Raw genomic sequence first — 57,671 nt, 5'->3', positions numbered from 1 at the left:
TTCAGTGGAAGATCCGGGCAGTCGATCACACCTTTCAGAAGAAGAAGGAATTCCGGAATCACCTCTTTGATGTTATCTGCAATAAATACCTGATTATTATAAAGCTTGATGGTTCCCTCAATGGAATCATACTCTGTCCTGATCTTCGGGAAATACAGGATACCCTTCAGGTTAAACGGATAGTCCATATTCAGATGAATCCAGAATAGCGGCTCCTTGTAATCCATAAATACCTTACGGTAAAATTCTTTATATTCTTCATCCGTACACTCATTTGGATGCTTCATCCAGAGCGGCTGTGTATCGCTTAAGGATACCGGCCGTTTATTGATCTTTACTTTATCTTTGGCAGGAGAAACTTCCACAACTTCTTTCTCGCCTTTATCATTCTCCTTTTCCTCTGTCTTGGCATCCTCATGGATATGCTCAACTACCACATCATCTTCACGGAGATCTGCCTCATCGATCGTTTCATACTCCTGTTCAGCATTTGCTTTGGAAAGATAGATATTTACCGGCATGAAAGAACAGTACTTCTCAATAACCTCTCTCATACGATATTCATTGGCAAACTCCAGGCTTTCCTCATTGAGGAAAAGAGTGATCTCTGTTCCCGGTTCTGTTTTGTTTCCGTCTGCCATCTCATACTCTGTACCGCCGTCACAGGTCCAATGTACCGGTGTGGAACCCTCTTTGTAAGAGAGAGTATCGATATGTACTTCGTCTGCAACCATAAATGCAGAATAAAATCCAAGTCCGAAATGACCGATCATCTGATCATCGGTTGTTTTATCCTTATATTTCTCAAGGAACTCTGTAGCACCGGAAAAAGCGATCTGTGTGATATATTCCTCTACTTCATCCGCTGTCATACCAATACCGTTATCGATAAACTTCAGGGTTTTCTGATCCGGATCAACGATAACATTTACAGCCGGTTTGTAACCTTCCGGGAATGTATAATCTCCCATAACTTCCAGCTTTCTCAGTTTGGTGATCGCATCGCATCCGTTGGAGATCATCTCTCTTACAAAAATATCATGGTCGGAATATAACCATTTCTTGATGATCGGAAAAATATTTTCACTGTTGATTGATAAACTGCCATGTTTTGCTGACATATATGTCACTCTCCTTTTGTTTTTATTTTTATTTCTGATGTTCCGGCAGAGCCGGAAACCTGTTGTTTTTTCAATAAATATATACTAATACGACTTTTTACAAAAGTCAAGAAAAATTTAGCACTCATCATTATAGAGTGCTAGTAACAGCATGTAAAACGGATCTCTATGTGCAAAAAAATCCCTCCGTACATTTTTTTGTACGGAGGGTGCTGTAAAACAATCTTCTACATTCTGTTCTTATTTTTTCTTTTTACGATATACAAGAATTCCTCCAATGCATACCACAGCCACGATCAAAATGATCACAAATGTCATGATCGGTGTACTGTCTCCCGTCTGCACTGCAGATTTCTGATTTGTCTGTGTCACTGCCGGACTCGGAGTCGCAGTAAGAACTGCTGCCTGTGATACCGTAAAAGTAACCGTACTTTCTGACTGTGTACCGGTATCCTTCCAGCTGGAGCCGTCATATTTCTGCTGTCCAAAGGTAACTTTCAGAGTATATTTTCCCGGCTTGCTGACACGGAATGTTGCGGTATAAGGTTCTCCATCCCAGGTACGGGTCTCTGTGATCTTCCAGCTCTTCGGCTGATATCTGGTATCTCCTTTACGCGGGTTTGTATTATCCATCCCTGCGCCAGCTGCTGTAAAGGTAATCTTTGTATTGGTATCATACTTGCCATTGGAATCAATTCCTGTGATCTTATTGTCCGATGCAGCGGCTTCCGTGCCCTGATATCCGTTTACTGTAATACTTACTGCGATCACTGTACTGATCTTGTTGGGATTCTTAACCCCATCCGGAAGAATGACAGTACCTTTTACATTAAATATCTGACGTTCTGCAGAAGACGGATCATAAGAAGATCCCTTAACATCCCATTTAACCGATGCCTTCTGCTCTCCCTTTGTTGTAGTGATCTTTACTGTTCCCGGAAGCTTCAGGGCTTTCTGGGTTTTCTGGGTTCCATTAGGAAGATCTTTGATATCGGATGGTTTTTTGATGCCTGTAAGGTTATTCGCTTTCTCACCGTTATCTGCTTTTTTCTTTGTAACGCTGAAATGAACATTTACATAAGCATCCACATTTGCATCATTGGCGATCACAATGTCTTCCAGATATTCCCCCTGTGAAAGTCCGCTGACCGGCTGTACGCTAAAGGTTGCATTATCTCCTGCTTCCAGCTCTGTGGCAGAAAGTGTACCAATTGTATATGCATTTGATGATGGCTGTTTCAGAACGATCTTTGTATTTCCGGTGTTGGTAACTGTAACTGTCTGCTCATCAGGAAGTTCCTTATAGCCTTCTTCTTTGGTTCCAAACTCCAGACTGTCTGTTACCGAAAGACCTGGCTCTGGCTCTGGATCCGGATCCGGTTCCGAAACTGTAAATTCAAGCCGGACTTCGCCCAGTGCGTTTCCGGTGTTCTGATCTGTCACAGAAATCAAACCGCTGTGATCTCCGGCCTGAAGACCTGTTTTGGGCTGTACGGTAAAGGTTGCCGCCTCATCTCCGGGATTGAGCACTTCCGCAGAAGGCTCTCCCACCACATAATCTTCCGGAACAGAAAGCTGGATTCGGATAGCCTCTGTGCCTGTATTCTTTACAGTTACAGTCTGTGCATCCGGTGCAGTCTCATAGCCCTGTTCCAGTGTTCCAAAAGACAGAGGACCTTCCGGTTTCACTGTTGCAGTAACTGTTTTTGGTGTTTCTGTCTTTACCATAACCGAAGCCGTCACTGTAGCAGATGCTTCAGTGCTTTCATCAGAAGCAAATACAAGTTCTTCCACGTATGGATCATCTTTTGCAGAGAGTCCAAGTTTAGGCTGTACGGTAAAGGTCTGCTCTCCTCCCTGCGCCAACTGGATATTTCCGCTGCTCTCCACTTCACTGACCGGCGCAATATCAAAAAACTCCGACTCAGGCTGTACTAACGTCACAGCTTCTGTACCTTCGTTTTTGATCGTGACTGTACTTGTTGTTTCTACCTTTTCATAACCGGCAGTCAGATCATCAAAAGGCAGTTCTGTCGGATTCGCAGTTAGCTTGTATATTTTTTCCGTTGCAGGGTCCGATGTTTCCCCGGGATCTGTCTGCTCATTATTTTCATTATCTTCGACTTTTTTATTTTCCGGTTCTTTTACTGTAAAGTCCGCTTCAAAGAAGACATCGGCACCTTCTTCTGTCTGATACGTGATCAGATCTTTGTATTCTCCAGCCTTCAGACCTTCTCGTGGTTTTACCCACACAGTAACACTTTCACCACTCTTTAATGGCGCATCATCAATATCTGCAGCCATGAAATTCTCCGGGGCGATCTCTTTAAAATTAAGATCTCCGGTTCCGGAATTTGTGATAGTAACCATCTGTGCTTCCGGAATTTCCGTATATCCTTCTTCCACGGAACCAAAATCCAGAATTCCACTTCCATCTTCCGTGTATGCAGATGCCGAATATGTCGGTTTCTCATTTTTTTCGGAAGCGTCTGCTGCTGTATCTGCGGAATCCGGTGTCTCTGTCTGACTATCTCCGGATGCATCTGTTTCATCGGTATTCTGAGACCCTGACTGTTCTCCGTTTCCGTTTACTTCTATAACAGGATTTTCTGTGGATTCCTGCTCATCTGTGGAACCCTGTGTGCCGGTATTTTCCTGTACATCCGCAGACTCTGTTTCTTCTGCCGGCTCTGTGGTTTCCTCAGGCTGAGCACTGTCAGGTTCCTCTGACGTTCCCGCTGCTTTGGATTCTTCCTTTTTCTTTTCTGCCAATGCTTTGGCTTCCTCTTCTGTTTCGGAAACTTCCTGGGTCGTCACCGTAAGCTCACCACTGACTCCCGTCTCTTCTTTTCCGGTAATCTTCAGAACGATCGGAAGACCCAGATCTTTTTCATCAATTTTATAAGTCTTGTCAGTTCCTACTTCTGTAAGTAGATCTCCGTCCTTTAATGACCAGGAAAAACTCACATTATCATCTGTGATCCCCTCCGGCTTGACCTTTGAGTAATCTGCACTTAAAGTAGACCCGATCGCAAGTGTTCCTTTGACCTTCAGCTTTCCATCAAGAGTTCCCGATGGAGCTGCAGTGGCAAATACCATCGATGGAAGCAGCGTTACCATCATAAGCACAGCCATGATGACTGCCAGCACTCTGCTTTTTTTCATATTCCATCCTCCTTTACATCATTTTATTTTCCCCACATTTACCCTTTCTACGCAGGGCTTTCTTTTTGCTGATGCAAGTTTATCATATTTAATTTTCAGAGGTGTAATCCCTGCTTTCCGTCAGCCTTCTACGATCATATATTTTCCGTCCGGAAGTTTGAACACTTCACTTTCTTCTTCCAGTTCCTTCAGGGAAAGCCCATCCACATCTGCGCCCATTCCATCCAGATATTTTTTTACATCCTTCAGGGAATCCAGCACAACTGCCATGCAATCCTCGAGGAACTCCTCTGCCTCCTCAAAATCCTCTGCTACCGGCTCATCAAAAAGCTGACCCTGTTTTTCCAGAAATGTCTGGACATATTCTTTCTTGTACATATTAAAGTACCTCCTTTATATCTCCGCCCGCCGCGATCAGTCTGCGAAGTACTGGTTCCACCTTCTCTGTTTCGTAGGAAGCAACCACCTTTACCCCAGGCTTCGCATGCTTCATGGCAAAGCTGTATTTTACAGATTTCATCATTTCAATATCATTGTATTCATCCCCAAACGCCATGCATTCATCCGGTCCGATTCCCAGAAGTTCCTGGTATTTGCGGATTCCTTTTGCTTTGTTCGTGGTAAATGGAACAAAATCCACCCACGCAAATCCGGATGTCACAACAGTACATCTATCCTTGAACCGTTCCCTCCAATACCGGATGGATTCCTCCGTCATTCCTTCTTTCTCGTAAACCGCAACCTTCATACAAGGCTCTGTGATCTCATCAAAACTCTTTATGATCTTACACTGGTTTTTTACTTCCTCGATCATCAGATGGCGATAATGTTCTGTCTTGGGCATGATATAATAAAAATCCTTTGTAGAACAGGAAAATTCCGCTCCGGGCTTTTCCCATATCGCCTGAATGATCTCACTGACCAGTTCTTTGTCGAAGCTGTCGCAGTACAGAAGCTTCTCATTCTGAACAGCAAGCCCGCCATTTTCACTGATAAATGCCATATCGTCCTTTACCGGTGCAAAAAGATTCCTCATATTGGCATACTGTCTGCCGCTGGCTGCCACAAAGAGGATTCCCATTTTTTTCAGTTCCTTTACCAGCGGAAATATCTCTTCCGGCAGCGTCTGTCTTCCACCGATGAGCAGCGTTCCATCCAGATCACTGGCAACCATCTTAATCATGCTGCTTCTCCTCATAAATAGTAAACAGATCACCAGGTACAACTGCTACAATATCTGCACCATTATTTTCAAGCTCTTCTCTGTCGCGGAATCCCCACAACGCACCAACGGTATACATTCCGGCAGCATTTCCTGTCTGCATATCTGTCTTTGTATCTCCGATATACATACATTCTTCCGGCTTTACGCCAAAATCTCCCGCGATTTTCAGTGGTCCATCCGGCGCCGGCTTTCTGCGGATCCCTTCCTGCTGTCCCATCACCTCATCAAACAGATCTCCATAGATCGCCTTTACCACTTTCTGTGCCGCAATATGAGGCTTATTGGAGCATACAGCCATCTTAAGGTCTGCATGTTTCAGCTTCTGAAGAGTTTCCGGCATATCTTTATATGGCACAACTTTATACAGCGGATCTTCATCAAATTTCCTGCGATAAAGTTCTCTGACTTCTTCGTAGTGTACCAGTTCCGGATCTCCTGCATCGATCAGGCATCTTCTGATCAGCATATCTGCACCTTCACCGCTGTAATAACGAAAATTATCTGCCGGCTGTGGTTTCAGGGAAAACTTTTCCATGATCTCATTCGCCACATATGCCATGGATTCCAGTGTATCCGCAATTGTTCCATCCAGATCAAATATACAAGCTTTTATCATTTTATCTTTCATCCTCTCAGGTTCATTCCCAATTTTTTTGTCTCATAGATCAGTCTTGCCACAGGCAGTCCCACCACGTTGTTGTAATCACCACGGATTCCCTTCACATAGGCTCCCCATGCGCCCTGGATCCCATAGCTTCCGGCTTTATCCATTGGGTCTTTGCTGTTTACATATTCCTTTATTTCTTCCTCTGTCGCCGGATAAAAGCTCACATCCGTGCACTCATGAAAGGTATGAGCTTCCCATCTCTCTTCTTCTCTTATCAGTAAAGTTACACCGGTATATACCTGATGCGTGTTCCCCTGCAGCATAGCGAGCATCTCTATTGCAGCTGTCTCATCTGCCGGTTTACCTAAGATCTTGCCCTCATAAGATACCACGGTATCTGCACCGATCACAACCACATCTCTCAGCTCCCGGTTCTCCTCTTCCTCCAGCGCATATGCCGTAAACATAGCTTTCTGACGAGAAAGTTCCTCCACCACTTTCGCAGGCTCTGCACTGGTGATCAGTTCTTCCCCGCTGGCAGGCTTCACTTCAAAGGTGACTCCTACCTGGCTTAAAAGTTCCCGCCTCCTGGGAGATGCGGAAGCAAGCACGATTTTCTTCATGTGTAATCCCTCTCTTTCCTGTGTTATCAGTATAACCGTTTCTGTAAACGGGCGCAACCGAAATGATGACGATAAAACAAAACAAGCAGTACACCCTGATACCTGTTCACGGTGTACTGCTGTCATATGTTTCGTATTCTTTTTGACAGTTTTTATGCTTTCGGTAATTTGAAAGAGCTCTTCAGAGATACAATGCGGTTAAATACCGGTGCTCCCTCCCTGGAATCATGGATATCTGCACAGAAGAAACCGTTACGTACAAACTGATAGCTGTCATAGCCTTTTGCTTTCAGAAGCTCCGGCTCTACATAAGCACTTGTTACCGTAAGAGAATTTGGATTTACATTAAGAGAACCATCTTCTTTATTGTAAACACCTTTTTCTTCATCTACGATATTTTCGTAAAGCCTTACCTCAACTTTACCTGCATTGGATGCTTCCACCCAGTGGATCGTTCCTTTTACCTTACGTCCGTCCGGTGCATTTCCACCCTTGGTCTCCGGATCATAAGTACAGTGGACTACACGGATCGTTCCGTCGTCATCTGCCTCGTAGCCTGTACAGGTTACAAAATATGCATTCATAAGACGAACTTCATTCCCAATATAGAGACGTTTGTATTTCTTAGGAGGCTCTGCCATGAAATCATCACGTTCAATGTAAAGTTCTCCACTGAACGGGATCTTTCTGGTTCCAAGTTCCTCGTTCTCCATATTATTCGGAGCTTCCAGATACTCAACCTGTCCTTCCGGATAATTATCGATCACAAGTTTGATTGGATCAAGAATCGCCATCATACGCGGACGTTTCAGCTTCAGGTCCTCGCGGATGCAGTACTCAAGCATTGCATAATCTACAGAACTGTTAGCCTTTGAAACACCACAGAGTTCTACAAATTTACGGATGGATTCCGGTGTAAATCCACGGCGGCGGAGTGCAGCGATGGATACAAGTCTTGGATCATCCCATCCATCTACGATACCGTCCTCAACAAGTTTCTTGATATAACGTTTACCCGTAACAACATTGGTCAGGTACAGCTTTGCAAACTCGATCTGCTTCGGTGGGTGCGGATATTCCAGTTCCTTTACAACCCAGTCATAAAGCGGTCTGTGGTCTTCAAACTCCAGAGTACAGATAGAATGTGTCACACCCTCGATGGCATCCTCGATCGGATGAGCAAAGTCGTACATCGGATAGATGCACCATTTATCACCTGTATTGTGATGTGTCATGCGGGCTACACGGTAGATGACCGGGTCACGCATGTTCATATTCGGTGACGCCATATCGATCTTGGCGCGGAGAACCTTCTCGCCATCTCCGTATTTGCCCTCACGCATCTCTTCAAAAAGCTGAAGATTCTCTTCTACAGTACGGTTTCTGTACGGGCTCTCTTTACCCGGCTCTGTAAGAGTTCCTCGGTACTCACGGATCTGGTCTGCAGTCAGGTCGCAGACAAAGGCCTTGCCCTTCTTAATAAGTTTCACTGCCGCCTCATACATCTGGTCAAAATAATCAGATGCAAAGAAAAGTCTGTCTTCCCAGTCTGCACCAAGCCATTTCACGTCAGCCTTGATGGACTCTACAAATTCGGATTTCTCCTTTGTAGGGTTGGTATCATCAAAACGGAGATTGAATTTTCCGTTGTATTTCTGAGCCAATCCATAATTTAAAAGAATGGATTTCGCATGTCCGATATGAAGATAGCCGTTAGGTTCCGGTGGGAAACGTGTATGCACGGTGTCATAAACGCCTTCTTCAAGATCTTTGTCTATAATATTTTCAATAAAGTTTTTGGAAACTGTTTCGTTCTCCATTGCTTTCCCTCCTAAATATCATCCTGATGTTTTATCTTATCATAAATCCGGAGTTTTTGAAACCCGCAAAACCTGTATTTAAACAAAAAATTGTCTGTTTTTGGACACAAAAAAAGCTGCTGACGGGAATCGAACCCGTGACCTCCGCCTTACCAAGGCGACGCTCTACCGACTGAGCCACAGCAGCTTGTTTCGCGACGTTTATGCCGCTCACAGTTGTTTATATTATCAGATGATTGTCATATTGTCAATACATTATTTTTATTTTTTTAAAAATTCATATTTTCATGATTATAGCACAAAAAATCCTGTGTGCTGCCGCTCACAGACACAGCACGCAGGATTCTCTTTTTACTCTTCTGTCTTTGTTTCTTCTGTTTCTGTTTCTTCTGCTTCGGCCTCCGATTCATCATCAGCAGATGTTTCCTCTTCTGCTTCTGTTGGTGCCTCTTCAGCATCCTCTGCCTCTTTGGAAACTTCTACAGTCTCAGATGCAGTCTTGTCCCAGTCCTGGAAGACTTCTTTCTCTTCTTTTTCTTCCTTCTTCTCGTCATCCTTGAAATCATCAAGATCTTCGAAATCATCCTCAAAGTCTTCTTCGCATACGGATCGTCTGGATACAAGTGCTGCGATAGCTCCTGCTGCGGCGGCGGTAAGCGCTCCTACTGCAACAAGTCCCCAGTATTTATTGATCTTTGCCATAATTTGGCCTCCTTTCTTATTCTGCTCCTTATGAATATTATTTTAATACTTTTACATTCAAAAGGAAAGAGGTATTTACTCTTCTCAAAAATAGCTTTTAATTTTCCCACGGATTCTCTGCAGTGCATTATCAATGGATTTCGGTGTTTTTCCAAGAATCCGGGCAATATCCATATATCCATTTCCATCCAGATACAATTGCAGTACCCTGTTTTCCAGAGGGCTCAGGCTCTTTTTTATTTCATTTTCGAGAGCCTCCACATTTTCCCGGTCGATCAGGATCGATTCCGGATTATCATACTCCACACAGGAATCTCTGAAACTTTCTTCCGCCTCTCCGTCGCTTAAAGACACATAAGTGTTCAGTGGCTGATGCTTCTGGCGGTTTGAACTTTTAATGGCAGTATAGATCTGTCTGTCAATACATATATTTGCAAAAGACTGAAAAGACGCCTCCCTGTCTGGCTGGTAATCACGGACTGCCTTAAACAGTCCGATCATCCCCTCCTGTATCAGATCATCCGTGTCTCCGCCTATCAGAAACATGGCACGAGCCTTTTTTCTGACCAGACCTTTATACTTTTCCATCAGATAATCTGCAATTGCAGATTCCCCTGCACGAAGTCTTTCGATAAGAGCTTCATCCGTCATCTCATTATATCGGCACATTTTTTCTCCGAACAGCTATGGCTGTATTTGATGTATTTATTTTGACAGTCTCTGTCTTACAATCTCAAAAGCAAGGACTCCTGCAGCTACAGAAGCGTTAAGGGAATCGATATCCCCCTTCATCGGGATCGCGGTAGTAAAATCACATTTCTCTTTTACAAGGCGGCTTACACCATTTCCCTCATTTCCGATCACAAGGCCAATAGGTCCTGTCAGATTCTGACGATACATCACCTCTCCGTCCATATCTGCACATACGAACCAGATGCCTTTTTCTTTCAGTTCATCAATAGTCTGTCCCAGATTAGCAACCTTGGCAACCGGTGTATAATTCAGTGCGCCTGCCGACGTCTTGGCAACCGTAGCAGTCAGTCCTACTGCTCTGTGTTTGGGAATGATCACACCATGAGCACCTGCAAGATTTGCGGTACGGATGATAGCTCCCAGATTATGAGGATCCTCAATATTATCAAGAAGAATGATAAACGGAGGCTCTCCTTTATCCTCTGCTTTCTTTAAGATATCCTCTACTGTGGAATAATCATAAGCCGCAACCTGTGCGATCACTCCCTGATGTGCACCAGTCTCGCTCATGGAATCCAATCGTTCCTTTGGAACAAATTTTACAATGGTATCATGTTTTCTGGCTTCTCTTGCGATGGTGCGGACCGGTCCGTCCTGACAACCATCCAGAATAAACAGTTTATCAACACATTTACCGGAACGAAATGCCTCAAGTACCGCATTTCTTCCTTCTATCATTTCAGTCAATTTAAATTTCCTCCTTCTCAAGTCCTGCATGGACCAGTTCCAGTATCCTTGAAAAATCCTCTTTCAGGTAAAGATATCCCATCAGCGCCTCAAACCCTGTGGCACGCCGGTAATCCGCCATGGTGGCATGTTTGGCCATGGTAGCGGAATGGGCATTTCTTCCTCTTCGATATACACTTTTTTCTTCTTCTGTCAAAAGTGGTTCGAGGATCTCCATCATACCCGACTGTGCAGATGCTTTTACAAGGCTGCTGGCTTTTTTGTGGAGACGATTTACCGGACAGTTCGCTTTTTTCACAAGAATAGTACGGATCACCAGCTCATAAACACCATCCCCGATATAGGCCAGTGTCAGCGGCGAATAAGTCCGAAGATCTGCGTCTTTCAGATCAAACAGCTCTTTAAGTTTCTTTAAGCTCTCTGCCATTTCACACCTTCTCTTGTATCTTTGAGGATGATACCTTTTTTCAGGAGCTCATCACGGATCTCATCTGCTCTCTTGAAATCCTTTGCCTTTCTTGCAGCCTGGCGCTCCTGGATCAGATCCTCGATCTCTTTGTCAAGAATCTCTTCTTTTTTCTCGATTTTCAATCCCAGCACATCACTGAGCTTAAAAAGTTCCTCATAAAGGCCACCTGCAAACTCTTTTGAGCTGTTCTCATCTACGTTTGTGTTGGCAAATTTAACAAGCTCAAAAATTGCCGCAAGCGCATCTGCGGTATTAAAATCATCATCCATGGCCGCTTCAAATTTGGTAACAAAACCTTCTGCCTCTTTGAGAAGCGCAAGCTCTTCCTCTGTGATATTCTCTGACGCCCCATTGTCTTTACGGTCACTGAGCTTGCCTGCCGCCTCAAGGATACGCTCCAGAGAGTTCTTTGCTGCTTCCATCAGATCTGCGCTGAAGTTCAGCGGACTTCTGTAATGTGCGTTCAGCATAAAGAAACGAAGGACCTGAAGATCATACTGTTCACCGATCTGACGAACGGTACGGAAGTTTCCGAGAGATTTGGACATCTTGCGGTTGTCGATGTTCAGGAAACCATTATGCATCCAGTATCTTGCAAAAATTTTACCATTGCAGCACTCACTCTGTGCGATCTCATTCTCATGATGCGGGAAGATCAGATCCTCACCGCCTGCATGGATATCGATCTCTTCTCCAAGATATTTCTTAGACATAACAGAGCACTCAATATGCCAGCCAGGACGTCCGTCGCACCACGGTGACGGCCAGGACGGCTCGCCCTCTTTCTTTGGTTTCCAGAGCACAAAGTCTAACGGATCTTCCTTCTGATCCTCACCGGACACCTTAAGAGAACGGAATCCTGACTGGAGATCATCCAGGTTCTTATGAGAAAGCTTGCCATAATCTTTGAATTTCTTTACACGGAAATAAACGGTCCCGTCAGCTGCCGGATATGCATATCCTTTATCAATAAGAGTCTGGATCATGTCGATCATGCCCTGGATCTCCTGTGTAGCCTGGGGTGCAGTTGTAGCAGGTTTTACATTCATATCTGCCATATCCTTCTTGCACTCTTTGATATAACGGGTAGAGATTTCCTCTGCGGAAACACCCTCTTCAATGGCCTTCTTGATGATCTTGTCATCTACATCGGTAAAGTTGGATACATAATTTACCTCATATCCTTTATATTCCATATATCTGCGCACCGTATCAAAAATGATCATAGGACGGGCATTTCCGATATGGATCAGATTGTATACCGTAGGTCCGCAGACATACATTTTTACTTTTCCTTCTTCCAGAGGTACAAATTCCTCTTTTCTGCGTGTCAGTGTGTTAAAAATCTTCATGTTACTCTTCCTCCAATTTCCCGATTCTGTACAGGGAGCAGATCGCCTGTGAGGAGATACCCTCTCCCTGTCCTGTAAATCCAAGGCCTTCCTCTGTTGTCGCCTTGATATTCAGCTGTGATATTTTAATCCCAAGTGCTTCTGCGATATTTTCTCTCATCTTCGGAATATGCGGCGCCATCTTCGGTTTCTGAGCAATGATGGTAGCATCTATATTTCCGATCGCATAGTCGTTCTCCTTCAGTAATCCGGCAACATGCACCAGAAGTTTCACACTGGAGATTCCCTTATATGCAGGATCTGTATCCGGAAAATGCTTTCCGATATCTCCAAGAGCCGCAGCCCCCAGAAGTGCATCCATGATCGCATGGATCAGAACATCCGCATCCGAATGGCCCAAAAGACCTTTTTCCCAGGGAATATCAACACCACCAAGGATCAGCTTCCTGCCCTCTGTCAGTTTATGTACATCATATCCCATTCCTACTCTCATCAAACCGTTCATCACTGCCTTTCCTGAAAATTTATGTCAAGTCAAAAGAACCTTTTATGAGCTGTTCCCGCTCAGTATGTGAGCATTTTCCGGAGTCTTAAAAGGCTCAGCCTTCTTCTTGTATACGGTGCAAGTCTGAGACTTTCCTCGATTGCTTTTCCCGGCAGTCCGATATCCCGGACTCTGCTTATGCAGCCGACGATACTCATCATCTCCTGCATATCTGTAACTGCCGGAAGAAAATCTATGATCTTAAGGATTTCCGGAAGTGCACCGGAAAATGTTTCTATGCTCACATCATCCAGAAGTTCCGGAGTGTTTTCTTTTTCAAGTGCTCCAAGAATCCCTTTTCTGCCGAAGGTCTCCTGCAGGAGTTCTCTGTCTCCGTCTGCAAAAGCATGCACTCTGCAGGTTCCTCTTCTGATAGCATCTGCAAGTTTTTTATATTCCAGAAGGACCAACATGGTTGCTGCTGAAACCTTCTCACCGTGAAGAGCATTCAGATGGCCATTGACCACTTCCATATCCCAGAGGTGGACCATATGGTGTTCCGCTCCGGATGCCGGTCTGGAGTTTCCTGTCATCTGCATGGCCAGTCCGGAAAGGATCAGTGCATACATCAGCTTCTCACATGCATCTTTCTCTCCTGCTGCGATTTCTTTCAGATTATCCTTAACAGTCCGGATCGCTTTTGTTTCCAGATTTACCACCTCTGTACAATAGTATTCATTCATAAGAATACTTGCTATCTTCCAGTCTGCCAGCGCAATGTATTTTCCCAGAATATCCGACACCCCGGCTGCTGTAAGCCTTGCAGGCGCCTTTGCAAAAATATCTGTATCCGCAAAAACAAAAAGCGGCGCAGATGCCTGAAATACTTTTTTTACACCATTCCAGGTCATGTCTGCTACTGTGGAAGTAAATCCGTCTGAACTGGCTGCGGTGGGCACAGAGACAAAAGGAATCCGGTACTGATGGGCAACAAAACGACTGAGATCATGGATCGTCCCTGCTCCAACAGCAAGAACAAGATCGATGTCCTCTTCCATATAATTCTCCACGATCTCCACGGCACGCTCATCTGCCTCAAGACCTTCAGCATCCAGGATCAGTACCTGACACCGGTCATAGATATCCTCCATCAGTTCCTCTGTAGCTTTGTAACTGTTCGTGTCACAGATCAGAAGCGGGGAAATATATTCTTTCAGATCACCGTCTGACATTTCCTTTTCCAGTTTCCCGATAGCTCCTGATTCAATTACAATTTCTCTAACGTCTATGTGGTGCTCCCTCCCGCAGCTGCAAGGTCGGGCAAAATCGTCCGCATCGACTCGCATGTACTTATGTCCTCCTGACTTCTTTTAATGATTCACAGCGTATTTCTCTGTTCGCTGAATGATACAATATTACAGTTTGGTATTATACAGGATTTTTTTTTATTACGCAACGATAGAGTTCAACTTGTTTCATCATATAGCAAAAATCCTTTATTTTCAAGAATTTCCGGTGTTTCTACGCCAAACAATGTTTCGTCTGGTTGCGTCTATTTTCTTTTGTTTGTCACAAAATTTGTCACAAAAATTGTCATAATAAAAAGCCACGCCCAATAAAGGGAATGGCTCTGATTATTACATTACATTTTCAAGCTTTTTCATTTCATTCTGTAAACGTGTAAATTTTTGCCCTAAATGTTCTGCTGACAAAAAAGCTCAAAAGCAATATAACGACCGGAAACGCAAAAAGAATCCTATCCAGATCGAACACAAAGCTATTGTTGATATGCTCCGCAATCGTGGCGAAGATTACAATGATTTTGTTACAGAATCCTACTATTACAGAGATTTGATTAAGGGAAAGAAAGTTTCTCCTTGCCCTAATGACTATAACTCTTCTATTCAAACTCAAAAGCAGTATGAAGAATGGTTAAAACAAAAACATCAAGAATTGACAAAAAGGCCAAAGAAACACCCGGTACATTAATTTGCACCGGGTATTTTTATATGTTCCATTCTGTTCTAAGTTGTGTTATACTGACTGCGTTGTCCAACCGAGACCCGGCAACGGGGGGAGGTGAACACATGGAAATAGTCATATCTTTTTTGGTGGCTGTTGCGGCAGGTGTGACTTGCCATCTCATTTGCAAATGGTTAGACAGTCATAACAAGGACAACGAATAGCCTAGTGGATGCTCAACCACTGAAATAAAAAGAGAAGAACCCTCGCATGTATTGGTGGTACATACGGGGGTTCGTTCTTTGTTCACATGGAACATCGTCATATCTTTTTTGCCTACTGGCATTATAGCATATGCCGATCATGAAATCAATATGCTTCGTCTTTGTAAATCCGTGATTTTTCCGCCGTTTGTCACAAAATTGTCACAAAATCATATTTTCAAAGCATCCCACACATCCAGAAATGCTTTAAAATCAACACTTCCCAGGCTTCACAGTATAAATATATTGCTTTCTTTTTTATTACGCAATAACGTGCTTTGACTTGTTTCATCTTATACCAAGAATCCTTTGTTTTCAAGGATTTCCAGTGTTTCTACGCAAAACAATATTTCGTCTGCTCGCGTCTATTATCTTTTATCTACTCTGAGCTGAAAGCTAATTATATTTCTTGCATATCTGTTTATTTTTATACATATAAGCATCTGCAGCATCCAATAACATCTGCATTGTACACGACATATCATCGGAGGATAATGCCCATCCGCATGCATAGTCGATTAGTATTTGATTTTCATAACTATTTAATCTGTCTTTTTCTCTGTTCAGGGATTTTAATATTTCCTTAATTTTCGCCTCGCTTGTATGATAAATGACTGCTATAAACTCATCTCCGCCATATCTTCCAACAAAATCCTTTTCTGGAATAACACTGCGCAAAAGCTTTGCGAAATTTAATATTAACTGATCTCCTGCGGAATGTCCCATTGTATCATTTACAGTTTTTAAATTATTTAAATCAAACATTATGCAAGCTGTAGGATCTGTAATTATATCTTTTTTATTAAGAAGCTCATTACAGGCATTTTTATTTGGCAGCCCAGTATGGGCATCTATGAATGCTTTCTGTTCCAGCAGTCTGTTTTGCATTGCCATATGCATTGCCCTTAGAGTCTGCATAATAACCAATATCACCAGACTCAACATATCAAGTGCCGACAAAAGCTCTATAGTACGAATCTTTACAGCGATCTTTTCTGAATAGCTTTCTGCGGAAGAGACAGTTTCATCTGCCATCGAAAAATATATTTCACTCATATTAACAATGTCTGTATTTTCGTATCCCTTGTTTCTTGCTGCTTCAATTTCTGTTTTCAATTTATCCCAGTAATCACTCTGGATTTGCAATTTTTCCTGGTATTCTTCATCATTGAGTTTTACCAGATCATAATGTCCATCCTGATATCTCAATCCAAGAAGAATATCATCCAAATATTTAATTAACTCTTCATCTTGGTTTCCTGTAATTTCTAATTTTACTTCACGCTGTGTAACTCCACGTACCAGACCTGCATAATTTATTACGCGTGCTGTCCCCTGCAGCCTACTAATCTGAATCATCATAAAAATAATAAGAACTACTAATATCAATATAAGGAAACTCTGTATAATACCTATTATATTTTTACTTTTCTTGTTTGTCTGCATTTCACAATTTATCCCAAACCTTAAATAATATTCATTTACTTTCCTACAGGAAATCAAATGACAGACTTTTGGCCAGTGAACTTTCATTAAGAATATTAATCTTTGAAGATGGAATGACAGTTGCAGCAGTTTTCTTGCTGCTTTATAACTTCCGCTAACATCAACAGCAGCTTATCAATCCACTCATGTCATTGATGTTTGGATCATAAACTGTCCGTGTACAAATATCGGGAAGATCATCTCCTGTTGATAAATCATTCCTCAAAAAAAGCACTGCCAGCCAGACAGTGCATCTCATTTTATGCAACTGGCTGCCATTTTACAGGCCCTGTAGCTTTGCGTCCCAGACTTTCATCTGGTTTGCCGATTTCCTTATTATAGCTTTTACACGTATACAAAAAAACTGGTTTTATTATACTATAGTGCTCTACTATATACAAGAAAAACATTACCGTTTTAACGTCCAAAAATAAAAAAAGAACAGCCGATATATATATCGAACTGTTCTCCCACTTCCGAAGTCCACGCAGCATTGACATTACCGTTCTATATATTTTGTGATGACAGATATTAAAATCCTCATATCAACCGGCTTCGCCACATGATCATCCATTCCGGCATTCAAAGCAGCCTGTACATCCTCTGCAAATGCATTTGCTGTCATTGCAATAATAGGGATCTCCTTTCCGTCCGGACGCTCCGACAGATTTCTGATAGCTTTTGTCGTTTCATAGCCATTCATTTCCGGCATCATGATATCCATCAAAATCAGATCAAAGGTCCCCGGAGCTGTATTGCAAAACTGTGCCAGGGCAGATTTTCCATCGACAGTCCTGGTTACGATCATCCCTTGTTCTTCCAGCAAAGCTGCTGCTATCTCTGCATTTAAATCATTGTCCTCTGCCAAAAGGATATTCCTGCCTTCAAGGATTTCACTGGCTGTTCCCGAGCTTTCATCGTGTTTTTTTGCATAATAGCTTTCATCCGCTATCCTGTGTTTTAGTGTTACAGTAAAGGTGCTGCCCTTTCCAGGCTCACTCTCCACATCTATTGTTCCGCCGAGCTGATCAACATATTTCTTTACGATTGACATTCCCAATCCGCTTCCTGTGATTTTGCTCTTTGTAGTGTTTCGCTCACGCGTGAATGCGTCAAAAATCTTTGTCAGATAATCCTGGCTCATACCGATTCCGGTATCGCTCACCCTGGTCCTTACCATCATGTACCCGGGCTCATCACATACTAATTCGTCTATGTTTACCATAACAGAACCACCGGATGGAGTATATTTTATGGCATTGCTCAGGATATTCGCAAATATTTCTTTTACCTTGGTAGTATCTGTCAGTATATGTTCATGCTCTACATTTATTGTGTAATGAAGTGCAATATTCTTTTTCTTTGCTTCATCATCAAATATTTCAAATAAAGTCTGCCGAATATCTTCAATCCGGCCATAGTTCTCATCAATTTCCATCTTTCCGCTCTCAATCCGGGCCATATCAAGTACATTATTTATGATTGACAGAAGAAGATTTCCCGACTGCCGCAATTTTTCCAGATGATCTGAAGTTTCAGGCAGATCCTTTCCTTTTAGTTCTTCCTCCATAAGCTGTGCATAACCCAGAATTGCATTCATAGGAGTACGGATGTCATGTGACATATTGTTAAGAAAACGAGTCTTTGCCAGACTGGCATCCTCTGCTTTTTTCAAAGCGATTTCCAGTTTGTCATTGAGTTTTTTTGTATTCTTTGCCGCAAGCTTTGCGACAGCTTCTGCTTTCTTTGCCTTCCGCAAAAGTACGAGGATAATACCAATGATAGTGAGTACAGAAAGTCCTGCTGTAACAAAAAAAGCGAGCATATTGTCTTTTATAAAGTCCAAAAATGTTACTTTATCTGCAGTACTGTCATAGATAGCAAGTGCACTTGTAAGCATGTCAGACGGCATAGCCTTTATAGTTTTATTCAGTATTGACAAAAGGCTTCCCTCTCCACCTCTTACAGCAAAGCATGCCTCCATTGTTTTTGTAAGTGGAACACTCTTGAAGTTTTGACTGTTATCATATATCAGCGCCTGGCTTGCTCCCATGAGGAAACAGTCTGCTTTTTCTTGGATGACCATATCTGCTGCATTGTCAAGCGAATCACAATCTACGATCTTCCATTCGGGATAGCTGAATGCAATATGCTGTTTTAAGGCATATTTTTCCTTTGGCACAGCTACAGTATACACCTTATTCTCATCAAATTTTTTCTCATCGGTTACGGCCATCAAACTGTAAGTCCAGGCTGTGTTTGTAAGTGCATATCCGTTTTGTTCTGCAAAATATGGATTCCTGCCGACATAAAAAATCATGTCAATCTCACGGTTCTGCAGTGCTTGAATCATTTCATCATAATTATCATATGCCTGTATATTAAATTCCAGTGTCTGATTTCCCAGACAATCTTTGGCATAGGAGATATATTCCGCCAGCATACCGGTAAGTTTTCCAGTCTCTTCATCCATGGAAAAGATTGCCGGATCATTGTTCAAAAATCCTATCCGGATACCTCCATGCTCTTCCACCCAGATCTTTTCTTTCCCTGTAAGAACCTGAATATAATCAAGTGTAAAATACTTCTTATACAGATCTGCCTTAAAAAAGGGACTATCCTGTTCCAGCTGACGCATAGCATAGTCCAGCTCCGTCTTGATATCGCTGCGTTCTTTATTTATTGCAAAATATATGCCTGATTTGCCAATCGTGGTAACGGATGATATTCCCTGTTCAGACCAGATAGATTCCTCCAGAGATACAAAACAGTCGATCTCATGATTTGCTAATTTCTTTTCGACATCATCATTATTATTCACATTTACATGTTCTGTATGTATGCCATTCTTATTTTCCCATTCTGTCAGCATGAGCTCAGGTTCTGTATCCATGAGCACACCTACACGTTTCCCATCCAGAGACTTGAGATCAGACATTCCAATATCCGTATCCGATAAATCAGCATAAAGGATATATTTTTCCTCCCCCATCGGTTCATCCGGGAAAAGCATCTTTTGTGCACGTTCATCGGTGTAAGAGATATCACCCATGATATCAATCTCACCATTTTCAAGCTTATCAAAACAGTCAGACCAGTCACATTTCACATACTCAAGTTTCCATCCGGTGTAACCTGCCAGAGCCTGCATGAGTTCGTATCCATATCCTCGTCTTACACCGTTTTTATCGACATAATTAAAGGTATCCTCAAATGAGCCGACACGGATGATCCGTGACTGCTTTTCATCGTTATTCGTCTCGGCAGCCCGGCATGGTACCGTCAATACCATCCATATTCCTAAAACCACAAATATACCAGCACATAGTACGATTGATTTTTTTCTACTTTTATCCATATTTTTTATTTCCTTTATTTGTGTGGTTTTTCTGATACTCCGAACACCTAATCCAGGTTCTTCTGCAGGATGCTGATCAATTCCTCTATGACAATTGGTTTGGACAGGAACCCATCCATACCACATTTCAGTGCTTTCTTTCTGTCCTCATCAAAGGCATTGGCAGTCATGGCAAGAATAGTAATTCCTGCCAGCGCCGGATCATCCAGCGCACGGATCTGTTTCGTGGCCTCATATCCGTTCATTACAGGCATCTGCACATCCATCAGCACAAGATCATAATTACCCGGTGTAGAATTTCGGACTTTCTGCACTGCCTCGACACCATTTTCGGCAGTATCAACCAGGAATCCATATTCATTAAGGATTTCCACAGCAATTTCGCTGTTCAGTTCGTTGTCTTCCACAAGCAGTATACATCTGCCCCTGAAATCCGAATCTACTGACGGAAGGATTGTATCCTCTGCCAGCTTCTGGCCGATAGCACTCATCAAGGTATTTCTGATATCTGACATGAACATTGGTTTTGCACAGAAAGCAGTCACTCCGGCCGCCCTGGCTTCCACTTCGATATCTGACCAGTCATATGCAGTCAGGATAATGATTGGCGTATCATCGCCGAGGCTGCGGATCTGGCGGGTAACTTCAATGCCATTCATATCCGGCAGACGCCAGTCGATGATATAAGCATGGAACGCATCTCCCAGTTCCATAGACTGCCGTGCACGTAGAACAGCTTCCTTGCCGGAAAGTGTCCATTCCGAACGCATTCCAACCCTCACAAGCATTTTTGTCACGCTGTCACAGGTATTAAAATCGTCGTCTACAACTAATGCTTTAAGTCCTTCCAGTTCTGCGATCTTCTCTATACGTTGATGCTCAGACTGAATCCGAAATGGCAGACGAACAATAAATTCAGTACCTTTTCCCTGTTCTGTATGAACCTCAATGGTACCGCCCATCATATTCACAATGTTCTTGGTAATGGCCATACCAAGCCCTGTGCCCTGGGTCCTGCTGACAGTGGAAGTCCGCTCTCTCTCAAAGGGAGAAAATATCTTCTTCACAAATTCCTGACTCATGCCAATTCCGTTATCCTTTACCCGGATTTCGTACAGTCCACTGCCTTTCTGTGTCCCAGGACACTGTCTGATCCGGACAGAGACGGTTCCTCCGGCTGGTGTAAACTTGACTGCATTAGACAAAAGATTCAGCAGTATCTGGTTCAGTCGCGTCTTGTCACAATAAACATCCTCATTGGTAACATCCATGGCATCCATATAAAGTTCCAGCTGCTTCGCATGGATCTGCCCACTGATGATCGTCTTCAGGTCATGAAGTACATCTGACAGACTGACCTCTGTTTCTTCCAGATGGATCTTTCCGCTCTCAATCCGGCTCATATCCAGGATATCGTTGATCAGTGAAAGCAAATGGTTACTGGAGGAAAGGATCTTACCCAGATAATCCCTGACTCTTTTCTTATCATCAATATTACTTACAGCCAGTGTCGTAAAGCCGATGATCGCATTCATTGGCGTCCGGATATCGTGAGACATATTGGAAAGGAAATTACTCTTAGCCCTGTTTGCTGTCTCCGCAGCACGTACTGCCTCAGAAAGTGCCTGATTCATATTCCTGTCAGAGGTACGGTCCGACATAACCAGAATATATTTCTTCTTCCGGTTCACCTCACTGCCCATTGCCACAATATGAAACCAACGCTGTTCTCCTGTTTTCTGATGAACATATTCAAAATCCCATTCCTTCTGTTCCGAAGTCTGGATTCCCTCCAGATAATTCTTCTTCGGATTCTCAGAATCCCGTGGATGCAGTTTTCCCAGAACATAAATATCCTTCCGGATCTGCTCTACCGTAAATCCCAACAGTTTTTCCACATTCGGGCTGACATAATCTGCCTCATATGTTTTGGCATCCAGCATCAGGAAAACATCATCCACATTCATTGACAGCTTTTGAAACAGCTCATCCCTGTACAGGATCTCTGTATCTTTTCTCCTGAGACTTGCCCTGCTTTTTTGAATGATAAGGCTGATAAAAAAGGCGGCAATACAGAGCACGATCATGCCAACAAGAAGCATTGTACTACGCTGCAGGCTATTCATACTGGCATTGACAATATCCGCCTGGACAAGTCCCAGAAACATCCAGTCCTGGATATCTGATTTTTCATAGACCAGATAGTAGCTCCTTCCATCCAGATTCACCAGCATCGCATCGGTACGTCCTGCTTTAAACTTTTCCGAAAGCTTATTGATCTCTTTTTCAGACATATCGGAATTCTCTCTCAGAACACCGAAGAAATTATACACATTCCCCCATGACTCAAAAGAATGATCGACCACAACACGGCCATCCGGATGAACAATAAAACTCTGGGCATTTCCATTAAAAGCAGAAATATCCAGTACATCTATGATATCAGAGTTTTCATAAGCAATGGCAATCGCATCATATTCAAATCCCTGATAAATTCCATGAGCCCTGGGTGTAGCAAAAACAAGTAGCTGGGATTTTCCGGGAACTGCTGCATTTGCTATCACATCATTTCCCTGCCGGATCTCCTCTTCAATATTTTCCTGTAATCCAAGATACCCGGTTTCGCCTGTTATCACCTTATAGTTCCCGTCAGCTGACAGAAAATAAAATTCTAAACATCCTGCATCTTCCTGCGCTTTCTTTATATAATCACGAATTTCTTCTTCACTGGCGGTATTCTGCAGATTCTCACCCCACATATGAAGATAGGTCAGGTTCTTATCTGTCAGTTCTCTCAGCATATTATCAGACTGATGAAAAACCTCCGTCAGATGAGATACACTTTCCTCATAAATAGTTTTCGACACAAATCCAAAATATTGGAAAACCATCAAAGCAATTCCCACCAAAACAGCTATAAAGACAGCTGCCTTTAATTGTTTTCTCCTGACAGGCTTCTTTCTATCTGTATTATGATTCTTAATATCCATTCTTCTCACCTCAGAGTCATATAATCTTCAGGTTCTGCAAGAATGGCATCACGATCTGAAACATATCCTGTCCAGGTATCTTTCACAGTGGTATCTCCTCCATCAAACACAATATTCTCATCTGCCGGATAAGCCTCCATGTATTTTGGTGTCGCAAGACAGGTTACCGTGAAAGTATCCTCATCCTGAATTTGTTTTCCGCCCGTTGTAACTTTGCTCAATGAGTAACCATCTTCTGTTTCCTTGATTTCCACAGAAATACCACTGACCACCGGCAGAGAGCCACGGTTAAACGGATTAAAGCCTCCCTCATAGCCTTCTACAAAGTTTTTAACTATCTCTTTCAGTTCAGCACCGCTCATCTTGCTGCTGTAAGCTGCCAGACCATTTGGCATGATCATATCACCTGCCATTTTTTCTGTATAACCGGCTTTCAGCACATTTCCGGTAAAGCTGTTTCCGGTTGCGATCAGTACATCCGTCCCATAGATGCCGCGCAGGGTGTTAGCCATAACAGAATAGGCTTCATTGCCTCCACCGGTATGGAAGCGATTGGAATAAGTTTTCTTTGAATCCAGCACAATATTCTCAGAAGTGGATTTTTTTTCAAGAAGCTGGGAATTAAATGACTGATAAGCCTGCTCTGCATCATATTCTCCTGAGATCATCTTAGAAACCACATCCTTGGAAACAGAGAAAAAGTCATTTGACGCAATACGGATATACATGTGGTTTTCCTCTATCACAGGTTTCACATCTTTCATATATTCCGTAAGATGGATATCCACATCCTGACTGTAGCTTAACAGATCCTGTCCATCACTAATGATCCGGTTCTGCGCATCCTCCGAAAGCATTGTGTTCAGTACCTTCATTGCTTTCTTTCGACGTGTCTCATCCTGTGTCAGATTGCGGTTTAAAGCCACCTGGAAATATGGTGTAGTCATAATCCACTTTTCACCGTTTTCCTGAAAGAATGGAAGAAACGTTGTGTTAATACCCTGATCCTGAAACATTTTTACACTGGCAGAGCTGCCAAAGTACATGGCAAGTCTGTTACTTTGATACATCTCAACTATATCATCATAAGTCATGTTCAGATCATCCTGGCTAAGCCCTGTATCCTGGATGAACTGTTTCATACGTTCAAAAGCCCCCGGCCAGACGGAACTGTCCAGACCTTCTCTCTCTGTATTATCCGGGCCACTGTAGGTAGTACGCCACTTACGTCCGGCCACAGAAGACAACTCTGATGCAGACAGCCCCTGCAACATCTCCATACAGGTATAATCATAATAATAATCTGCCGTAAACCCGCAAATCCCCACTTTGTCAAATTCCTGGCAGGCAGAGACAAAGCTTTCGTAATCTGTCGGAAGAGGGATATCATATTTTTCAAAAAGGTCTTTGTTCACTACAAAACCATGTGCATCCGCACACACGGGAAGCCAGTTTACGCTTCCATCCTCATTCATAAAATTGCTGAGGTATGTATCATAGACAGCCCCTGCCGCATTTGTTGTGGAAAGATCCATCAAACTGTCTTTCAGAGGATTTGCATCATGCAGTGAAAAACGACAGCAGGTTATAATATCCGGCAATCCATCATTTTCCTTAAGGAACTTGTAGAAATCCAGATCATTATTCCCTACTACAAATTCAACATTGATATCCGGGAGCTGTTCCTGGATGTATGGTGCATATTTTTCATACAGGTTTGTGCTCCACAAATACACCGTGATCGTATCTGCATCTTCTTTTTCCGCGCTCTTCCCGCCACAGCCTGACAAAAGTGATATAACTGCCACCATCACCAGGAACACCGGCAAAACTTTGTTCCATTTTTTCTTTTTCATTGGGATCCTCCTTCTGAGCCTCCTTTGCATTTTTCTATTTTACAATATTAAAATATCCAACGACCCCGATGTATCCATCCTTCTTTAAAGGCGACCACAATGTATGCAACTTCAGTTTATACATTTGGCGGACATTCTCCACCGTTGCTTTTATCTGCACAGAGATTTCTTTATTTTGTACAGATGTCTGATGTAATAAAGCCTGAATATGATGAACATCTTCTTCATTTACTCCGAATTCTTTGAACAGATTGAAATTCGGATTATTTCTCTGACATAATATCTGCTGCTTTCCGTTTAATATAGTCAGCTGACCTGAAATTGTATTGTACTCAATTGAATTCATGCCACTGTTCGATTTGAAGAAATCGAGTTTTTCCTTCATGACCCTGACAACATTCTGTGAATAATTATGATTCGGTAAAGATCTGTCGCTGAGTATCTCATTTGAAAGTCTCTGTACTTCATGGTAATAGCTAGTATCATCCATCTCTTTATCAATCATTTTTGAAAGCTGAAGACTCAGTTCTTTCAGACACATAAGGAGGATGGGGTTAAATTGTCCACATTGCCCATCCAGGATCATTTGAATCGCTGTGTCATGATCAAATGCTTTCTTATAACATCTTTCACTTGTAAGTGCGTCATAAACATCGACAATCGACACCACCTGTGCGGAGATTGGTATTTCTTCTCCTTTCAGGCCATCCGGATAGCCTTTTCCATCCCATCTTTCATGATGCCATCTGCAGATTTCCCATGAAGCACGTACCAATGAATTGTCTTTTGGGAAATGCATATCCCGGATCATATCTGCACCAAGCTCACTATGAGTTTTCATAATCTTGAATTCTTCATCGGTAAGTCTGCCGGGTTTGTTCAGAATTTCTTCCGAAATACGGATCTTACCAATATCATGAAGAGAAGATGCTGTTGTGATCAAAGAAATATCTGCCTCTGTCATAGGATAAGCATCTGTTATTTTTACCAGTTGTCTCAGCATCATTTCCGTTGCTGTTTTAATATGCAGGATGTGTTCTCTGCTCTCACTGTTACGTGATCCCAATACATTACTCAGAATCCGGATCATAATATTATTATTTTCTTCTTTTTCGTAAACCTGATCATAAACCACATTGATCAGATGCTTTTGCTTCATATAGAGTCCAAGGGTATTCTGAACTCTTTTCTTTACAATCACAGAATCAAACGGTCGTGTGATATAATCCGTGATTCCCAGCTCATATGCCTTACGCATCGTATCAACAGCATCTTCAGAAGATATCATGATTACCGGAGTTTCATCTATACACCGACTTTGGTTCATCCATTTCAGAACTTCAAAACCATTCATCTGTAGCATATTGATATCTAAAAGCATCAGATCGATTCCCGGATTTTCTCCCATAATCTGAATTGCCTGATTTCCATTTTCAGCTTCCAGGTAATTATAAGTTTCTCTGAGAATCTCCTTCAACATATCCCTGTTAAATTCTGAATCGTCTACGATCAGGATCTTTTGTCTTTTATCCATATTTTTTATTTCCTTTATCCATGTGGGTTTTATGATATTCCGGACACCCGGTCAAAAACAGAAAGTCGTGTCGCATCACTTAATTCGACAGTCCCTTCTTTATTTCTTCAATCATCATTTCATATACTTCTGTTACTTTTTCCATTGCCTCCGATATCCCCGGCTGCGCTCCGGTTCTATCTCTCAAAAGTTCTGTTAACTCATTACTAACCTCATACAGACGGTCAAAAGAAAGATTCTGACAAACCCCTTTCAATGTGTGTGCACTGCGGAAAGCATCTTCATAATTTCTATTCTTCAATGCCAGTTTTAACTGCGGGTAACTCTGATCCTCAAGGAACTTTAATGTAAATTTCCGAATCAGTGCTTCGCTTCGAAGGCGTCCTAAAACATCTTCATAATTTCCTCCGATAGCTTCATAGCATTCCTGTATTGTCATAATTTTGTCCTCCTATTATGTTTCACTGCTTATTTATCATTGCTACATCAATTACATTCCACCAATTTATGAATTACTTTTATCAGTAATCCCAGATCAACAGGCTTAACAATATGTTCATCCATCCCTGCTTTTTTTGCTCTTATTCTGTCCTCCGTGAATGCATTTGCTGTCATTGCAATGATCGGTATTGTCTTTGCAACTTCATAACCATTCATTACCGGCATCATAATGTCCATAAGAATGACTTTCGATCACAGCGGATATTCGCAATCCGCTTCGCTGCTTGTTCATAACCGAATAACACCATAAAAAAGCACCGTCTCACAGACAGTGCACGTCATTTCATGCAACTGGCTGCCATTTTACAGGCCCTGTAGCTTTGCGTCCCAGATTTTCATCTGGTTTGCCGATCATCCTTATTATAGCTTTTACACGTATACCAAAAAACTGGTCTTATTATACTATAGCGCTCTACTGTACACAAGAAAAATATTACCGTTTCAACGCCTGAAAACAAAAAAGGAGTGCGCTCCAGAACAGAGAAAATACTTTATCCCCACGAAAAAAATCCCCGCTGTCTGACTGAAATCAGACAACAGGGATTTTTTATCAAATCATCAGATTGCTGCGATCACTTCTACCTCACAGAGAACATTCTTTGGCAGTGTCTTGACTGCAACACAGGAACGTGCAGGTTTGTTTACGAAATATTTGGCATATACTTCATTAAATGCCGCAAAATCGTTCATATCTGCAAGGAAGCATACTGTCTTGACTGCATTCTCATAGCTGGAACCGGCAGCTTCCAGAACTGCTCCGAGATTCTTCATAACACGGTCAGCCTGCTCCTCGATGGTTGTTCCAACTACCTCTCCAGTTGCCGGATCCACCGGGATCTGACCGGATGTGTAAAGCGTATCTCCATGGATGATAGCCTGGGAGTATGGTCCGATTGCTGCAGGTGCTTTGTCTGTATGTACTGTCTTCATAATAGAATTCTCCTTTCATGAACATTTCGGATACTTCTCTGTCGGAAATATCCATCAGGATCTTACTCAGCTGTTTTTTATTCTAACTCACAGATCACCCCTGGTCAAGGTCCATATTCAGATAATTATAAACAATACCGGAAATATCCCGGATATGCGAAACTGCGTCCCCAGGTTTACAGTCTTCTGACATCACACAGAGGATATATGTAGTCTTTTTTCCATATACAATGGCGATATCATGCTGGTCCGTATCCGTTTCTCCAGTCTTATTTGCAATTTCCACGGACGCAGATATCCCGCTGGGGATCTTAGTAGTAACCTGCTGGTTCAGAAGCAGATTACGCATAGCCTCCGAAGCTTCTTTCGATACACATTCTCCTTTATAGATCCGGAAAAGAAGCTCTGCGCAGTCTTTTACGGAAGTGGTGTTCCTGCCGCCGAGGCCGACATCCTTTGAAGAGGACGGGCTTAAGATGTGCTGAACGGAAGTATCTGCAAATTTCTGTTCCGCAAGAAATCCATTTACAGCCTGCGCTCCGTCCTTAAAAACACCCGATGCTGTCTGCAGACGTACCAGCTCATTAAAGGATTCATTGTCACTGACTGTGATCATATTCCAGAGAAGATCATTGACCTTTGTGGATACGGACGGATCTGTAACATCTTTTTTCATTTTTGCCGCTTCGCTCTGAAGGACTGTATCCATGTTGGCATAGGTCTGGGCCATGACAAACACTTTGATCAGACTGGCTGAGTACAGCGACTGGCTGTTCTGTTCAAACTCCTGACCACTGGTCAGATCCTTTACATAAACGCTCCATGTACCCTCATAGGTTCCAAGAAGATCCGCAAGCCGTTTCTCAAGGCCATCCATTCCCAGATCTTTAGTCTCGACTTTTCCGGATGCATCAACGGAAAATCCCTCCGGAGTCTCTCCCTCTTCCTGGAGCAGAACGCCGTTTTCTCCGCCAAAATAATAATATCCGTCAAACATCTGTCCTGCAACATTCATTTCCAGATAATGGATACCCGGATCCGTAACCATTTTTCCATATTCATCAAAATAATACAGCCCGTTGTACGTTGTTTTGTCCACCACCAGATTATCCATATAACGTACCTGTGGAGAGGCGCTGAGTTTTCCCAGATTGTTTACCATATAACAGCCGTCAAAAGAAACTTCCGCACCGCTGCCGTCTTTTGCCGGCGCCTTCAGATCGGTGATCTGGACCATATGCGAGTTTCCCGCTGTAAACTTACCGCTTTCGTCGTGATAATAATATCCATCAAAAACCGTTCCGTCGATCTCAAAATGATCAAAATAATACACTGCCGGAGTATTTTCTTTGGTTCCATCTTCATTCAGGCAGTAAAAGCCATTGCTTTTCAGAATATATTTCCCGCTTTCACCGGGAATTGGAAGTATCTGGGACTCCTCCGTAACAGAACCAAGGCTTCCCTGTGCCGTCTGCTGCACTGTTGTCGCAAAAACCGGCTGTGCGAGCATCACTGTGCTCAGACAAAATGCCAATACTTTATATATTTTTTTTCGTCTCATATACTTCTTTCACTTTTCTTATGATCCTGTTTTACAGTTTCCTGTCCTGATCCGGCATCCACGCATTCCTCCGGTGATTTTCCAGATAAAGACTCTATAAGTATATCGGATTTCTCCGTTCTGTCAAGTAAACCTCTTCCAGAATGTCTCCACTGCGCCTTCTACCGTATCCAGCCTGCAGCCTGTACGGTCCTGCCATTCCCGGGGAAAGATTTCCTGGTAATCCCGGTCCCAGAAGCGGTCATCCAGAAGCAATATCACGCCTTTATCCTCTTTTGTGCGGATCACGCGCCCGGCGGCCTGAAGCACCTTGTTCATACCCGGATAGCGATATGCATAATCAAAACCACAGTGATTCTTTTTATCGTAATACTCTTTCAGGATCTCACGCTGACTGCCGATCTGGGGAAGTCCGGTTCCTACGATCACTGCCCCGATCAGACTTTCCCCTGTCAGATCAACACCCTCGGAAAAAATCCCTCCAAGGACACAGAACCCTACCAGGGTACCTTCCCGTTCCTGAAATTCCTCCAAAAATCCTTCCCGTTCCTTTTCTGTCATATCCGGTGTCTGACACACGCAGCGCACCCAGTCTACGGAAAATTCTTCCTCATAAACCTGCAGTACGTCTTCCATAAGACGATACGACGGAAAAAACACCATATAATTTCCCGGCCTCTGCCAGACACACCTGGCAATATATCCGGCGATCTTCCGGTATTCTGCACGATTTCTCCGGGTATACCGGCTGCTTACATCGCTGCCGATAAGAATCCTGCGGTTTTCTTTTGGGAAAGGAGACTGCACATAAATCCCATATGCATCACGATCTGTTGTCAAAAGCTCCCGGTAATAGAGCATTGGAAACATTGTAGCTGAAAAGAAAATAGCACTTCTCCCTTTTTTCAGGTATTCTCCCAGATTTTCTGCCGGGTTCACACAGAACAATCTCAGGCGAAATCCTTCTTCCACGTGGTTTTCGGTATACACCACATAATTTTCATCTACCAGTTCTGAAACATTTAAAAAATCACGCACTATAAAATAAAATTCCAGGATTTCCCTGCGCAGTTCTTCTTCCAGCTCTTTTTCCTCCAGGATTTCTTCCAGTTCACCTGATATTGTAAGAAATGTGATCGGCAGTACTCCGGGATTGGGCAGCACCTGATACCCTTTTCCCGTTTCCGCAAGGTTCTCTTCCAGTTCCATCATCTGGCGATTTGCTTTGTCCAGTGTTCTGGCCAGTTTTGAAAAACGCTTTTTTATCTTCTTTCGAAGGGCGACCAGACTCCGGCGGGAAATACCGGCACTGTACATCTCTCTGCCACGTTCTACCAGATTATGTGCCTCATCGATCAGAAAAATATGATCCCCGGAAATATTTTCCCCGAAAAAACGTTTCAGATGAACATTGGGATCAAACACGTAATTATAATCACAGATGATCCCGTCTACCCAGATTGAAAGATCCAGACACATTTCAAAAGGGCACACATGCCATTTTTCTGCATGAGCACGGATCACTTCTCTGGAATATACCTCTTCTGTGGTCCAGAGCTCATAAACCGCATCATTTACCCGGTCAAAATGTCCCTTTGCATAAGGACATTTCTCCGGTGTACATTCCGGAGTATCCTGAAAACACAGTTTTTCCTTTGCCGTGATCGCCGTCACCTTAAATTTCAGACCTTTTTCCCGCAGGATATGGAATGCCTCCTGCGCCACAGTTCCTGTGATGGTTTTTGCGGTAAGATAAAAAAGTGTTTCCCCTTTTCCCTCACCGATAGCGCGCACCGAAGGAAAAATGGCAGACATGGTTTTTCCCACGCCGGTAGGTGCCTGAACAAATAAGGTCTTCCCGCTGGAAACCGTATGGTACACACCACTAACTATATCCCGCTGCCCTTCTCTGTATGGAAACGGAAACTGCAGATCCTTCATGGATGCATTCCTCTCTTTTTTCCAGTTAAGGGAATATGCGATCCATTTGTGATAGGCATCCAGAAGCTTCTGATACCAGCCTTTAAGTTCCTCTATGGAAAAATCCTCACGAAATCTCCTGGTTTCTTCCGTCTCAAGATGAGCGTAGGTCATCTGAATGTGGATTTCTGAAATCCCCTCTTTTTCTCCCCAGATCAGTCCGTAACACATAGCCTGGGCACGGTGAACCGCTACTGGTATGTCCATTGCCTGGACATTTCCGTAAGTTCCCTTGATCTCGTCAATATAAACGGCTCCGTCCTCTGTAAAGATCCCGTCTGCACGGCCCTCAACCTGAATGACCACATCGCCGTATTCACTTTCTTTTTTCAGAGAAACCTCTGCCTGATAATCGCCCTTCATACTCCGCTGTATCTTGCGGTGAAGCCTTCCGCCTTTTAACATGGCTTCCTTATCTCCGGATGTCCCACTGCTGTTATCCAGATCTCCGCTCCTCAGTATAAATTCCACAAGATTTCTGACAGAAATCCGTACTCTTGGTTTTTCCATATTTTCACTCCCGGCAGCTGCCGGAATTCCAGCCCGGCAACTATTCTTTTTCCATGCTATACCAGGATTATACCATAAAATATGATCCGAAAGCTCCCCATAATAAAAAGGACGCATGTTCTGCTTTTCTTCTCATGAACTGCGCCCTTTTATCACCGTTTTTCCTTATTCATATTTCTCAACCTACTGCATACTTGGAAAGAACACGGTTAAAATCCTCATCTTCTCCGTAACACTTTACTGTCAGAGTCTTTGTCAGATCCAGACTCAAAAGTCCGAGGATCGACTTTGCGTCAATGATAATACGGTTATAAAATACATCAATATCAAATTTACATTTGCTGGCTGCACTGACAAACTCCTGTGCACTTTTTTCATCCAGTTTGATCTGTTTCTCCATGGCTGACTGCCTGCCTTTCTGATTTTTTTATATGTCAGTTTTACACAAAAGTTAAGTTTTTGTCAATACTGTTTATTTCATATCAAGCATTTTTCGACACAATGTACAATATCTTTGTCTTTCCTTTGGAAATCCTGTTGAATTTGATTGTATTATTTTTAGTCCAAAAAAATCCGCCGCCGGACGTGTAATATACTGTCCTGCGACGGATTTAATCAATCGGATATAAACAAAATCCGTTTCCGGATTTAATCGATCGGATATTCGGAATCCGCTTCGCTACTTCCTCATAAACAAAATCCGTTTCCGGATTTTGTTTATATTCGTGTCAGAACAAAAATATCGTAGATTGCTCTGACTGCTTTTTCGAAATCACGGTTCTCTACACCGATGATGATATTCAGCTCACTGGAACCCTGGTCGATCATTTTTACATTTACATTTGCATGGGCAAGAGCAGAGAAGATCCTTCCTGCAGTGCCTCTCTGGGATTTCATTCCACGACCAACAACTGCGATCAGTGCAAGGTCAGATTCCATCTCCACAAAATCAGGCTGTACCAGACGGTGGATACCTGCGATAACCTGCTGCTCTTTCTCCTCAAATTCGTCCTGATGAACATATACAGTCATGGTATCGATTCCGGATGGTACATGCTCAAAGCTGATCCCCTGATCTTCAAATACCTGAAGTACCTTGCGTCCGAACCCAATCTCACTGTTCATCATGGATTTCTCGATATTAATAGAGCAGAAGCCTTTCTTTCCGGCGATACCGGTAATAGTAAATTTCGGCTTCTTACAGGTGCTCTCTACGATCAGAGTACCTTTATCCTCCGGGCTGTTTGTGTTACGGATATTGATCGGAATTCCCTCTTTACGAACCGGAAAAATGGCATCCTCATGAAGAACAGTAGCTCCCATGTAGGAAAGCTCACGAAGTTCTCTGTATGTGATTGCCTCGATAGGCTCCGGATTGTGAACGATGCGTGGATCTGTTACAAGAAAACCGGAAACGTCCGTCCAGTTCTCATAAATATCTGCATGAATAGCTTTTGCAACCAGAGATCCGGTCACATCAGAACCACCTCTGGAAAATGTCTTTACCGTGCCATCTGCACATGCGCCGTAAAATCCCGGAATAACCGCATGCTGGGATTTGCTGAGTTTTTTGGAAAGGAGTTTATTGGTCTCCTCCGCTTCCAGATTACCAGCTTTATCAAAACGGATCACAGAAGCTGCATCCACAAAATCATATCCAAGGTATGCAGCCATGATCTTACCATTGAGGAACTCTCCTCTGGATGCCGCATACTGGATTCCTGCCTGTGCACGGAAATCTTCATCGATTTTCTTGAACTCCTCCTCAAGAGAAAGGCTCAGTCCGAGGCCCTTGATGATCTCATAATATCGCGCCTTGATCGCATTAATCTTCTCAGTGATATCCTCCCCTTTAGATGCTGCGTCATAACATCCATAAAGCATATCAGTCACTTTGATATCATCGTCAAATCTCTTTCCCGGAGCTGACGGAACTACATAACGGCGGCTCTCATCACTGCGGATGATATCGCCCACTTTCTGGAACTGCTCCGCATTTGCAAGAGAACTTCCACCGAATTTTACAACTTTTTTCATGATAACACCTCTCACCTGTAATTTCGACTTCCAGCGCTGCATTTTCACCATTCACTGCAACGCTTTACCACAGAAACCTACGGCTATTTTATTGAATAATTTGTAGTTTTGCAAGCCTTTCTGTAACATTTCTGCAAAAAAAGTCAAATTATACAAGAGAAAAGTATCTCCTGACCGGTTTCTTATGCACAGTACTGCTTCAGAATGTTCTCAAGAGCTGCAGCGCTGCTTGTATGACAGCGGCATACCGGAATGGATTTTTTCTTTGCTTCTTCTACTGCGCAGTTTACCATTTTGTGGGAAACAGTACTTGTGAACAGGATCATCAGATCCGGCACCCCGATCTTTTTCTTCATGGCTCCTTTTTCCTTGGCAAAGACTTTCGCCTTGCATCCGAAGCCTTTACAGATATCCTCATACTGACATACCATTCTTTCATTACCACCTACAATTACAACGCTCATAATTCACTCTCCTTTGATCTCTGAACTTTTATATGACTGTTTCAATGTTATTTTAAACTAACTTCATTTTTAAAATAATGAGTTAGCGTTTGCTAACTCATTTATTATAATATCATCACTTAAAAAGTTTGTCAAAGGTATTTTTAAATTTTGTCTGATTTTTTATATTCTGTGATCTCACATACTGTAAGTATGCCGTTTTTTACCTGAAAACGAACATCCATCCCTGCAAAAGGCATTCCGTATATCCTCTCCGGATCTTTCTGGTAGGCAGGCCTCGGATCTTCTCTGAGCACACCTTCCAATGCAGAAAGCTTGTCTTCCGGGATCCTTGCCTTCCATTCTTCCGGGATTTCCACCTGTAGAAAATGCTGCTCCACCTTCGTCGCAAAGCCGCCCAGTGCTTCCGGATGACAGTCTGCCACAGGCAGATATGGCTTGATATCATAGATGGGGGTTCCGTCCATCAGGTCCGCACCGGATACGATCAGTACAGGAGCTTCTTTACTTTCCATGTCTATCTTTTCAAGCTTCACACAGGATAAGCCTACAGGATTGGGGCGGAAGGGCGATCTGGTGGCAAATACACCCATCCTTTCATTTCCGCCCAGACGTGGCGGACGTACCGTAGGGGACCAGTTTTCACGGATCGACTGTGAAAACTCCCACAGCAGCCAGATATGCGAAAAATCTTCCAGTCCCTTTACCGCTTCACGCACCCGGTATTCCGGTTCAAAAACAATACAGGCTGCCAGTTCTTCCACTCGGCCGCTCTGACGTGGGATTCCGAATTTTGTCGGAAAATCACTTCTGATCCTTGCGATTATCTTCATATCGCCCTTCTCCTTTTACCTGCCAAAGAAATATCTCTTGCGTCTGTTACATAATTCTGCCTCCAATGGCTGTTCTGCCATTTCCGTCAGATCCGCTTGTAAACAACACAGTTTTTTTGCCGCTTGGCCTGATAGAGAAGCATGTCCGCTTCTACCACTCCATCTCTGACCTTACAGTTTCCATATACACCTCCCACGCTCGTGGAAAGCCGGATTTCTTTGTATTCCGGCACATCTGCCATTGCGATCTCTTTCCGGATATCTTCCAGCTTCTGCTGAAATACCTTTTCCGGAATTTCTTCAAACATCAGAAGAAATTCGTCTCCTCCATAACGCAGTACCACGTCATTTGCCCGCACATGATCAAAAATCGTTCTGACAATGGTGCACAACGCCGCATCTCCGGCTACATGGCCATAGCTGTCATTGATCTGTTTAAAATTATCCACGTCGATCATAGCTATAGCCCCCATCTTATCCAGGGATTTCAGCTGTTCCTCAAAATATCTCCGGTTTCTGGCACCAGTCAGCGGATCTTCATATAATTCCCGATTGAATTTGCTGATCTTATCGATCAGAGGCCCGCTTCCGTAAGCTCCCAGAAAAATCTTATCCGTCATTTTAAAGACCATTTCCATAACAAGAGGTGTCCCGTCTATAACCACATATTTGGCGATCACCTGGTAAATGTCATCATTGACGAACTCAAATTTCGTCATTCTGTTTTTGCGGGCAAAAACTTTGGCAGAAATACAGTTCTCACATCTTCTGTTTTTATTCCACACTGCAAAGCATTTATGTTCTGCTTCATAAGAGCAATCATCTGAGCCAATATTTACCGGAGCTGTACGGCTGACATCCACCAGTCTTACAATGTCAAAAACCGTCTTTAGAATTTCTATTTCTTTATTTACTTCCTGGGCAGTCATAAATACGCCCTTATCTTTATTCATAGTATTTTCCTGCGTTTCTGAAATATTATATACATCCATGATAACATTACTGTTCACCCCGTTCTCAGTAACACGCTTCGCGATGCACAGAATTTATGCTGATCGCATAAATTCGCGCAGTATGTCTCGGGTTTTCTGTGACCTTCGCTCACAAAAAACACATCGCGGAATATTACCAGTGAACAGTAATATGATAACACATCGTACATTAATTCACAATTGTATTTCATCGTCATTTATGCTATTGTATAGTATATAAGAAGTAATATTTTTATCAGGAGGTTTCATATGGCACAGAGACGTACAAAGATAGAAGTACTCAATGAGAAAATTTCCAAAGTAGATTCCAAGATTGCTGCCTACACCGAAAAGATAGCAGCGCTGGAGGATGAAAAAACTGCACTGGCAGCTCAGCTGGATGAGATCCGCAAAGCTGAGCAAAAAGCAAAGGAAGCTACCGAACTGAAACGTCTGCTCAAGCTGATGCACAAAAAAGATATTTCCGTGGAAGATCTGGAATCCATGATCTCCAAGGAAGATTGAGACAGATCCTTAACGAATAAAAAACCGGTTTACGAAGAATTTTTCTTCCAAACCGGTTTTTTATTTGTGATCTTTCTATGATACGATCTGTATATTTCTGCAATCTTTATATTCTTTGGAACAGCTTTCCGTCAGAATTACCGCTCCGTCAAATGAAAAGAATGTCACCGCACTGATCTGTCCGAATTTGGAGCTGTCAGACACCACGTACTTTTCCAGACACTGCTCCATGGCTGTTCGCTTTACCAGTGCCTCATTGGATTCCGGCGTGGTAAAACCTTCTCTCTGAGTCATCCCATTGGTCCCGAAAAAGCCCTTGGTAAAATGATAATTCTTCAGCATCTGCATGGCCTGACTTCCGATCACAGCTTCCGTAGATCCCTTCAGCTCTCCGCCGATCAGCAATACACGAACTCCCATCTGAGCCAGAGCCTTGGCATGGGAAACACCATTGGTGACAAAAGTCGCCCCGGAGCCTTCCAGATGTTCCAGCATATATCCGGTAGTCGTTCCCGCATCCAGATACACAAAATCTTCCGGACGGATCAGAGCTGCCGCATAGGCTGCGATCTTCTTTTTTTCTTCAATATTCAGCTCAACTTTCTGGGCTACGGTAGGCTCATAGGCATTGACAGTATGTTCCAGCGCTACCGCACCGCCAAAAACCCTGGTCAGCCTCCCCGCCTTGTAAAGCGCCGTGATGTCTCTGCGGACCGTAGATTCCGATGCATCCAGGATATCTTTCAGCTCTGTTACCGTAACACTGTTTTTTTCTCTGAGAAGGCCGAGTATGATCTCGTATCTCTGCTCCGTCAGCATTCCTTTTCCTCCTTGAAAAAAAACATCCCGATCACCGGACCGGGATGCCTTCTGTTCACTCATTCTGAGATTACAGGTTCTCCTGCATGAATTTGCTTACTGCCTCGTATGCTGCATCCTCGTCTGCACCATCGAATGTAAAGGTAACCTCATGGCCCTTCTTTACGCCAAGTCCCATAAGTGCAAGAAGCTTTCTGCACTCTACAGTCTTGCCATCCTTCTCGATAGTGATCTTGGACTCGAAACCTTTTACAAGCTTCACAAGCTCTCCGGCCGGACGTGCATGGATTCCTTCGTTATCTGTCACTACATACTTGAATTCTTTCATTTCTTTATCCTCCAGGTTTTTTATTTTTAATTTTAAAAAATTTAAGCAACCTTTTTCTTCAGTACACCGAGAAGCATAGCTGAGATCAGAGTTCCCACAACCAATGCGACCAGATACATCAGTGCATTACCTACAACCGGGAATACGAAGATTCCACCGTGTGGTGCCATCAATGTACAGTTGAAGAACATGGAGATCGCTCCGGCTACTGCGGAACCAACGATACAGGACGGAAGTACATGGATCGGGTCAGATGCCGCAAAAGGAATCGCACCTTCTGTGATAAATGCAAGTCCCATAATAAAGTTGGTCGGTCCTGCCTCACGCTCTTCTTTTGTAAATTTGTCTTTAAACAGCAGAGATGCAAGTGCGATGGCACACGGAGGAGTCATACCTCCTACCATAACTGCTGCCATAATGTCATAGTTTCCTGCCGCAATAGCTGCTGTACCAAATACATATGCTGCCTTGTTGAACGGACCACCCATATCAATGGCCATCATACCACCGAGAATCAGCCCTAAAATTACTTTACTTGAATTTCCCATACCTGTCAAGGCATTATTTAATCCTGTATTGATACCACCCATGATCGGCTCTACAATAAAGGTCATACAAAGTCCCATAAGGAGGACACCAACGACCGGATAGATCAGTACAGGCGCTATTTTTTCCAGTGCTTCCGGAAGCTTATCACAAACCTTACGAAGTCCGAGGATCAGATATCCTGCAAGGAAGCCTGCAAGAAGAGCTCCAAGGAAACCGGATTTTCCGTTTGCCGCGATCATACCGCCCACAAGTCCAACTGCAAGTGCCGGTCTGTCACCGATGGCCATTGCGATAAATCCTGCCAGGATCGGAAGCATAAAACCAAACGCAGTGCCACCAATACTTTTCAGAACAGCCGCTGCCGGTGTGATTGTACCAAAGTTTGCTCTCTGGTCTGCAGGAAGGGAATTTAAATCTATACTTAAACCATCAATCAGGAACGCAAGAGCGATCAGGATACCACCGCCTACAACCAACGGAAGCATGTGAGATACACCGTTCATCAGCTGCATATAGATCTTGTGGCCTGCTCCGCCGCCTGCTTTTGTATTTGAGGAAGAGCTCTGACTGCCTGCTGCCGCATGATATACCGGAACATCTCCGGAAATCGCACGTTCAACAAGCTGGTCCGCTTTGCTGATTCCATCAGAAACCTGACATTCGATGACTTTCTTTCCATCGAAACGATCCATAGGAACCTTGGCATCTGCTGCTACGATGATGCAGTCTGCCTCCCGGATCTCCTGATCCGTAAGTACATTTTTTGCTCCGCCGGAGCCTCGTGTCTCTATTTTAATGAAACAGTCTTTCGCCTTCGCTGCTTTTTCCAGTCCCTCTGCTGCCATGTAGGTGTGGGCAATACCTGTGGGGCAGGAGGTAACTGCCAGCAGTTTAGCTCGGGCTCCTTCGGAACTTCCTGTATCTGCCAGTCTTTCATCAATATCTTTTTTCTCATCATCTGCCTTGTCGATGATCTCCATAAATTCATCTACAGAATCTGCGTTGCGTAAGGACTCTGTAAAATTATCATCCATCAGCATTACGGAAAGCTTGCTGAGTACATCCAGATGAATGTTATCTTCTGTATTCGGTGCTGCGATCAGGAAAAGAAGGGTAACCGGCTCATCATCCAGTGCCTCAAATTCCACACCGTTTTTTACTACCATGGCAGCAAGTCCCGGTTTCTTTACCGCATCACATTTTCCATGAGGAATGGCGATTCCCTCACCGATTCCTGTCGTACTTTCTTCCTCTCTTAAATACACCTGTTTCCGATAAGCTTCCCTGTCGCTGATCTTTTCGCTTTTTACCATAAGATCTACGGCCATGTCCAGCGCTTCGGATTTCGTCTTCGGTGCCGCATCCAGTGATATGCTTCTTTTGTCAAGCAAATCTGTGATTCTCATCTTCTCTTCCCCTTTCTTATTTACTCCTCTGTCACCTGTTCATATACAGCCTGAATCTCTTCCCTTGTGGCAAGATTTTCAGAAAATGCACTTGCGCTTCCTGCGGAAATTCCCATGTGAAATGCATATTCGTGATCCTGTTTTTCCATCCAGCCTGCCATAAAGCCTGCTACCATGGAATCTCCGGCTCCTACGCCGTTTACCAGTGTTCCTTTCGGTGCCGGTTTCTCAAATACCTGACCATCTTCCGCTACCAGGACAGCTCCCTCTCCGGCCATTGAGATCAGCACATTTCTGGCTCCTTTTTCCTGGAGCTTCTTTCCGTAAGGAATCACATCCTGACGGGTCTTAAGCTCTACGCCAAAGATTTCTCCAAGCTCATGGTTATTGGGCTTCACCAGGAACGGATGATACTTCAGTACATTCACAAGAAGATCTCTCGTTGCATCCACAACGATCATCACACCTTTCCCGTCCAGTCTCGCCATGATCTTCTCATACATGTCATCCGGCATGGATGATGGAATGCTTCCTGCCAGGAAAAGCACATCTCCTTCTTTCAGTGTGTCAAGCTTTTCCATCAGCTCCTGAACTTTTTCTGCGCTGATCTCCGGTCCCATTCCGTTGATCTCGGTTCCGTCAATGGATTTCAGTTTCAGATTAATCCTGGAAACACCTTCCGGGATCCTGATAAAATCGGATTTTACTCCCATTTCCTCAAGTTTTCTTACGATTTCATCTCCAACGAATCCTGCCATAAAACCAAGTGCGGTATTCTCAATCCCGAGGTTCATCAGCACTGTGGAAACATTGATTCCTTTTCCGCCCGGAAGCATCAGCTCGGAACTGGTCCGGTTGGTAAGCCCCAGTTTGAAGTTTTCTACGGAAACGATATAGTCCAGAGATGGATTAAAAGTAACGGTACAGATCATTTCTTTCTCCTCCCTATTTGTTAAGCGGGTATTCGCATTTCTGCGGGTTTCTGACCGCTTTTTGTTGTTCCTTATTTGTTGAACTTAGTATACTTTCAAATTCGTTCAAAGTCAACCAAACTACTTCACAAAATTTATGACCGTTTTTGGTTGAGTTTGCACAAAAAAGTGCATCATCCCTAGTATTTCCAGGTTGATGCACCTTTATCCCTGATTGTCTTGGTCATATTCTCTCAAATTCCGTTATCATTCTATGTATCATTTCGAATTCCTGATTATACTTCCGCCATCTTCAAGTACATTTCTCATTCCGGAATGTGATGGTTTCGCAATAACCTTTATCCGACTTGTTTCTTATTCACAGTATCTCTGACCATCTTCTGATATTTTCCCATCAGCTCCTTCGTCACTTTGTCTTCCTCGAATCGGATTCCCTCAATCTGGCGCACCGGCATGATCCCCATCAGGGAATTGGTGACAAAGCATTCCTGATACCATTTAAGATCCTGAACATAGATATAAGTTTCTTCCACCTCTTCCGTGTCACAAAGGTATTCACGGAGGATTCCCGGGAGAAGTCCGCAGCTGACTTTTGGTGTATAGATCACGCCTTTTCGCACAAAGAATACATTGCTTACTGTCCCTTCAGATATCTGTTTCTTTGTATTCAGAAACAACCGTTCATCCATTCCTGCAGCTGCTGCATTTCGTTTTTCCAGGATACAGTCCCCGTAATTCATGGTTTTATGATATACAAGAGGCGATGTTTCATTCCGTTTCACCTTGCTGACATCCATGGTAAAGCCTTTTTCATAATTCTCCGGCGTATAATGATTGGCACGAAGAGAATACACTGCATTTTCCTTTGTGAGCATGAGCTTCAGCGCACAGTGTTCCAGTCCGTCAAATTCTTTTTGCACCTCCGGACGTTTTTTTTGTTCTTTCAGATACTCTTCAATCTTCCCGGCTGTGATCCCCCGTACTGTCGGATCACCCAGCTTCAGGAAATCTGCCGCCCGTTCCAGTCTTTTCAGATGCTTTTCAAGAAGTATGGGGGTTCCCTGCTCTATTCCTATGGTCTCAAATGCTCCCAGACCAAACTGAAAACATTCGTCTAAGGTTATGTTGTTCATCTCCTCTGACCTCCCTCCTTATGAAGTATCCCTGTCAGATTCTCTGATCTTTCTACAGAGCCTTTTACTTTTACCGTTCTGTATGTTTCTCTACTGTAGCGCATCCAGGATCGCTTTCGCCTTCTGCAGTGTTTCCTCGTACTCAAATTCCAGATCTGACTCTGCTGTGATCCCGCCGCCAACGCCAAGGTGATATTTTCCGTTTTTATGAAGAGCTGTACGAATCACGATGTTGAAATCGCAGCTTCCGTCCAGTGTCAGATAGCCGATAGAGCCTGTATAAAGATTTCGCTTGCCGTGTTCCAGCTCGTCAATGATCTCCATGGCACGATATTTCGGCGCACCGGTAATAGAACCGCCGGGGAATGCAGCCTCCAGAAGATCCATAACATTTTTTCCGTCTTCCAGTTTTCCTTCAATATCCGATACCAGATGAAAAACCGTAGCGTATGCTTCCACTGTAAAAAGCTCGGTTACCTTCACGCTTCCCGGTGTACACACCCGGTTCAGATCATTTCGCTCCAGATCTACGATCATAAGAAGTTCACTCTTATCTTTTCCTGAATCCTGAAGCTCCCGACGGAGCATTTCATCTTCCTCAGATGTTACGCCACGTTTTCTTGTTCCCTTTATAGGACGAGTATTTACATGACGGTCTTTCATCTTCAGAAAACGTTCCGGAGAGGCACAGACGATCTGATAGTCTCCGAAATCCAGATATCCGCCGAAAGGAGACGGATTATTTTTTCGAAGATCATAAAAAACATCCAGAGGCGGTTTTTCGCTTTCAATAGTCAGCTGCTGCGTCATGTTGGCAATATAGATATCACCCTCTATAATATACCGGATCATCCGGTCTACTGCCTGTTTGTATTCTTCTTTTTCAAAATTGGGATGAACCTGGATCCTGAATTTCTCACGGTGAGAATTTTCCGTGACCATACTGTTTCCGGATTCCTTTTTTTCTCCTGTTTCCGATCCTTCCTTTTTCCCCGCCTCTGTAAATTCCCGGATTGCTTTTTCCATCGCTCCGATTTCTGCTGCAGCGTCTTCACTGATTCCATTTGACACAAGATAAGTTCTTTTTTCCTGACAGTCTTCTACAATAAAACAGTCATAAAACGTCAGAACTGCCTCCGGAACGGTCACAAGCTCCTTTTCTCCGGATGGTACTCCCATCTGTTTTCTTCCGTAATCATAGGAAAAATACCCTACTGCTCCGGATACGATGGGAAGTCCGCTGTTATTTTTGTCCTCATGGGTATTCAAATATTCCCGCATATAGTCTTCAAAGGTTGTCTCTGTTTCCGGTCTTCCATTGATAGTAAAGGTCTCTCCGTCCTTTACCAGCTTCAGATACGGACATCTTCCGATCACGGAATACCGTCCCAGATCGTTAACAAGGGAAGAATCCAGAAAAGCGGCTCCCAGTTCCTTTTCGTAGATCCGGAAGATCTCTGCTGCCGGAATATATGTGTCCAGTTTCTTTATGATACGATGATCTCTGTACATGTTCAAGCTCCTATTTATTTCCCGTATTTTCTCTGCTCAGGCTGTTTTTTCTATAGCTACCCTTTCCTGCTCCTGCTGAAATCTTTCCGCGATTTTGCAGAAATTCTCAAGAAGCTCATGACCGTATTCCGTAAGGACTGCTTCCGGATGAAACTGTACCCCGTATAACGGAAGGATTTTGTGGGAAATTCCCATCACTGCCCCGTCTTTGGAAACTGCATCTACCTGATATTCTTCCGGAAGACTTTCTCCACGGACAATCAGGGAATGGTATCTTGTCACTTTAAATTCTTCCGGCAGACCGGCAAACACTCCGGTTCCATAGTTGCGAATCTCTGTCACCTTTCCATGCATGGGACGTTTTCCCTTTTCTACCACCGCACCTGCGCAGTGTCCCAACACCTGATGTCCCAGACAGACTCCTAAGATCGGAACCCTTCCCTGAAATCTGTTTACGGTTTCCACACAAAGGGCTGCGTCCCAGGGGCGTTTGGGGCCCGGAGAAAGAATGATTCCTTCCGGCTTCAGTTCCTCCAGTTCTTCCAGGGTGATCTCGTCGCAGCGCTTTACAAGGATCTCACGCCCCAGTTCCTCAAAATACGCTTTTAGATTATAAACAAACGAATCAAAATTGTCGATCATTACATACATGGTGTTTTCCTCCGCTTTTCCGTATAAAACGTGTAAAAAAAATAAGGGATAACAACGGCATGTCAAAAAAACATGCACAGTCGTTATCCCTTACGGTCCGTAATCTGTACGTTTCTGTTATTTATTTCTGGTTCTTGGTCTCTTCATAGTGATGGATGTCTGCCAGTACTACATTTACGTCAAGTCCGTGTACCATGCATGCCTCCTCAAGAGACTCACCGATAGAAGACGGACAGCCGATGCAGTGCATTCCTTCCTGCATAAGAATGTATGCGATCTTCTCATCGTATGCAAGCATCTCACCCATTGTTGTTTCCTTTGTGATTTCCATGATCTATATTCTCCCTTCTGGATCTGTAATCTTACCCGGAATCCCGGTTTCCTGGTTTTTTTCCGCAGTTATAATATCATTATAACTGTATCTTCCATAATTGCAAGCCTAAATTTATTCTTTTCATTTTCTGTATTATGCCCACTCAGGCAACAGTTTCCTTTTTTCCCCTGCTCCACTTTTTCATCACATAAATATAATACGGAATCAGCGGGATCAGTGCCGCGATCCATGCAGCAGGATCCGCCAGACATACACCGGCAAAACTTGTTTTTCCTGCAACAAACATAACGATCGCACTTCTTGCCACCAGTTCAAACACACCGCCCAGCATGGGAACCAGGCCATATCCCAGTCCCTGAAGGCCGTTTCTGTAAAGGAAGATACTTCCAAGGAACGGATATGCCCAGAATACAGTATGAAAATAAGTAACAGAAACATTAATAACATCTGTCTGGGACTTGTCAATAAATAACCAGGTCATGTACTTTCCGAAAAAGAACATTATGATCATAGTGATCACACTCCAGATCAAGACCATGATCTGGGTATATTTCATTCCTTCTTTTACACGGTCCATCTTTCCGGCGCCACGGTTCTGTCCTACAAAGGTTGCCATCGTCGCACCAAAAGCTACAAATACCGTTACAATGATATTCTGTAGTTTTCCCGCAGCGGAAAATCCTGCCATGTATACAGAACCGTAAATATTTACAGCACCCTGTACAATAATGGTTCCGATCGCTGTGATGGAAAACTGAAGTCCCATGGGAATACCAAGGGCCAGCAGATAACGGAAGCTGGTAAAAGAAATTTCAAAGTTTTCTTTCTTCAGATGCAAAATCGGGAACTTTTTGATAATATAGATCAGGCAGCAGACTGCGGAAATTGCCTGTGCGATAACCGTAGCATAAGCACAGCCTTCCACTCCCATTCCGATTTTTACAATAAAAAGAATATCCAGGAACACATTGATCACTGCCGAAATGATCAGAAAATACAGCGGAGATTTTGAATCTCCAAGTGCGCGAAGAAACGCTGCCAGTGAATTATATGCCGCTGTTACGATCAGGCCTGCATAAATAATTCCCATATATCCCTTCACAGATCCCATCAGATCCTCCGGCGAATTCATCAGTCGTAGGATCGGTTCATTCAAAGCCTCAAAGCCAATGGTCATCACAATGGCAAAGGCTGCTGCCAAACAGATGGACATAGCTACGTAATGACGCATCTTATCATATTGCTTCGCCCCGAACCACTGGGATACCAGAATGGCAAAACCACTGCTCAGTCCGTTAAGCCATCCGGTAACAAAAAACATCAGTGAACCGGTGCTTCCGATCGCAGCCAGCGCATCTACTCCCAGGAACTGACCCGCAACAATGGAATCCGCAATATTATAAAACTGCTGAAAAATATTTCCAAGGCACATGGGAATCATAAACCGGATGATCAGGCTCACCGGATTCCCTACAGTCATATCATTTGTCTTGTCCTTTGTCAATTTCAGCTCAACTCCTTTCCTGCAAATATAAATATTTTTTATTTTTTAAAAACTATTAATTTACTGATCACATAATTCAATACGATCACAACCACCTGAGCGACAAGCTTCACTGCCATGCTGTTAAATCCAAGCCCGGTGATAAATACCGCAAGGATTGCTTCCTCCACAACCAGAGTAAAGAGCCGGCCTCCGAAAAACGAAGCCATCTGCTTTAAAAATCCGGCAGCAGAATCCACCTGCCCGTCGAATACCCATGTTCTGTTTGTAAAATACTGGAACAATACACAGACCACCCAACAAATCACATTGGCGATCAGCGCATTCATACCCAGCCCCTTATCCAGCCATGCATACAACGCAATGTTCAGAAAAAATGTGAGCCCTCCAAAGAACAGATACATCAGAACTTCCTTATGTTTCTTATAAAAAGGTTCAAATATATTCAGCACCGGAAGATGCATCAGTTTATCAAAAATGTCCTTCTTTTCCTCCACATCCATATCCTTTCTCCTATTCAGTTTAAGCCGCAGCTTTATCATATGTAAACTTATATAACATAGCAAAAAAAATCCCGGATGTCAACGCATTCCAGGATTTTTCTGTTTCTGTATCAGAACTGCTCTTTCACTCTTCACTCAGGCCTTCACAGCCCAGCGCATCTTCGTGGATCTGGCGCGGCCATTCTGTGCACATTCCTGTGCGGAAGGACGGATCACATCTTTTGAATAGTCGGAATAGATGCCGTCTTTATAGCCCTGCTTTAAGGCTTTCTTTACCAGCTTGTCCTCTCCGGAATGGAAGGTAAGGATCGCTACACGGCCGCCTGGCTTCAGCGCTCCAGGAAGTTTTTCCATAAAATCATAGAGGACCTCGAATTCCCGGTTCACATCAATACGCAGTGCCTGGAAAACTCTCTGGCATGTTTTTTTCACCGTGTCTTTCCTCTCTTTTTCAGGAAGGAAAGACAATGTCTTCTCAATGACTTCACGAAGCTTCGTAGTAGTATCTATGTGGTTTCCTCTTCGGATCTCATCTGTGATGGCCTTCGCGATCTCCTCACAATACGGCTCATCGGAATTCTCATCCAACATTCCGGCAAGCTCTTCTCTCGAAATGGTATCCAGCCGTTCCGCTGCGCTGATCCCGGTTTCCTGGTTCAGCCTTAAATCCAGAGGACCATCCACCTTAAAGGAAAACCCTCTCTTGGGATTGTCGATCTGCATGGAAGACACCCCAAGATCCGCCAGGATAAAATCAAAGCCACCAACTTCCTCTGCGATCTCATCAATAGTACAGAAATTCTGGAGTTTAATTGTCAGGATATCTTCTCCGAATCCCTGTTCTGCCAGACGTTTCCTTGTCTTGGCAGATTCTTCCGGGTCCACATCCGTAGCGTACATGTGTCCCTGACCTTTCAGGCATTCCAGCATGGCCTTTGTATGCCCACCGTAACCAAGTGTAGCATCAAATCCAACCTGCCCCGGCTTAATCTCCAGAAAATCAATGATCTCTTTCACCATAATGGAAATATGCATTCCAGCCGGTGTATTCCCCTTGCTGATCACATGTTCAATGGTATCTTTATATTTCTCAGGCTGAAGCTCTTTATATTTCTCCTCAAATTTCTTCGGATATTTTCCTTTATATCGTACCCGCCTCTTATGTGGTGTCTGTGATTCCTGGTTCATAAAATTCTCCTTATCCTCTGGCATTCTCTGCCCTGTTTCTTTCATGATACCATGAATCCTATTTTTCGTAAACCGTCGGAATACTTCAAAAAATATCATAAAGAAAAAAACTCCTGACAATCTGTATTTCTACAGACTGCCAGAAGTTTTATATATGCTCAGACTGAAATTTCAGCCTGAAATGTATTCTTACTTATGCGTTCTTCTTAGCGATTGCTGCCTGTGCTGCTGCAAGACGAGCGATCGGTACACGGAACGGTGAGCAGGATACATAGTCAAGTCCGATCTCGTTGCAGAACTCTACGGAAGACGGATCTCCGCCGTGCTCACCGCAGATACCTACGTGAAGTTTCGGGTTAACCGGTTTTCCAAGCTCGATAGCCATCTTCATAAGTTTGCCGACACCTGTCTGGTCAAGCTTAGCGAATGGATCGTTCTCGAAGATCTTAGCATCATAGTATGCGTTAAGGAACTTACCAGCGTCATCACGGGAGAATCCGTATGTCATCTGTGTAAGGTCGTTTGTACCGAAGCAGAAGAAGTCAGCCTCTTTAGCGATATCATCAGCTGTAAGAGCTGCTCTCGGGATCTCGATCATAGTACCAACCTCGTACTCAAGGTCAGAACCAGCTGCTTTGATCTCAGCGTCTGCTGTCTCTACAACGAATTTCTTAACATATTTAAGCTCTTTAATGTCACCAACAAGCGGAATCATGATCTCCGGTTTGATGTTCCAATCCGGATGATTCTTCTTAACGTTGATAGCTGCACGGATAACAGCGCTTGTCTGCATCTTAGCGATCTCTGGGTAAGTAACAGCAAGACGGCATCCACGATGTCCCATCATCGGGTTGAACTCGTGAAGGGAAGCGATGATTGTCTTGATCTGCTCTACAGTCTTGCCCTGAGCGTCAGCCAGTTTCTTGATGTCCTCTTCCTCTGTAGGAACGAACTCATGAAGTGGCGGATCAAGGAAACGGATGGTTACAGGATTTCCTTCAAGTGCCTCATAGAGTTTCTCGAAGTCTCCCTGCTGCTCCGGAAGGATCTTAGCAAGTGCTGCTTCTCTCTCCTCTACTGTCTCAGAGCAGATCATCTCACGGAATGCGTCGATTCTGTTGCCCTCGAAGAACATATGCTCTGTACGGCAAAGACCGATTCCCTCTGCACCAAGCTCACGAGCTTTCTTAGCATCAGCAGGAGTATCAGCGTTTGTACGAACTTTCATTGTTCTGTACTTGTCAGCCCATCCCATGATACGTCCGAACTCACCAGCGATCTTAGCATCTACAGTCGGGATAAGTCCGTCATAGATGTTACCTGTTGTACCATCGATGGAGATTGCATCTCCCTCATGGAACTCTTTACCAGCAAGTGTGAATTTCTTGTTCTCCTCATCCATAGCGATGTCGCCACATCCGGATACACAGCAGGATCCCATACCACGAGCAACAACGGCTGCGTGAGATGTCATACCACCACGAACTGTCAGGATACCCTGAGCAGCCTTCATACCTGTGATATCCTCTGGGGATGTCTCAAGACGAACAAGAACAACTTTCTCTCCTCTTGCAGCCCACTCAACAGCGTCCTCTGCAGAGAATACGATCTTACCGCAAGCAGCTCCTGGAGAAGCTCCAAGACCTTTGCCCATCGGTGTAGCAGCTTTCAGAGCAGCTGCATCGAACTGCGGATGAAGCAGGGTATCAAGGTTACGAGGATCGATCATTGCAACAGCCTCTTCCTCTGTTCTCATTCCCTCATCAACGAGGTCACAAGCGATCTTAAGAGCAGCCTGTGCAGTTCTCTTACCATTACGTGTCTGAAGCATATACAGTTTACCATGCTCTACAGTAAACTCCATATCCTGCATATCTCTGTAGTGTTTCTCCAGAGTCTCGCAAACCTGTTTGAACTGTACGAATGCTTCCGGGAACTTCTGCTCCATCTCGGAGATGTGCATTGGTGTACGAACACCGGCAACTACGTCCTCGCCCTGTGCATTAGTAAGGAACTCACCGAACAGGCCGTTAGCACCTGTAGCAGGGTCACGTGTGAAGGCAACACCTGTACCACAGTCATCACCCATGTTACCGAATGCCATCATCTGTACGTTAACAGCTGTACCCCAGGAATATGGGATATCATTGTCACGACGATATACGTTCGCACGTGGGTTGTCCCAGGAACGGAATACGGCTTTGATCGCACCAACCAGCTGCTCCTTCGGATCAGTTGGGAAATCAGAACCGATTTTGGATTTATACTCAGCTTTGAACTGGTCAGCAAGCTCATGCAGGTCAGCAGCTGTAAGCTCAACGTCCTGCTTAACACCTCTCTTAGTCTTCATCTCATCGATGAGCTCCTCGAAGTATTTCTTACCAACTTCCATAACTACGTCAGAATACATCTGGATGAATCTTCTGTAGCAGTCCCAAGCCCAACGCTCATTGCCGGATTTCTCAGCAAGAGTGTTAACAACTTCTTCATTTAAACCAAGGTTGAGGATTGTGTCCATCATACCAGGCATAGATGCTCTCGCACCAGAACGAACGGATACAAGCAGAGGATTTTCTTTGTCACCGAATTTCTTACCGGTAACTCCTTCCATCTTGGTAATTGCTTCCATGATCTGAGCCATGATCTCATCATTGATGGATCTGCCATCCTCGTAGTACTGTGTGCAGGCCTCTGTTGTGATTGTGAAGCCCTGCGGTACAGGAAGACCGAGGTTTGTCATCTCAGCAAGGTTGGCACCTTTGCCGCCCAGAAGATTTCTCATAGTAGCATTACCTTCTGTAAACATGTAAACCCATTTTGCCATTTTACATTTTCCTCCTAATTATTGTTCTTTAAAACATAAAAATGTATGTTTTCTACGCACATAATTATTGTATAGATTTCTCCTTCATTAGTCAAGGTTATTCTTCCAAAAAACAGCAATTTCTCTTGGTAAATCTGACAGATTTTCCAGTTATTTTTTCCATGGATCGTATTTTTCTCGTTATCGTCTGTAAAATGTGCTAAAATAGAAAAAAACATGCAGCAATTCCGGGGTAATATTACCCGAATGCTGTCATACAGGAGGTTTATCATGACACGAACGATTGAAAACAGCTTTCTTAAGATTTCCGTTTCCGACCACGGTGCTGAACTCACCGGAATCTATGACAAGACTAATGACAGGGAGATCCTCTGGCAGGCAGATCCGGCTTACTGGAAACGCCATGCGCCTGTACTTTTTCCCAACGTGGGACGTAACTACAAAGATATCTGGCGTCTGAACGGAAAGGAATATCCTTCCAGACAGCACGGCTTTGCAAGGGACAGCGATTTTATCTGCACGGATATTACCGATACTTCCCTTTCCTTTGTCCTTAAGTCCTCCGAAGAAACCCTGAAGGTTTATCCGTTTGCTTTCGCTCTGAAGATCACCTACACTCTGAAGGAGCATGACCTGGACGTATGCTGGGAAGTAGTTAATAATGATTCTGAAACTATGTATTTTACCATCGGCGGCCATCCGGCATTCCGTGTTCCGGTACGTGAAGGAGAATCCCAGAGCGATTACCGTCTTGCTTTTGAAGGCCTGGACGTTCTTACCTATCTCCTCATCGATACGTCTGCAGGAACAGTCATTGCTGACGAGCCACATACACTTTCCCTTGAAAACGGAACCTGTTCCATTGCTCCTCATATGTTTGATAAAGACGCTCTTGTTTTTGATAACGGCCAGATCCAAAAGGCCGGTATCCTCTTCCCGGACGGAACTCCATATCTGACACTTACCAGTGAGGGCTTCCCGAATTTCGGTATCTGGTCCGTACCCGGTGCTCCCTTTGTATGCCTGGAGCCGTGGATGGGACGCTGTGATGACTGTGGTTTTGAAAAATCGCTCTCTGAAAAAAATAATATCAACGTTCTGAAACCGGATGAAGAGTTTATTAAAAGCTATCAGATTACCGTCCACTGATCTTATAATTCTCAGAATACATAATATTTCATCACAAACGATCAAAAAATCCGCCGATCAGACAGTTATCAGAGAACTGTTCGATCCGGCGGATCTTTTATTTTATCTTTATTTCACAGATTAAAAAGGCTCTGTTTTATTCTCGCACAAAATGATACTGATAAGCTCTGTACTCCCCAAACTCTGCTGGAAGCGGCATTCCACCATGCATCAGAGCAGCTCCGGAATAGATCCTGCCGGTAGCCTGTTCCTTATACAGAGCACTCTCATCAAGTCCGCGAAGCTGCACATAATTCACAGTCATGTTTCCATGGATCTCCTCCATGACAACATTGAGCAGAACTTCTTCCTGAGAATTTCCAACGATCTCCCATGCACAGATCTCACTCTTAAACGGATCTGTCAGGCGATAGTATCGTCCGTTCTGGATCAGTGGCGCATACTTACGGAATTCCCCGATCTGGCTGCGGACCTCGTCTTTTTCTTCCTCAGTCAGCTTCAGAAGATCCAGCTCGTAGCCGAAGGTTCCGGACATGGCAACCACACCTCTGGTATGTAACGGAGTGATCCTTCCTGTCTGATGGTTCGGCACTGCAGACACATGTGCTCCCATGGCCGATACCGGATATCCGAAGGAAGTGCCATACTGGATTCGAAGCCTGTCAACAGCATCAGAGTTGTCGCTGCACCAGATCTGCGGTGTGTAATACAGCATGCCTGCGTCAAATCTTCCGCCACCGCCGCTGCAGCCCTCGATCAGAAGATCCGGATAACGGTTCACCATACGGTCCAGAAAATCGTACAATCCCAGGACATAATCATACATTACACGTCCCTGATCCTTGGTCATTACGGAAAATACATCCATCAGGCTTCGATTCATGTCCCATTTAACGTACTCAATATTGGCATTATCCAATACCGCACTGATCTGTCCGAAGATTCCATCTACAACTTCTTTTCTGGAAAAATCAAGTACCAGCTGATTTCTGGACCTCACTGGTTTTCTTCCCGGAATCGTAAGTGCCCAGTCCGGATGCTCGCGGTAAAGATCACTGTCCTCAGAGATCATCTCCGGCTCGACCCAGATACCGAATTTCACTCCGAGGTCATTGACTCTTTTTACCAGTCCGCCGAGAGTCTCTCCAAGCTTCTTCTCATTAACATACCAGTCCCCAAGACCACTGTTGTCATCGTCACGTTTTCCAAACCAACCGTCATCCAGAACCAGCATATCGATACCAAGGCTCTTTGCCTCTTTTGCCAGATTATATAAAGTCTCCCCTGTAAAATCAAAATATGCTGCCTCCCAGCTGTTTACCAGTACCGGACGAATCGCTGTTTTATATTTGCCGCGGCAGATATGGTGACGGATGCAGCTGTGCAGATTCTGGGAAAGACGGTTCATTCCCTGATCTGTGTAGCTTAAGATCACCTCAGGCGCATAGAAGGTCTCCCCGGCTTCCAGCGGATACCGGAAGCACTCCTCCTGTACACCAAGGAGCATTCTTGTCTGATTGTACTGATCCTTCAGAACCTCACCCTGGAAATTTCCACTGTATACAAAGGACATAGCATAGCAACCTCCATGATCCTCTGTAGTGTCCTTTTCTGCCAGGATCATCATCGGATTATACTGATGGCTGGATGTACCACGGACACTGCCGATCATCTGACTTCCGTGTGCTACCGGAACCCTCTGCAGATTCCGTTCCATGGCATGTCTTCCGTAAAAAGTAAGCAGGTCATAATCTCCGTAAAGAAAATCCAGTTCTGCGGACATCACCTTATTCACATAGATCTTCTCACTGCTCTGATTACGGACATAGACGCTTCTCGTAATGATATCCAGTTCCGGAAGTACACCGTAAAGAAGCATGGCCTCCACGCCGGTAGCCGGATCCTCCAGTACGATCTCCAGAGTCTGTGCCTCATCGTTCTCCGCATAAACAGCCGGAAGCCCCGGAAGGCTGTATTTACCGTCACGGATAGTATAGTTCTTGTAACGCATATCACAGCTCATGCTTCCGTCACCGTTTTCCAGCATCAGTGATGCACTGCGGAAATCTCCGTTTCCGTAGCAGGAAAGCTCCTGTGGAAGAGAGTCCATGGAATAGGTTCTGTCTGTTCCCGCATCATAGGGATTTCCGGAAAATCCTCTGTCATAGTAAGTCAGAAGATAATCCATGCAGCCTTCTGCCTTTTTACCATAATAGAGATGAAGAAGAAATCCGTACTGATCCACCTGCATCTGATATGTAGTTTCTTTTGTCTGCAGGGTAAACGTTCTGTCTTTCTCGCAGTAGATGATTCCCATATGTGAATCCTCCTTTTTCTTGTGTTTTTATTTTACGGCACCGTTTACAACACCATTTAAAATGTGCTTCTGGCAGATCAGATAAAACAGAAGGATCGGAAGCAGTGCCAGCAGATAAGAGGCAAACGCAAGGTTATAGTTTGTTCCGAACTGAGTCTGGAAATTCAGCTGTGCCAGAGGCAATGTGGTTCCACCTGTAGATCCGGACATGATAACCAGCGGAGTCATAACATCATTCCAAGTTCCAAGCGCTGTCAGAACTGCCACTGTGGCATGCATCGGCTTCATGATCGGAAAGATGATCTTCCAGTATGTTTTCCAGGTGCTGGCTCCATCCACACAGGCGGCCTCCTCAAGGGCCATCGGAATGTTTGTCAGATATCCGGAATAAAGAAGCACGTTCATAGGCATATAAAATACCGTATAAAGAATGATCACACCGACTTTGTTATCAAGCCCCATCTCAGCAGTCTGCTTTACAAGCGGCATCATCAGGATAGCAAACGGAACAAACATACCGCTCACTACATAGAGATAGATAAATTTATAAAATTTACTTCTCTTGTTTCTGGCTATAGCATAACCTAAAAGTGAATGAATTACAATAGCAAGAACCACTGTGATCACAGTGATCAATACACTGTTTCCAAGAGAATGCCAGAAGTCTGTTACCTCCATAGCTTCCCTGAAATTGGCAAGACTGAATTTCTGCGGCAGAGACAGGATCCCGGCTACACTGTTGGTCATCTCTGTCGGCTGCTTGAATGCGATCACAATTGTCATATAAAGCGGAAATACCACTGTGATAAGGCCAAGGATCAGAAGGATCGTTACCGGCCAGTTCGCTTTTTCCCTTACTTTCGTTTTCATTACAGCTGCTCCTCCTTTTTCCCTGTGATAGTCAACTGCATTGCAGAAATGATCACGATCACAATAAAGAATATAACCGCATTGGCACTCTGGAATCCAAACTGACCGCCACTCATACCATTGTTATAGATCAGATAGGAAATGGATTCTGTACTCTGTGCAGGACCACCTTTTGTCAAAGCCATGATCTGATCAAATACCATCAGGAAGTTTTTCACACAGAGAACCATGTTGATACTGAAAAACGGAACGATCAGTGGGAATGTCAGGTAACGGAACTTACTGAATCCGGTAGCACCATCAATAGCTCCTGCCTCGTATACATCCTCCGGCACTGTCTGAAGCCCGGAAATATAGATGATCGTATTCATTGCAATGGACTGCCATGCACACACGATCACGATGGCTACCCATGCAAGGCTCGTACTGGAAAGCATGCTGGAAGACAATGTTTTATTTCCGACCATCTTTCCGAATGCAGGCAGGATATATGTAAAGAAATAATTGAAAATATATCCTACGACCAGTGCGCCAAGTACATTAGGAATAAAATAAGCTCCACGCAGTGCACTCTTGAAACGGATCTTGCTGTTCAGTCCAAGTGCCAGGATCAGGCTGAGTACATTCGTTACGATAGTTGCCACGATGGCCAGCTTAAAGGTAAACAGATAGGAACCGCCAACACGGCTGTCTGTAAAAAGATCCTTATAGTTTCGAAGCCCTACCCAGTCATAGCTTCCATAGCCTTTAAAGTTTGTAAAGCTGTAGATCACACCCTTGATCAGAGGCAGTGTGTTAAAGCAGAAAAATAATGCCACGATCGGAATGGTGATCAGAAGAAAGGTCAGCTTTCTTCCACTCATAGATTTTTTTCCCATGATCAGTTCTCTCCTTCCCCGTTCTTCTCCTCATAGTCCTGTACTTTACGGATAATGTCACGGTTATATCTTGTCCAGTCTGTATCAAATTTTTTCAGGAATGCATCTTTATCCTTTTTCATCAGGAAGGTCTGTATCTGTGCATCCACAGCCATCTCTGTAGGATAATAATGATCCTGGTAGTCGGCCATCCTTCCCTCTTCTATGTATTCCTTCATACCATCCAGAGTAGCGGGAAGTGTGAAATCACCCTCTTTGCATGGAACTGCCTTCTGGTCATCCAGATATGTCTGTACATTTTCATCCTCAAGGAGAAAATCCAGCACTTCATAGGCAGCTTCCTTATTCTCACAGTCATTCATCACACAGAACTGAAGGTCAACTCCGGAATTCAGTTTGTTTTCTGACGGATCATTGCTTGCCGGTGTCACAAAAGAATCAATATCCATATCCGGGTTTACACTCTGGATCTGCGGGATCGCATAGCTTCCGATGGGATACATGGCAGCTTCCCCTTTTGCAAAAGCGGTGCAGGCTCCATTGTAATCATAGGCAAAGGGATCATCCGGTCCATACTGGATAAGCTCCAGCATACGGTCTGCTACTTCCTTATACTCTTTTTCAAAAGTAGTTTTTCCTTGGTTTACCTGATGGCATACATCAGATGGTGCAAGATCCACCGAAATAGAATTCCACGGTGCAAGACAGGTCCAAGTATCTTTAAATCCGAAATAAAGCGGCTGGATACCTGCATCCTGGATTTTCTGGCAAAGGCTCATAAATTCATCCCATGTAGTCGGGATCTGCCAGCCATGCTCCTTGAAAAGCTCACGATTGTAAAGGATCCCGGCGGCATTGGCCACGTAAGGAACCGCATAGACTCCGTCTTCCGGAACGAATTCCAGCGCTTTATCAATTTCTTTATATGCATCTTTGATCGAATCCAGTCCCTGATAATCGGAAATATCCATCAGCATATCAGAATCAATAAAATTGGAAAAGTTAACATCGCCTCCGATTCCGATGATATCCGGATTGTCCTCACGGATAAATCTTGTCTTCAACACAGTCATAGCATCGTTTGGGGATTCGATGGTAAGATGGATATCATCATGAGTGGCATTGAATTTTTCTTCCAGCTTTTCAAATGCCTTGACTGCTTCCGGTTTATACTGCACAAGTTCGATCTCTGTCTTTCCGCTGTCCTTTTTACCTGTGCCGCATCCGCTCAATGTAACGGAAGCTGCCATGGTAAAAGCAAGTCCCATACAGAGGATCCATTTACTTCTGTTGCGCATCTTGTAATGCTCCTTCCTTTTCCTTTTATTTGATAAGTCGGATATCACCCATTTAACTGATATGGCCATCCGGGTTCTCCAATACTTATTCTCTGGTTTCTTTTTTCTGAAATCTATTTTAACATAGCTTTATGCTTGCATAAATAGCAGCGTTTTTCTTGTTTTATATCAAAATGCAATTTTTCTCTGTCTTCATTAAAGTCATCTAGCATTTTGATATATTTTATACCTATATCACTACTTTTATCTAAAATTAGTATATTCCAGATTTATCGAAAATCAATAGGTTTCTCGAGAAACTTGATTTTCTCACAAAGTTTGATCGATTATTTTTCTCTTTTTTGTATATTTTACAGGCTGTCTTTGTAATTACATTTTTATACATATGTTGAAGTTCCCTGCTGTTTTAACAAATGTAGCAAGAATTCTCCCACCTCTTCAGGTGGTGAGATAAATTGCACATCTGAGCATATCTGCTCAAAAAAATCTCTATAGTATAAAAGAAACACTTGTTCTCCCTTCCCTGATGTAGTATACTGAAAAAAGAACAATTAGTTCATAAATACATATCCGTCGGTATAAGAAAAAGGATGATAAATATAATGGAGTTAGACCATGAAAGATGCATTCTGGAGTCAGATCTTCTGTCTGCTCAGTGCAGGCGGAGCAACGATTGAAACGATACGGCAGTATATAGAAAGCCAGGGT

At 43.7% G+C, this 57,671-nt stretch carries 46 protein-coding genes, 1 tRNA gene, 2 pseudogenes and 2 riboswitches (1 of these 51 running past the window's edge); of the genes and pseudogenes, 3 read left to right on the top strand and 46 right to left on the bottom strand.

Annotated elements, in window-relative coordinates:
* From htpG to MUB50_RS15040, 30 genes and pseudogenes are all read right to left on the bottom strand, one after another.
* Positions 1 to 1,121 carry the 5' portion of a molecular chaperone HtpG gene (gene htpG, locus MUB50_RS15185; RefSeq protein WP_138276304.1) on the bottom strand. It extends 934 nt beyond the left edge of the window, so only the first 1,121 of its 2,055 coding nucleotides appear in the window; the start codon lies at positions 1,119 to 1,121; its stop codon lies beyond the left edge, outside the window.
* A gap of 240 nt (positions 1,122 to 1,361) precedes the next feature.
* Entirely contained in the window at positions 1,362 to 4,286 is a 2,925-nt protein-coding gene (locus tag MUB50_RS15180; RefSeq protein ID WP_244791554.1) for a hypothetical protein, read from the bottom strand.
* Between the two features lie 120 nt (positions 4,287 to 4,406).
* Entirely contained in the window at positions 4,407 to 4,664 is a 258-nt protein-coding gene (locus tag MUB50_RS15175; RefSeq protein WP_118516109.1) for a glyoxalase, read from the bottom strand.
* 1 nt (position 4,665) lies between these two features.
* The gene (locus MUB50_RS15170) at positions 4,666 to 5,469 is read right to left on the bottom strand and encodes an HAD family hydrolase (protein WP_244791552.1); all 804 of its coding nucleotides are present in this window, start codon (positions 5,467 to 5,469) and stop codon (positions 4,666 to 4,668) included.
* On the bottom strand, positions 5,462 to 6,127 hold the full coding sequence (locus MUB50_RS15165; RefSeq protein WP_244791550.1) for an HAD family hydrolase: 666 nt from the start codon (positions 6,125 to 6,127) through the stop codon (positions 5,462 to 5,464). The genes MUB50_RS15170 and MUB50_RS15165 overlap by 8 nt, the downstream gene beginning before the upstream one ends.
* Before the next feature lie 8 nt (positions 6,128 to 6,135).
* Positions 6,136 to 6,741, bottom strand: a complete 606-nt coding sequence (locus MUB50_RS15160) for a Maf family protein (protein ID WP_118516113.1) — start codon at positions 6,739 to 6,741, stop codon at positions 6,136 to 6,138.
* 152 nt (positions 6,742 to 6,893) lie between these two features.
* Positions 6,894 to 8,561, bottom strand: a complete 1,668-nt coding sequence (locus tag MUB50_RS15155) for a glutamine--tRNA ligase/YqeY domain fusion protein (protein ID WP_015525883.1) — start codon at positions 8,559 to 8,561, stop codon at positions 6,894 to 6,896.
* 114 nt (positions 8,562 to 8,675) lie between these two features.
* A tRNA-Thr gene (locus tag MUB50_RS15150) sits at positions 8,676 to 8,748 on the bottom strand.
* A 164-nt stretch (positions 8,749 to 8,912) separates the two neighbouring features.
* Positions 8,913 to 9,263: a hypothetical protein gene (locus tag MUB50_RS15145; RefSeq protein ID WP_244791548.1), complete on the bottom strand. Its 351-nt coding sequence runs from the start codon at positions 9,261 to 9,263 to the stop codon at positions 8,913 to 8,915.
* An 84-nt stretch (positions 9,264 to 9,347) separates the two neighbouring features.
* Entirely contained in the window at positions 9,348 to 9,932 is a 585-nt protein-coding gene (sigH, locus tag MUB50_RS15140; RefSeq protein ID WP_244791546.1) for an RNA polymerase sporulation sigma factor SigH, read from the bottom strand.
* 36 nt (positions 9,933 to 9,968) lie between these two features.
* A complete protein-coding gene (gene rlmB, locus MUB50_RS15135; RefSeq protein ID WP_227573913.1) occupies positions 9,969 to 10,694 on the bottom strand; it encodes a 23S rRNA (guanosine(2251)-2'-O)-methyltransferase RlmB in 726 nt (241 codons plus the stop codon).
* 10 nt (positions 10,695 to 10,704) lie between these two features.
* Positions 10,705 to 11,130 carry a Mini-ribonuclease 3 gene (locus tag MUB50_RS15130; protein WP_021650980.1) on the bottom strand — a complete coding sequence of 142 codons (426 nt, stop codon included), beginning with the start codon at positions 11,128 to 11,130 and terminating at the stop codon, positions 10,705 to 10,707.
* Positions 11,115 to 12,524, bottom strand: a complete 1,410-nt coding sequence (gene cysS, locus MUB50_RS15125) for a cysteine--tRNA ligase (RefSeq protein WP_138276310.1) — start codon at positions 12,522 to 12,524, stop codon at positions 11,115 to 11,117. The genes MUB50_RS15130 and cysS overlap by 16 nt, the downstream gene beginning before the upstream one ends.
* Position 12,525: 1 nt before the next feature.
* Positions 12,526 to 13,017 carry a 2-C-methyl-D-erythritol 2,4-cyclodiphosphate synthase gene (gene ispF / locus MUB50_RS15120; protein ID WP_118516122.1) on the bottom strand — a complete coding sequence of 164 codons (492 nt, stop codon included), beginning with the start codon at positions 13,015 to 13,017 and terminating at the stop codon, positions 12,526 to 12,528.
* A 71-nt stretch (positions 13,018 to 13,088) separates the two neighbouring features.
* Positions 13,089 to 14,354 carry a sn-glycerol-1-phosphate dehydrogenase gene (locus MUB50_RS15115; protein WP_244791544.1) on the bottom strand — a complete coding sequence of 422 codons (1,266 nt, stop codon included), beginning with the start codon at positions 14,352 to 14,354 and terminating at the stop codon, positions 13,089 to 13,091.
* A gap of 1,275 nt (positions 14,355 to 15,629) precedes the next feature.
* Positions 15,630 to 16,679 carry a GGDEF domain-containing protein gene (locus MUB50_RS15110; protein ID WP_244791543.1) on the bottom strand — a complete coding sequence of 350 codons (1,050 nt, stop codon included), beginning with the start codon at positions 16,677 to 16,679 and terminating at the stop codon, positions 15,630 to 15,632.
* Positions 16,680 to 16,978: 299 nt separating this feature from the next.
* A riboswitch (cyclic di-GMP riboswitch) is annotated at positions 16,979 to 17,054 on the bottom strand.
* Positions 17,055 to 17,217: 163 nt separating this feature from the next.
* Positions 17,218 to 20,076, bottom strand: coding sequence for an ATP-binding protein (locus tag MUB50_RS15105; protein ID WP_244791541.1), 2,859 nt, complete (start codon positions 20,074 to 20,076; stop codon positions 17,218 to 17,220).
* A 47-nt stretch (positions 20,077 to 20,123) separates the two neighbouring features.
* Positions 20,124 to 23,066 carry a hybrid sensor histidine kinase/response regulator gene (locus MUB50_RS15100; RefSeq protein ID WP_244791539.1) on the bottom strand — a complete coding sequence of 981 codons (2,943 nt, stop codon included), beginning with the start codon at positions 23,064 to 23,066 and terminating at the stop codon, positions 20,124 to 20,126.
* Positions 23,067 to 23,071: 5 nt separating this feature from the next.
* Positions 23,072 to 24,922, bottom strand: a complete 1,851-nt coding sequence (locus MUB50_RS15095; RefSeq protein ID WP_138276313.1) for an ABC transporter substrate-binding protein — start codon at positions 24,920 to 24,922, stop codon at positions 23,072 to 23,074.
* Between the two features lie 34 nt (positions 24,923 to 24,956).
* Complete coding sequence (locus tag MUB50_RS15090) at positions 24,957 to 26,456, bottom strand: response regulator (RefSeq protein ID WP_244791537.1); 1,500 nt, start codon at positions 26,454 to 26,456, stop codon at positions 24,957 to 24,959.
* Positions 26,457 to 26,535: 79 nt separating this feature from the next.
* Positions 26,536 to 26,895: an Hpt domain-containing protein gene (locus MUB50_RS15085; RefSeq protein WP_118626363.1), complete on the bottom strand. Its 360-nt coding sequence runs from the start codon at positions 26,893 to 26,895 to the stop codon at positions 26,536 to 26,538.
* Between the two features lie 47 nt (positions 26,896 to 26,942).
* A pseudogene (locus MUB50_RS15080) lies at positions 26,943 to 27,143 on the bottom strand (response regulator); the annotation flags it as partial.
* 97 nt (positions 27,144 to 27,240) lie between these two features.
* Positions 27,241 to 27,316, bottom strand: a riboswitch (cyclic di-GMP riboswitch).
* 199 nt (positions 27,317 to 27,515) lie between these two features.
* Entirely contained in the window at positions 27,516 to 27,887 is a 372-nt protein-coding gene (locus tag MUB50_RS15075; RefSeq protein WP_180214274.1) for a RidA family protein, read from the bottom strand.
* 94 nt (positions 27,888 to 27,981) lie between these two features.
* Entirely contained in the window at positions 27,982 to 29,448 is a 1,467-nt protein-coding gene (locus MUB50_RS15070; RefSeq protein ID WP_227752331.1) for a serine hydrolase, read from the bottom strand.
* A 123-nt stretch (positions 29,449 to 29,571) separates the two neighbouring features.
* Complete coding sequence (locus MUB50_RS15065) at positions 29,572 to 31,938, bottom strand: ATP-dependent DNA helicase (protein WP_244791535.1); 2,367 nt, start codon at positions 31,936 to 31,938, stop codon at positions 29,572 to 29,574.
* A gap of 178 nt (positions 31,939 to 32,116) precedes the next feature.
* Positions 32,117 to 32,338: an HPr family phosphocarrier protein gene (locus MUB50_RS15060; protein WP_118513597.1), complete on the bottom strand. Its 222-nt coding sequence runs from the start codon at positions 32,336 to 32,338 to the stop codon at positions 32,117 to 32,119.
* Positions 32,339 to 32,655: 317 nt separating this feature from the next.
* On the bottom strand, positions 32,656 to 33,975 hold the full coding sequence (locus tag MUB50_RS15055) for an aspartate kinase (RefSeq protein WP_118513599.1): 1,320 nt from the start codon (positions 33,973 to 33,975) through the stop codon (positions 32,656 to 32,658).
* Positions 33,976 to 34,157: 182 nt separating this feature from the next.
* Positions 34,158 to 34,439: a DUF2325 domain-containing protein gene (locus MUB50_RS15050; protein ID WP_015525835.1), complete on the bottom strand. Its 282-nt coding sequence runs from the start codon at positions 34,437 to 34,439 to the stop codon at positions 34,158 to 34,160.
* Positions 34,440 to 34,582: 143 nt separating this feature from the next.
* The gene (gene tsaA, locus MUB50_RS15045; protein ID WP_118626357.1) at positions 34,583 to 35,272 is read right to left on the bottom strand and encodes a tRNA (N6-threonylcarbamoyladenosine(37)-N6)-methyltransferase TrmO; all 690 of its coding nucleotides are present in this window, start codon (positions 35,270 to 35,272) and stop codon (positions 34,583 to 34,585) included.
* Positions 35,273 to 35,358: 86 nt separating this feature from the next.
* Complete coding sequence (locus tag MUB50_RS15040; RefSeq protein WP_182434034.1) at positions 35,359 to 36,225, bottom strand: GGDEF domain-containing protein; 867 nt, start codon at positions 36,223 to 36,225, stop codon at positions 35,359 to 35,361.
* Positions 36,226 to 36,513: 288 nt separating this feature from the next.
* Here MUB50_RS15040 and MUB50_RS15035 point away from each other — a divergent pair, with 288 nt between their 5' ends.
* A complete protein-coding gene (locus MUB50_RS15035) occupies positions 36,514 to 36,768 on the top strand; it encodes a hypothetical protein (RefSeq protein ID WP_118513605.1) in 255 nt (84 codons plus the stop codon).
* A gap of 75 nt (positions 36,769 to 36,843) precedes the next feature.
* Here the strand turns inward: MUB50_RS15035 and MUB50_RS15030 are convergent, their stop codons facing one another.
* The 12 genes from MUB50_RS15030 to ppdK form a co-directional block, all read right to left on the bottom strand.
* A complete protein-coding gene (locus MUB50_RS15030; protein WP_244791533.1) occupies positions 36,844 to 37,587 on the bottom strand; it encodes a DeoR/GlpR family DNA-binding transcription regulator in 744 nt (247 codons plus the stop codon).
* Between the two features lie 70 nt (positions 37,588 to 37,657).
* On the bottom strand, positions 37,658 to 37,915 hold the full coding sequence (locus MUB50_RS15025) for an HPr family phosphocarrier protein (RefSeq protein WP_015525831.1): 258 nt from the start codon (positions 37,913 to 37,915) through the stop codon (positions 37,658 to 37,660).
* A 41-nt stretch (positions 37,916 to 37,956) separates the two neighbouring features.
* Positions 37,957 to 39,870: a PTS fructose transporter subunit IIABC gene (locus MUB50_RS15020; RefSeq protein WP_118513607.1), complete on the bottom strand. Its 1,914-nt coding sequence runs from the start codon at positions 39,868 to 39,870 to the stop codon at positions 37,957 to 37,959.
* A gap of 20 nt (positions 39,871 to 39,890) precedes the next feature.
* Positions 39,891 to 40,802, bottom strand: coding sequence for a 1-phosphofructokinase (pfkB, locus tag MUB50_RS15015; protein WP_118513609.1), 912 nt, complete (start codon positions 40,800 to 40,802; stop codon positions 39,891 to 39,893).
* 338 nt (positions 40,803 to 41,140) lie between these two features.
* Positions 41,141 to 41,935, bottom strand: a complete 795-nt coding sequence (locus MUB50_RS15010; RefSeq protein WP_118626353.1) for an aminotransferase class IV — start codon at positions 41,933 to 41,935, stop codon at positions 41,141 to 41,143.
* A 90-nt stretch (positions 41,936 to 42,025) separates the two neighbouring features.
* Entirely contained in the window at positions 42,026 to 43,447 is a 1,422-nt protein-coding gene (pabB, locus tag MUB50_RS15005; RefSeq protein ID WP_118626351.1) for an aminodeoxychorismate synthase component I, read from the bottom strand.
* Positions 43,448 to 43,483: 36 nt separating this feature from the next.
* Complete coding sequence (locus MUB50_RS15000; RefSeq protein WP_118626349.1) at positions 43,484 to 44,098, bottom strand: anthranilate synthase component II; 615 nt, start codon at positions 44,096 to 44,098, stop codon at positions 43,484 to 43,486.
* Between the two features lie 121 nt (positions 44,099 to 44,219).
* Positions 44,220 to 44,429, bottom strand: coding sequence for a DUF1858 domain-containing protein (locus tag MUB50_RS14995; protein ID WP_216417781.1), 210 nt, complete (start codon positions 44,427 to 44,429; stop codon positions 44,220 to 44,222).
* A gap of 145 nt (positions 44,430 to 44,574) precedes the next feature.
* Complete coding sequence (locus MUB50_RS14990; RefSeq protein ID WP_174235855.1) at positions 44,575 to 45,912, bottom strand: MATE family efflux transporter; 1,338 nt, start codon at positions 45,910 to 45,912, stop codon at positions 44,575 to 44,577.
* Positions 45,913 to 45,974: 62 nt separating this feature from the next.
* Positions 45,975 to 46,439, bottom strand: coding sequence for a GtrA family protein (locus MUB50_RS14985; RefSeq protein WP_244791531.1), 465 nt, complete (start codon positions 46,437 to 46,439; stop codon positions 45,975 to 45,977).
* Positions 46,440 to 46,574: 135 nt separating this feature from the next.
* Complete coding sequence (gene rsmH / locus MUB50_RS14980) at positions 46,575 to 47,627, bottom strand: 16S rRNA (cytosine(1402)-N(4))-methyltransferase RsmH (RefSeq protein ID WP_118626405.1); 1,053 nt, start codon at positions 47,625 to 47,627, stop codon at positions 46,575 to 46,577.
* Between the two features lie 193 nt (positions 47,628 to 47,820).
* Positions 47,821 to 50,451 (bottom strand): pyruvate, phosphate dikinase, encoded by a 2,631-nt coding sequence (ppdK, locus tag MUB50_RS14975; protein WP_118513621.1) that lies wholly within the window; start codon positions 50,449 to 50,451, stop codon positions 47,821 to 47,823.
* Between the two features lie 270 nt (positions 50,452 to 50,721).
* Here ppdK and MUB50_RS14970 point away from each other — a divergent pair, with 270 nt between their 5' ends.
* Complete coding sequence (locus MUB50_RS14970) at positions 50,722 to 51,600, top strand: aldose 1-epimerase family protein (RefSeq protein WP_118513625.1); 879 nt, start codon at positions 50,722 to 50,724, stop codon at positions 51,598 to 51,600.
* Positions 51,601 to 51,736: 136 nt separating this feature from the next.
* On the opposite strand, the gene MUB50_RS14965 is transcribed toward MUB50_RS14970, so the two are convergent.
* Genes MUB50_RS14965 through MUB50_RS14950 form a run of 4 tightly spaced genes read right to left on the bottom strand, consistent with a single transcriptional unit; the run spans position 51,737 to position 56,963 of the window.
* Complete coding sequence (locus tag MUB50_RS14965) at positions 51,737 to 53,917, bottom strand: alpha-galactosidase (RefSeq protein WP_118626345.1); 2,181 nt, start codon at positions 53,915 to 53,917, stop codon at positions 51,737 to 51,739.
* A 27-nt stretch (positions 53,918 to 53,944) separates the two neighbouring features.
* A complete protein-coding gene (locus MUB50_RS14960) occupies positions 53,945 to 54,787 on the bottom strand; it encodes a carbohydrate ABC transporter permease (RefSeq protein ID WP_118626343.1) in 843 nt (280 codons plus the stop codon).
* Entirely contained in the window at positions 54,787 to 55,665 is an 879-nt protein-coding gene (locus MUB50_RS14955; protein WP_021651005.1) for a carbohydrate ABC transporter permease, read from the bottom strand. The genes MUB50_RS14960 and MUB50_RS14955 overlap by 1 nt, the downstream gene beginning before the upstream one ends.
* Before the next feature lie 2 nt (positions 55,666 to 55,667).
* Positions 55,668 to 56,963 carry an ABC transporter substrate-binding protein gene (locus tag MUB50_RS14950; protein ID WP_118626339.1) on the bottom strand — a complete coding sequence of 432 codons (1,296 nt, stop codon included), beginning with the start codon at positions 56,961 to 56,963 and terminating at the stop codon, positions 55,668 to 55,670.
* A 618-nt stretch (positions 56,964 to 57,581) separates the two neighbouring features.
* On the opposite strand from MUB50_RS14950, the pseudogene MUB50_RS14945 reads away from it, so the two are divergent.
* Positions 57,582 to 57,671 (top strand): annotated as a pseudogene (locus MUB50_RS14945) (transposase); the annotation flags it as partial.

Origin of the sequence: Blautia sp. NSJ-140 (genome assembly GCF_022868965.1) — a bacterium.
Lineage (GTDB): Bacteria > Bacillota > Clostridia > Lachnospirales > Lachnospiraceae > Blautia_A.
The sequence above is the reverse complement of the archived record's forward strand: the minus strand, read 5'-3'. Positions and strand labels throughout refer to the sequence as shown.

Coding starts and splice junctions, on each gene's coding strand:
- MUB50_RS15180 (WP_244791554.1), bottom strand. CDS start 4,286: ATGAAAAAAAGCAGAGTGCTGGCAGTCATCATGGCTGTGCTTATGATG.
- MUB50_RS15175 (WP_118516109.1), bottom strand. CDS start 4,664: ATGTACAAGAAAGAATATGTCCAGACATTTCTGGAAAAACAGGGTCAG.
- MUB50_RS15170 (WP_244791552.1), bottom strand. CDS start 5,469: ATGATTAAGATGGTTGCCAGTGATCTGGATGGAACGCTGCTCATCGGT.
- MUB50_RS15165 (WP_244791550.1), bottom strand. CDS start 6,127: ATGATAAAAGCTTGTATATTTGATCTGGATGGAACAATTGCGGATACA.
- MUB50_RS15160 (WP_118516113.1), bottom strand. CDS start 6,741: ATGAAGAAAATCGTGCTTGCTTCCGCATCTCCCAGGAGGCGGGAACTT.
- MUB50_RS15155 (WP_015525883.1), bottom strand. CDS start 8,561: ATGGAGAACGAAACAGTTTCCAAAAACTTTATTGAAAATATTATAGAC.
- MUB50_RS15145 (WP_244791548.1), bottom strand. CDS start 9,263: ATGGCAAAGATCAATAAATACTGGGGACTTGTTGCAGTAGGAGCGCTT.
- sigH (WP_244791546.1), bottom strand. CDS start 9,932: ATGTGCCGATATAATGAGATGACGGATGAAGCTCTTATCGAAAGACTT.
- rlmB (WP_227573913.1), bottom strand. CDS start 10,694: ATGATAGAAGGAAGAAATGCGGTACTTGAGGCATTTCGTTCCGGTAAA.
- MUB50_RS15130 (WP_021650980.1), bottom strand. CDS start 11,130: ATGGCAGAGAGCTTAAAGAAACTTAAAGAGCTGTTTGATCTGAAAGAC.
- cysS (WP_138276310.1), bottom strand. CDS start 12,524: ATGAAGATTTTTAACACACTGACACGCAGAAAAGAGGAATTTGTACCT.
- ispF (WP_118516122.1), bottom strand. CDS start 13,017: ATGAGAGTAGGAATGGGATATGATGTACATAAACTGACAGAGGGCAGG.
- MUB50_RS15115 (WP_244791544.1), bottom strand. CDS start 14,354: ATGCGAGTCGATGCGGACGATTTTGCCCGACCTTGCAGCTGCGGGAGG.
- MUB50_RS15110 (WP_244791543.1), bottom strand. CDS start 16,679: ATGCAGACAAACAAGAAAAGTAAAAATATAATAGGTATTATACAGAGT.
- MUB50_RS15105 (WP_244791541.1), bottom strand. CDS start 20,076: ATGGATAAAAGTAGAAAAAAATCAATCGTACTATGTGCTGGTATATTT.
- MUB50_RS15100 (WP_244791539.1), bottom strand. CDS start 23,066: ATGGATATTAAGAATCATAATACAGATAGAAAGAAGCCTGTCAGGAGA.
- MUB50_RS15095 (WP_138276313.1), bottom strand. CDS start 24,922: ATGAAAAAGAAAAAATGGAACAAAGTTTTGCCGGTGTTCCTGGTGATG.
- MUB50_RS15090 (WP_244791537.1), bottom strand. CDS start 26,456: ATGGATAAAAGACAAAAGATCCTGATCGTAGACGATTCAGAATTTAAC.
- MUB50_RS15085 (WP_118626363.1), bottom strand. CDS start 26,895: ATGACAATACAGGAATGCTATGAAGCTATCGGAGGAAATTATGAAGAT.
- MUB50_RS15075 (WP_180214274.1), bottom strand. CDS start 27,887: ATGAAGACAGTACATACAGACAAAGCACCTGCAGCAATCGGACCATAC.
- MUB50_RS15070 (WP_227752331.1), bottom strand. CDS start 29,448: ATGAGACGAAAAAAAATATATAAAGTATTGGCATTTTGTCTGAGCACA.
- MUB50_RS15065 (WP_244791535.1), bottom strand. CDS start 31,938: ATGGAAAAACCAAGAGTACGGATTTCTGTCAGAAATCTTGTGGAATTT.
- MUB50_RS15060 (WP_118513597.1), bottom strand. CDS start 32,338: ATGGAGAAACAGATCAAACTGGATGAAAAAAGTGCACAGGAGTTTGTC.
- MUB50_RS15055 (WP_118513599.1), bottom strand. CDS start 33,975: ATGAAAAAAGTTGTAAAATTCGGTGGAAGTTCTCTTGCAAATGCGGAG.
- MUB50_RS15050 (WP_015525835.1), bottom strand. CDS start 34,439: ATGAGCGTTGTAATTGTAGGTGGTAATGAAAGAATGGTATGTCAGTAT.
- tsaA (WP_118626357.1), bottom strand. CDS start 35,272: ATGAAGATAATCGCAAGGATCAGAAGTGATTTTCCGACAAAATTCGGA.
- MUB50_RS15040 (WP_182434034.1), bottom strand. CDS start 36,225: ATGAATAAAGATAAGGGCGTATTTATGACTGCCCAGGAAGTAAATAAA.
- MUB50_RS15035 (WP_118513605.1), top strand. CDS start 36,514: ATGGCACAGAGACGTACAAAGATAGAAGTACTCAATGAGAAAATTTCC.
- MUB50_RS15030 (WP_244791533.1), bottom strand. CDS start 37,587: ATGCTGACGGAGCAGAGATACGAGATCATACTCGGCCTTCTCAGAGAA.
- MUB50_RS15025 (WP_015525831.1), bottom strand. CDS start 37,915: ATGAAAGAATTCAAGTATGTAGTGACAGATAACGAAGGAATCCATGCA.
- MUB50_RS15020 (WP_118513607.1), bottom strand. CDS start 39,870: ATGAGAATCACAGATTTGCTTGACAAAAGAAGCATATCACTGGATGCG.
- pfkB (WP_118513609.1), bottom strand. CDS start 40,802: ATGATCTGTACCGTTACTTTTAATCCATCTCTGGACTATATCGTTTCC.
- MUB50_RS15010 (WP_118626353.1), bottom strand. CDS start 41,935: ATGAACAACATAACCTTAGACGAATGTTTTCAGTTTGGTCTGGGAGCA.
- pabB (WP_118626351.1), bottom strand. CDS start 43,447: ATGTACAGAGATCATCGTATCATAAAGAAACTGGACACATATATTCCG.
- MUB50_RS15000 (WP_118626349.1), bottom strand. CDS start 44,098: ATGTATGTAATGATCGACAATTTTGATTCGTTTGTTTATAATCTAAAA.
- MUB50_RS14995 (WP_216417781.1), bottom strand. CDS start 44,429: ATGGAAATCACAAAGGAAACAACAATGGGTGAGATGCTTGCATACGAT.
- MUB50_RS14990 (WP_174235855.1), bottom strand. CDS start 45,912: ATGACTGTAGGGAATCCGGTGAGCCTGATCATCCGGTTTATGATTCCC.
- MUB50_RS14985 (WP_244791531.1), bottom strand. CDS start 46,439: ATGGATGTGGAGGAAAAGAAGGACATTTTTGATAAACTGATGCATCTT.
- rsmH (WP_118626405.1), bottom strand. CDS start 47,627: ATGAACCAGGAATCACAGACACCACATAAGAGGCGGGTACGATATAAA.
- ppdK (WP_118513621.1), bottom strand. CDS start 50,451: ATGGCAAAATGGGTTTACATGTTTACAGAAGGTAATGCTACTATGAGA.
- MUB50_RS14970 (WP_118513625.1), top strand. CDS start 50,722: ATGACACGAACGATTGAAAACAGCTTTCTTAAGATTTCCGTTTCCGAC.
- MUB50_RS14965 (WP_118626345.1), bottom strand. CDS start 53,917: ATGGGAATCATCTACTGCGAGAAAGACAGAACGTTTACCCTGCAGACA.
- MUB50_RS14960 (WP_118626343.1), bottom strand. CDS start 54,787: ATGAAAACGAAAGTAAGGGAAAAAGCGAACTGGCCGGTAACGATCCTT.
- MUB50_RS14955 (WP_021651005.1), bottom strand. CDS start 55,665: ATGGGAAAAAAATCTATGAGTGGAAGAAAGCTGACCTTTCTTCTGATC.
- MUB50_RS14950 (WP_118626339.1), bottom strand. CDS start 56,963: ATGCGCAACAGAAGTAAATGGATCCTCTGTATGGGACTTGCTTTTACC.